The following is a 57,671-nucleotide window of genomic DNA, read 5'->3' on the forward strand; positions in this document are numbered from 1 at the left end:
ACTATTCCGCTTGCGCAAACGCGGCAATCGGACGTGTTAAAGGAATTTGTTCTTCAGCCGCAAAATAACCTCAGCATGCGCGCTTTCCTGGGCAACTCTTTAACAAATATTCAGCACCAGATGAATCCGGCACTTACCGTAGCGCAGCTTAATGAGGGTAATTTTCAGTTCGCTTTTTATGTGGATGATCAGCTGATCTATAAAGAGAACCTGCACAAAGGTGCCGGGTATGCTTATTTAAAAAATAGCCGTACGGTACTAACCATTAAACTCATCAGTAACCTGCACGAGGATATGTGGAGCCGGTATTTGTTCAGCCGTTTTATGATGCGGGGCGGAGAAGATGCTTTTACAACAGGCACCCATAAATTGCGGGTAGAGCTACGGCCCTACATTTCCATCCCCGAGGTGAAGGTTGGGGAGATCATAGCCAGCGGCGAAATCAAAGTAATTATGCCGGCAGTGAGCGCGGCCCGGGCCGGTATCCAGGCGATCAAACCTAATAGTGGCTGGCAGGTATCAGCAGAGCCATATAATACGAAGTTGATTACGCAAATGAACACCAGTATAGCTCAAAATAAGTTTAAAAACATCAGCAGTATCGTGGTGATTAAAAACGGAAAGCTGCTGATTGAGGAGTACTTTAACGGTGAGGGGCGCGATACCCTGCATGATCCGCGGTCGGTGGGAAAAACTTTTGCCGGTGCGGTAATGGGGATAGCGATAAAAGATGGTTTCATTAAATCGGAACAGCAAACCCTTGGTGAGTTTTATAACCTTAAAAACTACCAGAACTACTCGCCAAAAAAGGATAGTGTGACACTTAAAAGCCTGCTTACCATGAGTTCAGTATTTGATGCAAACGATAACGATGACGATTCGCCTGGCAATGAAAATAATATGTATCCCACGCCTAATTGGGTAAAGTTTGCACTTGACTTGAAAATAGACAGTAATAAAAAAGCCTATGGCGCATGGAACTACTTTACAGCAGGGATCGTAGTGCTTGGAGATATTCTGAATCAAAAAGTAACGGGCGGACTAGAGAAATATGCTGATGCCAAACTATTTAAGCCCCTAGGCATTACCAAATATCAATGGCCCTATACACCACAGCACGTAGCCGGTACAGCCGGGGGCCTCAAATTGCGTGCTTTGGATTTTGCCAAATTTGGTCAATTGTATAAGAACGAGGGCATTTGGAACGGCAGACAGATCATCCCGAAAAGCTGGGTGCAACAATCATTCACTAAGCATATGGCACTGCCTGCAGATGTGGTTGGCCCAGGTTTTTATGGTTATCTTTTCTGGAATAAAATTTACACAGTTAGTGGTAAAGATTACGAAACCTGGTATTGCACCGGCAATGGTGGCAATAAGATCTTCATTTTTAAAGATCAACCACTGGTGGTAGTTATCACCGCTAAAGCCTATAACGAAGCTTACGCGCACCCGCAAGCAGACAAAATAATGCAGAATTATATTCTTCCGGCAGTGGTAAATTGATCATTTTTAAATATTTTATATCCCGGGCTTCTTTGCGGTCGCAATCAAATTAACGTCAACTAGTTCAAGCGCCTTCACCATATGCTGTACGGTTTCCTTATACTTTTTGAAGTGTGGGGTTTCTATATGTAATTTGTAAGCAGCTGTATCTGCATAAATTTCAAGAATAGTTATGTGTGATGCGTTATTTTTATCGGCAACTGCATAATAGGTAAGTACACCTGGTTCCAATTTAACGGCGGTTGTCATTTGTTCCTTTAAAGCAGCATTATACTTATCCAGTTGTAACGGATCTATTTGAATTTTGGCAATCCTAACCATTTGTTCTTTTTGCTGCGCCATAACGGTTTGATTTGAAAAGATTGTTAATATGAAAGAGGTTGTCGCCAAGATGAACATTAATACGCTACCCGGGGACTTACATTTAGTTGTTATTTTCATTTTGTGTTTGATAATTGTTTTTACAATGCCGCTAACCTGCTAATAAATTCTGCCAGGTACACCGCCCGCTCCGGCGATATGGGCTTTTTGTTACCGATTATTAAAGTGTGGTTTACAATTTCAATCACGAAATCGTCTTCCCGGATATCCATCACAGCGTTACGGAAATGGCGATCCATACAGGCAACTGCCTTAGCATGATCGTTTACTAAAACATAAAATGTATCGCTAAATGCCTTATCTTCTTTAAAATCCAGTTCTATGGGGTGGATCAGTTCACCAATTTTATCCAACATCGTTTCCGGGCGAATCTTGACGCGACCAAAATCCTGTTTCAGGTAGGCAAGTGCCCAGGTTTGGTATTCGTAATGATCGGTTATTTTACCTTCATGCGCTTTTTTAGTGTGCGTATCTGCAAACAGCATGTAGCAATCACTTTTATTGTTCTTGATTACGTAAGATCCCAGCAGGTTGTAATCATGATATTGGTTAAAGGCATCAAAATCTTCCAGGTGAAAGTTGATATGCCCGGTTAGCTGCACGTTGAAATGTGCCCGCAGTTCATTATAAGTTAAAAGAAACCTTTCTAAAGCTTCGGTAGTGAGCCCTTTAGTATCAAATAGAAAATCGCCCATTGGTGTGGTTTAAAACAGGCTAAATATAGCAATAGGTTTTATAACTATTGGTGTAAAACACCATCCTGCACCCACCACCATTGCCATTTGCCACCGCTTGCTTTTCCCAGCTTAAATTTTGCAAGGTCAAAATGACCCGCGCCTTCATCAGTACCCTGGATCTCGTAAACTTTTATCGCTTTATGGTTCAGGTTAAAAGTAAGGGGCTTACCAGGCACCAATACTTCCGGTTGTTTTTTGCTGGCAGGGATCAAAAAGTAAGCTTTACTACTACCGAATACCGTCGCCTCTCCGCGCTCATCCATGCAAACAGCTGTACGTTCATCAGCAGCTATGCCTTTAGCGGTTATCTGCCAGTCTTTGGCTATACGGCTTAAAAATACTACGTGGCGGCCCTGCCGGTTACGTGTAACATAATGCTGGTCTGTTATTACGTTTTGGAGAAATGGGGCCTGCAGAAAGTCGTTATCGTAGAGTGTAACCAGTTTATGGTAAGGATTAGCGAGGGCAGTATCTGCCGTGAGGCTGGCGATTTCGCCGCTATAGTAAAAGCCACCTAAAATGGCGCAACCTGCGCTGGTACCGCCAACAGGGACATGCTTTTTGTTGAGCAGGTAATTGATGGCCTCCATGGTTTTGGTGCCCTTCCAATACTTCATGTAATTGCTTTGGTCGCCGCCGGCAATAAAAAGCATTTCGGCGTTACGGATGATGTTCGCCACGGTATCATTATTAGCCAGCTCGCGCGAATCGATCTTCAGCGTTTCCACCGAGTTGACTTTACCAAGATGGTAGATGTAGGGGTTATAGGCAGCCGTACCCGATGCCCTGATGATCACTACATCGCCGCCACCGCTAAGTTTGATCATCCATTTAAAGGCAGCATCCACATCCTTGCCGCCGCCCATCATTACAATACCGGCGGTAGTTGATGTATTTAAATCAGCCGAATCGCCGATGATGCCGAGGGAGGCGGGCCTATTGGAATACAGTTTGGTAGTATCGGTTTTTAAGGCGCCGAAGGAAAGGGTGTTTAGCGTCAATACGTGAATGATAAAAACGGAGCGGAAGAGAGTGTAAAACATTTTGATCAGTGATATCTTTTGGCCATAAACGAATGTTTGAATTTAGTGTATAAATTCTTAGATTTATTGTAAATCAATACATTGCCATTATTTGGAGGCAAAATTAGCGTAAAGTTATTGAAGCAAGTAGGGATATAAATATGATGGCTGCATAAAGGGTTATTTATTAAATAAACAGGTAAAGATTTACTTCCCAAAGCGATGGAAAAGAAGAACTAATGGCACTGCTCCTACCAAAACTTAATTCAATCTTTAGAAAAGAACATAATCATCTGTTTATTCCATGTTAATAGTTGTCAACAAATCTATGCTACACTACGCACATGAATTTTATCAAATAAATATTTCGAAAGGTATTAAAGTCATGATTTTATCATGGGTTTTAACTTTATTTTTTTCGCTAAACAGCTTTGCCAGGAATGCGGTAGTGCACATTACTATTAAAAATTTACGAGGCTCTGCTTTGTTATACGACCCGCAATTCCGTTACGATTTGTCAAAACGAACACAATTGCTAAAATTAGATGCTGATCAATCGGTAACATATACCATGTTTCTTGATCATCCCGACTATTTGATCTTGTTATTTTCTGAGAAACTCTCCAAATATAGCCTGTTTCTTTGTCCAGGCGATGAGCTTTTTTTATCAGCAGATATGAGTGCAAAAAATGACAATATCAAAGTGACAGGAAAAGGTAGCAACAATAATCAACCCGAAATTTTTGCGTTGATTAATATGGATGTAAAATCGTTTGATAACGACACAGATCCGAACCGTGTTATTACCGCTATTAACAGGCGATTTTTAGTAAATAAATCTATATTGTTAGATTATATTAGAGTATATAAACCATCACCGGAGTTTATAAAAGCGGCAAATTACAATCTGCAATACTTTGCTCCTATGGCCTTTTATGAATCGAGCCACAATAATGTTTTCGGTAAACCTTATGCGCAAAAGGTGAAATGGAAAAATATTCAGGACAGTCTATTTTCCAACGCCCGAATTAATAATGGTAGTGCGTTAACTGCATATAATTATACCAGGTTAGTTGATGACTTTTTGTTGAGAGGAGAGTTGTCCGATCTGATGGATGAATACCGAACCAACCCTAAATTATTCTTTAAAAAATGGTTTCATACCGATCAAATTCATGGTAAGGAGCTTTTTAATTATGCGCAGGTAGGAATGCTAAATAAATTTATCATTGACAAATATTTTACCGGGACAACAGCCGAATATAGTTTTGGTCAGGCAATAAAATATTTATTTAATAAAGCAGATTATTCATCTGCCGCTTTTTTGTTTGATCATTTTAAAAAGAAATTCCCGGCAAACGTATATATCGAGAGATTTAGCCCTCAGATGACTGAAGTGTACAGCAAGCAAAAACAGGTATTTAACCATAAAACCGTTTTTGTTTCAGATAATGGCGCAAAGCTAAATACGCTTAATGAAGTTATTGCGTTAAACAAAAGTAAAGCTGTTTTTATAGATATGTGGGGCACTTGGTGTGGCCCCTGCAGAGAAGAAATTCAGAAAAATGCATCCAGCCTAAGAGCCCATTTTCAAGGTAAGGATGTAGTCTTTTTGTATATCGCTAATATGGACTCAGGACGGGAAAGAGAGTGGAAAAAACAAATTGCCTTTTTCAATATTGAGGGGAAGCATATATTAGCCAATGCCAATTTAACAAAAGATATTATGAGAAAAGTTGTGGCTACCGGATATCCAACATACATAATTATTAAAAAAGATGGCAGCTACAAACAAACCATCACAAAATACCCGGTAAATTTAAATATCTTGATAAAAGAAATTGAAACTGCGTCGAATAACAAGTAAGGATCTCTTTGGTAAGTAACAGCGTGCTAATTATTTTGTTATACCTTATAGTTATTAGATTCGTTTTAGGAGTCTAATAACTATACGGTGCCATCTTCCCGCAACTGCACATGCAATTATTGTCGCTGCTGCCTAGCTTCTTTAAAAAGAACTGATAAAAACCAATGCGATCGTTCATGCTATAATTGTCGCCTTTGTTGCACTCCAGGGATCCGTTTACAATCATGATAGTCATTCCGAAGCCGGGTATACGGCCGGCTGCTTTGTCCCTGGTATTTGGCTGCCATTTGCCTATCATCACATCATGTGCAGATGGTTTGTGCGTTTCTGGTGTCATCCAAAAATAAATGGCAGTTTTAAACGATACTACGGGGTCGGTTTCTACCAACGCCGGGTTATCCAGCAGGATGTGTTTGTTACCGAAGATACAGTCTGAAGCATAGCCATAATTGCCATTGTAACTTAGTTGCATAGGCCCGCGGCCATAATATTTCTGGCCCTTAACCGATGGGTATTCATCGCTGTCGCTGGTATATTCCAGGCTGGTGTTCTCCTCATGCAACGCCATCAGTCCGTCTGTGTAGCTGCCATTCATTCCGTGGCGGGTTTCGTGAGCGATGTGTGCAAAAAAGGCCGCCAGCTCGCGCTTATTGGTAAGGGCATCTTTTTCGGTGCAAAAGCCGCCATAATCTACTGTGTAGACACTATCGCCTTTATCCTTCGCCCATTGCTCGTTCCAATCGCCATCCTGGCGCACCGTGGTAGCCTTTCCTGTACGTTTATCCGTACGAATGAACTGGTATACCGAAACCGCCCTGCGCGTTACCTTCACTTTTATTTGCGCCAGTTCATCCACCGCTTTGATAAAAGCTTTGTAGGTATAGAATTTATTACGCTCGGGGAACAAGTCGTTAAACTCCTTTTCGGTTAAAAATTTGCTGAATGATGGGGCAGGTGCAGGCGCGGCTGAAACGGCGGGAGCCGTTTTAACGCCATTGCCGCCGCAGCTAAAACTTAAGAGGGATATGGTGCATAAACTGGCAATAGCCATTTTTGCCGTTGATTTAATAAGTTTCATGATGGCTGAACGATATATTTCTGATTTAAACACGATCTGCAAGTTTAAGTTTAAATTCGCTTTACTATTAACCGTAAAACGCACAAAGAATTGCTAACCGTTTATGATACAAAGGTCACAAAGTTTTTTATGATCCTGCCAAAACAATAAAATCTTTGTGCGCTTTGTGATTTTTCTTTGTGTTCTTTGTGGTTGAATTATCGGCTAACTACATGAAGATATATACCAAAACCGGAGACAAAGGCTACACCTCATTAATAGGAGGTACCCGGGTGCCTAAACATCACCTTCGCATTGAGAGCTATGGCACCGTTGATGAATTGAACAGCTACATTGGTTTGATTCGCGATCAGTCGATAAATATACATCATCAGGATATTTTAAAAGAGATCCAGGACAGGTTGTTTACCATAGGATCATCGCTGGCGGCAGATCCGGAAAAGTCGCGGATGGCTATTCCCGACCTCACCATCGCTGATATACAATTGCTGGAACAGGAAATTGACCTGATGAACGAATCTTTGCCCGAATTGCGACATTTTATTTTGCCAGGCGGAAGTAATTTTATATCTTACTGCCATATAGCGCGATGTGTTTGTCGCAGGGCCGAAAGGATTACGGTTCACCTTGCTGAAGAAAGTTTTGTCGAGCCGAATGTGACAGTGTATTTAAACAGGCTTAGCGACTATCTTTTTACACTGGCCCGAAAGGTGGCTCAGGACGATAAGGTGACTGAAAATCAATGGATCCCGAGGTTATAAAAAAATTACATTAAATAGTAATAATCAATTTAAAAATATAATACTTTTGCGAAAAAGGAAATTTACCCAATTAATATAAAAACATGTATTGGACACTTGAACTAGCATCGCATTTAGAAGATGCGCCATGGCCGGCAACTAAAGATGAGTTAATTGATTACGCTATACGTTCCGGAGCGCCGGTAGAGGTGATAGAAAACCTGCAGGCACTTGAAGATGATGGTGAGCCATATGAGAATATTGAGGAAATCTGGCCGGACTACCCGACTAAGGATGACTTCTTCTTTAATGAAGACGAATATTAATTGTATTAAACCATAAGTTAATGTAAGAGCTCCCTTAATAGGGAGCTTTTTTTTTAACCCTTTTTGGAATGATTTTGGTATGGCAAAGGTGTAAACATTTATTTATTACTTAAACACATACTAAAAACACAACATTATGAGAGGCTTGTTATACATCATTGCCGTTATCCTTGTTATCGGATGGGCATTCGGATTTTTTTACGCAGGTAGCGGTGGCATAATCCACATCCTATTAGTGATCGCTATTATAGCTTTAATTTTAGGTGTTATCCGCCGGGCGTAATGTTGTTTGATCAATAAAGCTCTAATACATTTAAAGTCAATGCCTTTTCTTGGAATGATCTTCGCATTGATTCAGCACAATCAACTCAAACTTTAACATTTAATCTACTAAACATGAGAAACTTATTGTACATCGTCGCCGTTATCCTTGTCATAGGATGGATCTTTGGATTTTTCGTAAACCACGCAGGCGGTTTAATCCACATTTTATTGGTAATTGCTATTATAGCGCTACTATTAGGTGTTATAAGACGAGCCTAACTCAACAAATATTAATTATTAAGCCGCTGGTATTATGCCTGCGGCTTTTTATTTATAATAGCTTCCGCAATCGCAATATCTTCAGGGAACGTGATCTTTATATTACTGTGATGCCCCTGTACAATGGTTATTTGCGCACCATTTCGCTCAACTACTGATGCATCGTCTGTAAAATAAGGGTCGAAAGTTTGCTCGTAAGCAAGCCTCAATATTTCGGACTTAAATGTTTGCGGGGTTTGTACCAGGTAAATATTATCTCTGTTCAAACTTTCCGATCTTTCTCCGAAAGTCTGCCTTACAGAATCGCGACTTTTTACGGCTACTACAGCTGAACCTTGAGTTTCTGCACAACGAAAAGCCTCGTCAATTATTGTGGGTGAGATCAAAGGTCGTACGGCGTCATGTACAGCAATTAGCACATTTTTTTCGGTAATATAGTCAATTGCGTTCTTCACTGAATGAAATCTGGTTTGGCCTCCCGCAATTAATTTATGTTTTATGACGAAATTATGTTCTTCGCACAACTGTTTCCAAAAGGAATGATAATCGGTGTGTAATACCAAAACCAGTTCAGGTTGAGCTGTGCAGGCCCTGAAAGCCTCCATTGTGTGCATAAGTACAGGTCGCCCGTTCAAAAGGATAAACTGCTTGGGCATTACCGATTGCATGCGCGTGCCGGAACCGCCGGCAACAATAACGGCGTAGGTTTTTGAGGTGAGATTTGGGATAGACGATGTGGGTTTAGAATCCATTTAGCAAGCTTGAGCGTCAAATCTAAAACAAAAAAAAGAGATACCAGCTTTTTGCAGGTATCTCCATTTTATGTGAAACTTAGTTTGTTTAATATCTAAGTCTTAGATGATCAGCATGGCATCGCCGTAACTGTAAAAGCGGTATTTCTCTTTAACTGCAACCTCATAGGCATTCATCACATGCTCGTAACCTCCAAATGCACTAACCATCATCAATAGGGTAGACTCAGGGGTATGAAAGTTAGTAATCATAGAATTCGCTATGCTGAATTCGTAAGGAGGGAAGATGAATTTGCTGGTCCAATCATTAGCAGACTTTAAAGTTTTGCCAGCTGATACAGCAGATTCTATAGTACGCATAGAAGTAGTACCTACAGCGCAAATCCGGCTTTTTCTTTCAATAGCGCGGTTTACAATTCTAGCCTGTTTTTCTTCTATAATAAATTGCTCAGAATCCATTTTGTGTTTGGTCAGATCCTCTACCTCAACCGGGCGAAAAGTACCTAAACCTACATGCAGTGTAACCTCGGCAAATTCCACACCTTTCAGTTCCAGGCGTTTCATTAGCTCGCGGCTGAAGTGCAAGCCTGCGGTAGGGGCGGCAACCGCACCTTCGTGCTTAGCGAAAATGGTTTGATAGCGCTCTTTGTCGTCGGCAGTGGCTTTGCGTTTAATATATTTTGGCAGTGGTGTTTCACCTAGGATCTCCACATTGCGGCGAAATTCCTCATCGGTACCATCAAACAAAAAGCGAATGGTGCGGCCACGTGAGGTAGTATTATCTACAACCTCAGCAATCAGCAGGTCGTCATCGCCAAAATAAAGTTTGTTACCAACGCGGATCTTACGGGCCGGATCAACCAATACATCCCAAAGACGTAACTCTTTATTTAGTTCGCGCAACAAAAACACTTCAATGGTAGCGCCTGTTTTTTCTTTATTGCCGTACATACGGGCAGGGAATACTTTGGTATTGTTAAGGATCATTACATCCTTGTCATCAAAATAATCCAGTATATCTTTGAATATTTTATGCTCAATTTTGCCCGAATCGCGGTGCAGGACCATTAAACGCGACTCATCGCGAATATCTGAAGGTGAATGCGCAATTAATGACTCTGGTAAATTGAATTTAAACTGGGATAATTTCATCTTTAATATAAGAAATTTTAGGGCGCAAATGTACGCTTTTTTTGTTTACATTAACCGATTTTTTTGCATTTCGTTTTGATTATTAGAAAAATACTTTTATGGAGAACACTGTAACTTAAGTTCTCGATAGCAGTCTAACCTTTAAATTTACCCAGGATATGCCATCGTGTAACTCCCGGAACAGCCATTTAGATCAGAATCATTATCATGATAATTTTAAAACTTATCCGCGAAAGTTTTCTCTTTGCCTATGATGCTCTTAGGCAAAACAAACTGCGTACGCTGCTTTCGCTATTGGGGGTAACGATTGGTATTTTTACGATCATTGCCGTTTTTTCCGCAGTGGATACTTTGCGTAATAACCTGCAGAAAAGCGTGAATAAATTGGGCAGCAATAGTATTTATATCCAAAAATGGCCCTGGGTGGGTGAGGATAATTTCCCCTGGTGGAAATATTTGCAAAGACCTGTACCTAAGCTGCGCGACTTTGAACAATTACAGCGCCGAAGCCAAACGGCCAAGGCTATATCCTACGAAATTGGGATAGACAATCGCACCGTTAAATATTTAAGTAATACAGTAGATGGTGCACAGATAGATGCCGTTTCGCAGGATCATGACAAAACCTGGAACTTCAATTTTGATGACGGACGCTACTTTACCGATATAGAGTCGCGTACTGGGGCGCCCGTAGCAATGATTGGTGCTGATATTGCATCAAACCTTTTTCCGGATGGTGGGGCTGTAGGTAAACAAATTAAAATAATGGGCCGGAAGGTTACCATTATCGGCGTATTTACCAAAGAAGGGAAGGATATGCTGGGCATCACAAATGATAGCCGGATCCTGCTACCCTTAAATTTTGCTAAGAATATCATCGATATTGAGAACGAAAAGTATAATCCGGAAATTGATGTAAGAGGACTTGATAACTTAAACGATTTAGAGGTAGAGAGTGAAGTTCGTGGTTTAATGCGTTCCATCAGAAGTATCCGCCCGGGTGTGGAGGATAATTTTTCGCTTAATAAATCTACTATCTTATCAAACCAGTTAGATCAGTTGTTCGGCATTGTAAATGTCGCGGGCCTTATTATCGGCGGTTTTTCCATATTGGTGGGTGGGTTCGGGATCGCCAATATCATGTTCGTATCGGTAAAAGAGCGTACTAATATTATCGGCATCCAAAAATCACTTGGCGCAAAAAACTACTTCATCCTACTTCAGTTTCTGATCGAATCTATCGTATTATGCCTCATGGGCGGTTTGATTGGTTTGCTACTGGTTTGGGGTGGCACTTTCTTGGTAAAGGCTGCGGCCGATGTTGAAGTTGTGCTCGATTTGGCCAATATCATTTTTGGGATCAGCATTTCAATAGGCATTGGTATCATATCAGGCATTGTTCCTGCATGGTTTGCCTCGAGGCTAGATCCGGTTGAGGCAATTCGCACTAACTAAGATCAGCTGCAATAAAATAGCTCACCTGTTGATTTATAAATTAAGATTACTGTCATCAGGAATGTTTGGCCTGCAGTGTTTGGAGATCTTTTCAAATAGCGATTCGGGCACAAAGGGTTTGGTAAGGTAATCGCACATGCCGTGCTCAAAGGCTTTGGCGTGCGTTTCGGGCATCGCATCAGCCGTAAAAGCAATAATAGGCGTTTCGGGGTGTTGCATTTTAATGAGGGATGCTGCTTCAAATCCATCCATAACCGGCATTTGTAGGTCCATGATAATTAGATCGTAAGACTTTTGAGACGCTTTATCCACTGCAATTTGCCCGTTCATTGCTTCATCTACATTCGCCTGCCACTTTTTAAGAAATTTGGTGGCTATCATAATGTTCATCTTGTTATCATCTACTACCAAAATATTCATACCAAATAAATTTGGCGGCAGCGGGTTATTTGCGATTTTATCTTGTTTTGCCACTGAAATATCAGCTGTTTCAAACAAAATAGAAAATGAAAACTGTGTGCCTGCGCCTAATTTGCTCGTTACCGATATTGTACTATTATACAACTCTACCAAACGTTTGGTTATGGCAAGCCCGAGGCCGGTGCCGCCATATTCGTCATTGATTACTCTTTCTTCCTGAATAAAAGGGTCAAAGATGATAGCTAAACTCTCGGGGGCGATACCAATGCCTGTATCCGTAACCTTAAATGTAAGCATACTATTATCACCAGCGGAGTGTTCTTTTTCTATCGCGATTGTAACTTTGCCCTTTTTAGTAAACTTAACAGCATTATTTACCAGGTTAATAAGAATCTGGCCCAGGCGGGTTTGATCGCCGATAACATATTGAGGAATTCCTTCAGCGGTAAGCAGTTCTATCTCCAGGTTTTTTTCAACAGCTTTTGAATAGAACGACTGCCTTACGTTTTGCACAAGATGATGGAGGTCAAATGGAGCTTTGTTTAAAACAAGTTTGCCGGCTTCTATTTTATTATAATCCAATATGTCGTTGATAATTGCCAGCAGATTTTCGCCCGAAAATTTTAATGTATTTAGATACTCTAGCTGCTCCGGGCGTGGATTTTCAGAAAGCAGCAGGTTGGTAGTGCCAATAACTGCATTCATCGGCGTGCGTATCTCATGACTCATCATAGATAAAAACTCCGATTTAAAATGCGATGAGCGTTCGGCTTGCTCCTTTGCTTTTATCAATTCCTGCCTGGCCTTTTGTTGAAGGGTAATGTCTTCCCCTACGCTGGTTGTGCTTTGTAAGCGCCCGTCGTTATCATAGCTAATGGTATTTTGCCAGCTAATTGTACGCAGGTGACCGTCGCGGCAAACAACAGGGTTAATAAAGTGAGCCTTGACCGTGTTGTTGATAAACCAACCGGTCAGCATCTCGCGTAAATCTTCGGGCAAAAAGGTGTTCATCCAGTTTAACCCGAGTATTTCGCTTTGGCTGTAGCCTAGAAGGTTAGCCAGGTATTTATTGCAAAAAGTAACATTTCCGTTAGCATCCAGCGATACCGCAGCCAGCTTGATCGTTTCCAGTACCAGCCTGAATTTATTTTCGGTAGTCTTATAAGCTATTTCTGCCTGTTTACGTTGCGTTATATCCTGCAATGTTCCAATCACCTTCCTTACCGTGCCGTCTGCGCGGTAAAGGAGTTTGCCGGTGATGATACAAATATGCTTTAACGTACCTTTTGGTGTAATCAGCCGATATTCCACCGTTGTACCTGCGGCTGAGGTAAACATGTTTTTGATCAGGCGCCTGTCGTGCGGATGGATGTATTTAATTAATGTTTTGCCGGATGATGACCTGGAAGAAACGTCATCATCAAGCTCGTAAATGGAATTTACCTCGTCGCTCCAGATGAGCTCTTTGCTGGCTGTATCGAATTTCCAGTTACCAATTTTGGCTATCGCCTGGGCCTCCAGCAATTCCATTTGGCTTAATTTTACTGCTTTTTCAGCAAGACGGGCTTCGGTTACATCTTGTACAATACCAACCACCCGTTTAAGTTTGCCTTCATCATTAAAATCAAGGTCACCGCGTAATACTTTAATGTATTTTATATTACCTTTTGGTGTGATTAGTCGGTGCTCGTGGCTGGTATCAGTAACCGATGAGATGTTGGCAAAGAATTGGCTTGTAGCGGCAAGATCGTTTGGATGCACCAGCTGCATAAAATACTCAAACTTTGATGTTCCTTCCGGGATAGCATCTACCTCCAGTAAGGCAAACAAATTGTCTGACCAGTAATTTTCCTTTGTGGTAGCATCAAACCACCAGTTGCCGGTTTTGGCTATGGCGTGCGCCTGTTGCAGCAGCTTCTCGCTTTCTGCCAGTTGATCTGCCCGTAACTTTTGCTCGGTGATATCTGAGATAGATACTGATATGCGATGGATATAGTTGCCGTCAATATCAAAAACAGGTGCTGCTTTGGCGGTAAACCATTTAGGTGGCCCATATAGAGAAGGGAAGTCAAAGGAGGAAGCTTTTCTATTTTTAATTACATAATCGTATACTTTAGCAAGAGGCTCTGCCTGTTCGGTTCCCAGTACCTCGAAAAGGTGCTTATGCAGAAATTGCTTACGTTTCAAATAGGAAGGGCTTTCCGGCCCGAACCAAACGTTCAGGCAAATGATGTTCTCATCCAATTCAAAAATGGTATCGTTTACCGAACTGATAAGCGCGTGGAGCTGTTGGCGGCTGTTCCGCAGATGTTCATCGTTCTGTGTCAATGATTCGTTCAGCGCCAGTACTTCGTTCAGCGCTTTTTTAAATTGAGCCTGGTAGGTAAGCATTACGTAGAAGGATACGTAAGCGATCAGCGTAAAAACAAAAAGCATTACAATTAGTACAGCGCCGGATATTGCTAAATGCGGTGAGGCGTAGTAGGCGGTTAGTACTACTGCCAGGTTGATCATACAAACAGCAACAAATTCCCATCGCCGTTTGCAGAATAAGGTAACGGAGATGAAAACGGTAACAGAGCTGAAAACGTAAACATGTTCGAAGCCGTTAGCGCCTAACAGAATGCCATTATTTATAATTACATAGGTTAATATGGTTAAATAGACCAGAGACTTAAAGGCAGATTTGTAATTGGTAAAAGAAAGACCGAAAGTTATAGCGCAAATAACAAAGCTTACACCGCGCAGCCATAAAGGATCATAGGAATTGTAATAGCACAAATAGTGAAGTGCGGGCGCCGCAATCGATAATCCTAACAATAGCAGCCTATGAATAGTATAGTCGTTTTCGATCAATAAAACAGCTCTGTCCTTAAATGACATTAGATAGGTTTTTTATTTGCGGCAAACAATATAGGGGTAAACGCTGTAAAAAGCATTAACAATTTTACAAAGAGTTAATTTATCTTAGCAGATATTAATACGCATATTTACTTACATTTGTTGCAAATACTATTTCTTCTATGTCTGATACTGCACAACTAAAAATTGGTGATAAAACATACGATCTGCCTGTAATAGAGGGTACTGAGGGTGAAAGAGCAATTGATATTTCCAAGCTGCGCGATCAAAGCGGATATGTTACGCTTGATGTTGGTTACAAAAATACAGGGGCCACAAAAAGCGCAATTACGTTTTTAGATGGTGAGGTTGGTATATTAAAATACAGGGGATATCCTATTGAGCAGTTGGCTGAGAACTCAACTTTTATAGAAGTTGCTTACCTGCTTATTTACGGTGATTTACCAACTGCCGACCAGCTTAAATCTTTTGAGCTGGAGATTAGCCGCCATACGCTGGTGCACGAGGATATGAAGAAGTTCTTTGATGGGTTTCCGTCAGGATCACATCCGATGGGGCAATTATCATCACTGATTGGTGCTTTGGCGGCCTTTAATCCGGCCTCATTAAAGCAAGGCTTATCAGCAGAAGAGGTGAACCTGGAGATCATTAAACTGATCGCCAAGATGAGTACCATAGTATCATGGATCTACAAAAAATCTCTGGGCCACCCGGTGATCTACCCTAAAAATAAGTTCGATTACGTTACCAACTTCCTGCACATGACCTTTGGGCAGCGCACCGAAGAGGTGGAGATAGACCCGGTTGTGGTAAGCGCGATGAATAAGCTGCTGATCCTGCATGCAGATCATGAACAGAATTGTTCTACGTCAACTGTACGCATTGTAGGCTCGTCGGATGCTAATTTATATGCCTCTATTTCTGCCGGGATCTCTGCATTATGGGGCCCGCTGCATGGCGGTGCAAACCAGGCAGTGATTGAAATGCTGCAGCAGATAAAAGAAGATGGCGGCGATACGGATAAGTGGATAGCAAAAGCTAAAGACAAGAACGATCCCTTCCGCTTAATGGGTTTTGGTCACCGCGTTTATAAAAACTTCGATCCAAGAGCCAAGATCATTAAAAAAGCTTGCGACGATATTTTAGAGAAATTACACATACAGGACGAAACACTGGAAATTGCTAAAAAGCTGGAAGAAGTTGCCCTGAACGATCCATACTTTGTAGAGCGTAAGCTGTACCCTAACGTGGATTTCTATTCGGGTATTATTTACACTGCGCTGGGCTTCCCTACAGAAATGTTCACCGTGCTGTTTGCCTTAGGCCGCCTGCCCGGATGGATTGCCCAGTGGAAAGAGATGAAGACCAACAAAGAACCTATCGGTCGCCCGCGCCAAATTTATGTGGGTGCTGTTGATAGAGATTATACCGATATCGCAAGCAGATAATGCTTAACAGGTAGCGACGGTTTTAAGACTAGCGCTATAAATCAATTGCAAAAAGCCCGCCATACGCCGGGCTTTTTTTATAACAGCCCATGACTACACGCCAACTACTCAAACAATACTGGGGACATGATGCCTTCCGGCCGATGCAGGAAGAGATCATCGCATCGGTATTGCAGGGGAATGATACCCTGGCCCTGCTACCAACGGGCGGCGGCAAATCGGTTTGTTTCCAGGTGCCTGCATTGGCGCGGGAAGGTATTTGCATTGTGGTTTCGCCGCTCATCGCCCTGATGAAAGACCAGGTGGAGAACCTGAAAGCTAAAGGCATCGATGCCATATCCATTGTATCGGGCATGAGCAAACGGGAGGTGGATCTTGCGCTGGATAATTGTATCTACGGGTATATCAAATTCCTGTACCTGTCCCCCGAACGGTTATTGAGCGATTTGGTACGAGAGCGTATCAAGTATATGAATGTTAATTTGTTTGCGGTAGATGAGGCACACTGCATTTCGCAGTGGGGGTATGATTTCCGGCCGCCGTATCTGCACATTGCCGATTTGCGCGAACTGCATCCCAAAGTACCTGTTTTGGCATTAACCGCAACGGCAACAGCCGAGGTGAGGGAGGACATTCAGCAAAAGTTACTTTTTAAACCCGGTAGTGTTGTTTACCAGCAAAGCTTTGCACGCAGCAATATTAGCTATGTGGTACAAAATACGGAGAATAAGGGCCGCAAACTGCTGGATATTGCTACCGGCATTGCAGGTACCGGTATTGTTTATGTACGCAGCCGGAAGGATACGGTTGAGATTGCCAAATTTTATAACCAAAACGGGATTAAGGCTGATTTTTACCATGCCGGCATAAGTGCCGATGAAAGATCTGAAAAGCAGGAAGCCTGGAAAAACAACCGTATGCGGATAATTGTGGCTACCAATGCCTTCGGGATGGGGATAGATAAAGCCGATGTGCGTTTTGTGATCCATAACGAAATGCCGGATAGCCTGGAGGCTTATTACCAGGAAGCCGGCAGGGGCGGTCGCGATGAGCAAAAGGCCTATGCCATATTGCTGTACAACAGCAGCGATAGGTTACGGAAGGAGAAGATGTTCCTGCAAAACTTCCCTTCTGTAGAAGAGATTAAGCAGGTTTACCATTATTTGGCTAACTACTGCCAGGTGGCCTACGATACCGGCGAAGGGGCAAGCTTTGATTTGGATCTCGGCGAGTTCTGCACCCGCTTTAAGCTTGATGCCATCAAAACGCTGAATGCGCTCAAATTCCTGGAGCAGAATGAATACATCGCCTTTAATGAGAGTGTGTTCCTGCCATCAAGGTTTCAGTTTATGGTACTGAATGAGGAACTGTATAACTTCCAGATCCAGAACCCAGGCTGGGACCCGTTCATCAAAACCCTGCTCAGATCTTACGGCGGGGCGTTTGAAAATTACGTGCGTTTGAAAGAATTTGACCTTGCCCGCCGAACCGGCATGAACGTGCAGCAGGTGATAGAAGGGCTGAACCAATTGCAGGAATTTCGGCTGTTGAATTATCTGCCCCAAACAGATAAGCCGCAGGTAACTTGGATAAAGCCCCGGCAGCACGCCAATAATTTGTATATCAACAAACCTGATATAGAGAACAGGAAGAAGGCCTATCGCCAGAAGATGGAGGCCGTTTTTAATTATGCTGAGCACCGGCGCTGCCGTAGCCAGATATTGCTGGCCTACTTTGATGAGCCCAACGCCGCCAAATGTGGCGTGTGCGATATTTGCCTTGCCGAAAAGCGCCAAAGGAATGCCGCCGAAATAGGGGAGGACATCACCAATGCTTTAGTGCAACTGCTGTTGGTTGAGCATCAAAACCTGGAAGGTTTAATAACCGGGATTAACATCGGTACCGAAAAAGAAAAGATAGCCACCATCCGCACCCTGCTGGATGCCGGTAAAATCAAAACCGACGGCGAAAACTACTACCTATAGCGCGTATTACCCTCTGTTTTTGTTCGCGTTCGCGCTGCGTGCATGTCGCGACCGGCCCGAACAAGCCCGAACAAGCCCGAACAAGCCCGAACACATACCCGAAAGCGCCGCGGCGGGTGTTTTGCGACATGTGTTTTTTTGATTTGACAACTTGCAAAAGTTGTCAGATTTGACGGTGCCCAAGACCTGTTGGCATGTAATAGTTGCAATTGCTATGCAAACTTTTTAAGCTGACCAATCTTGTTTCCGCTTTTTCACCGACTCCAATCTGCCGTTTACCGATATAAATCCGCCGTACATCTATTAGGCCGGATCTGGCTGTAACGTTTCTCGTTTGAGGTCGTCATATGGGTGTATTTAATAAATAGCGAAAACATAATAACACTCATAATCAAAATATTAATCATCATGAAAACTCAAATATTCACCATCGCCACCATCTTCACTTTAGCCTTAGGTACAGTAAGCAGCACCTTCGCCGGCACCAATGATAAAGCCAAAGAAGAAGTAACCACTTTAAACAATGTAAGCCAGATCAGCAGGATCGAGATCCGCGGTAATGTGCAGTTGTTCGTTTCAGACGGCAGCGCCGACCAGGTAAAGGTTTACAATAAATTCTATGCAGAAAATGCAGTAGTAAAAAGCGATAACGGCACATTGAGCATTGCCTCATACGACGCCAGAACTTTAGTAGTTTGGGTAACCGCTGCCGACCTGCGCACCATCAACGCATACGATAATGCAGAAGTTAAATCTTTCGGTAACCTGTCAAAGATCGATCTGGATGTTAACCTGTATAACAATGCATCAGCCAAACTCAACCTGGATGCCTACAAAGCCAGCATTACGGTAAACGACCGGGCTAAAGCCGATGTAAGCGGTACCGTAACCGAGTATAGCGTAACCCGCGACCAGTCGGCCAGTGTTAACGCCAGCACTTTAGCTGCTACTAACAAAACCGAAAAGGTGACCAACAAATTCACCCCGGCTAAAAACGAAGTAGCCACGCTATAAGCATCTACTTTTGCAAAAGTTCAACATATAGTTCACCAGGAGCCATCGCGTAAGCGGTGGCTTTTTTGATTTAAAATCCTGGAATGCGCTTACCAACTTATTATCCTGAAGCACCCCTCGTCGTGCTGAGGCACGAAGCCTCTGTTAACCGATAGGCATCACGCACAATGCAGGGCGTTTAACAGATCCTTCCTTCGTCAGGATGACAATTGGGAAAAAAACAACCTTGTCATGCTGAGGCACGAAGCATCTGTTAACCGATAGGCATCACGCACAATGCAGGGCGTTTAACAGATCCTTCCTTCGTCAGGATGACAATTGGGAAAAAAACAACCTTGTCATGCTGAGGCACGAAGCATCTGTTAACCGATAGGCATCACGCACAATGCAGGGCGTTTAACAGATCCTTCCTTCGTCAGGATGACAATTGGGAAAAAAACAACCTTGTCGTGCTGAGGCACGAAGCATCTGTTAACCGATAGGCAAACTAAGCATGGCGTTTAACAGATGCTTCCTTCGTCAGGATGACAATTGGGAAAAAAACAACCTTGTCATGCTGAGGCACGAAGCATCTGTTAACCGATAGGCATCACGCACAATGCAGGGCGTTTAACAGATCCTTCCTTCGTCAGAATGACAATTGGGAAAAAAACAACCTTGTCATGCTGAGGCACGAAGCATCTGTTAACCGATAGGCAAACTAAGCATGGCGTTTAACAGATGCTTCCTTGCTGAAGCAACCCTTGTCGTGCTGAGGCACGAAGCATCTGTTTAACCGATAGGCAAACTAAGCATGGCGTTTAACAGATGCTTCCTTGCTGAAGCAACCCTTGTCGTGCTGAGGCACGAAGCATCTGTTTAACCGATAGGCAAACGTAAGCATGGCGTTTAACAGATTCTTCCTTCGTCAGAATGACAAATAGTACTTGTAAGGTTCACCAGCTTTCGCTTAAAGAAGCCCCCCGTCGCTGCCGCTTCCCCCGGGATGACAAATTGGTTTCCGCTAAACGCTTATTTTTTTCTCAATTCACCGCCCTCTTTATGCCCTTTACCGATAAAAACAGGCCGTGTATCTATTACACTGGGTTTGGCTGTAACGTTTCCCCGTTGGCTTCGTCTTATCTGTGTATTAAGTTATTAAACAGCATAAGTCATTAAAAATCAAAATATTAATACCATGAAAACAATATTCACAACCATCTTCGCTATCGTAGTATTAGCAGTGGTAAGCAACAATTCAACCTTTGCAGCAACAACTCATAACGGCAAAGAAGTAAGTACAACTTTAACTAATGTAAGCCGCATCAGCAAAATAGAAGTTCACGGAAACGTGGAGCTTTACGTATCAGACGGCAGCGCCGACCAGGTAAAAGTTTACAATCAATACTATGCAGAAAGCGCCCTCGTGCAGAGCCAGAACGGTGTGTTACGCATCTCCTCATATAAAGCAGAAAAATTGGTGGTATGGGTTACCGCTAACGATCTGCGCGCAATTTCAGCATACGACAATGCTACTGTTAAATCATTCGGCAGCCTGTCAAAAATAGAATTTGACATCGATTTAAATAACAACGCAACCGCCCAGTTAAATTTGGATGCTTATAAAACCAGCCTTACTTTAAACGATAACGCAAAAGCAACCTTGAGCGGCAGTGTAAACGAGTACAGCTTACGGTATGCCGACACCGCCAGCATTGTAAACGATAATTTCAGTACTGTAAACGAAACAAAAACCCAAACAAGCCGCAGAAATAATACCGATATTGCCGTTCTTTAATCCATACCATTCTTTGTTAAGATATCACGTAAGCTGTTGCCAAATGCAATAGCTTTTTTATTTTTAGTTTTAGTGTAACTTCATACCGTTAAACCGCGTCAAAAAAAACAAAACCCCATCCCAATGAAAAGGACATATACTCAAATACTTTTACTGGCAGCCGTTTTATCAATTACCCTGTTATCGTCGTCCTGTAAAAGGTTTCGCCGGATCCACGGCTCGGGCAATGCTGCGACAGAAAAGCGCACGGTAGTTGATTTTACCCGCATCGATATCTCCGGAGGTTTTAAAGTAAATATAGTACAGGATAGCTCATCGGTGGTGACCGTATCTGCCGATGATAACCTGCTGAAGTACATCAAAACTAGCGTGGAAGGTGGTAAGCTGCGTTTATATACCAATCGTAACCTGGATAGCCAAACAGAAATGACGGTTACCATAGGCGTAAAAAAACTGGAAGAGATCCACTCGTCAGGAGGGGTGGAGATAGTCTCGAAGGGGAAGATCAACGCGGGCAATTTCAACTTCGATCTTTCCGGTTCAACTCATATTGATATGGATCTGAGCGCAGCCGATGTGCATACCTCCGGCAGCGGCAGCACAGAACTGGTACTAAAAGGGCAGGCGGCATCGCATGATCTGGACATGAGCGGCAGCAGTGATATTGATGCGCTTGATTTTGTGGTCGGTAAATATAATATCGAAACATCAGGTGCCAGCAAATGCAAAATTAATGTACTTAAATCTTTAAGTATTCACAGCAGCGGCTCATCCGAAGTGGTTTACCGGGGTAATCCATCAAACGTCAGCAATGATAAGTCGGGCTCGTCCTCATTAACCAAGATCGACTGATAAGGTGCTGGCCTTGCTGCTATACCTGTTTGGCTTAAACAGGTAAGCAGCAAGTTTGTACCGTTCAAAAACAAATTGCCTTCCCGGTAAATTCAAAATAAATTCATACTTTTGCGCCTCTAAAAAGCTGCCATCCGTTTTGATAATGCGCATGGCAGCTTTAGTATAGTTTTAAAATATCCGGTAAAAAAGATGAATATATCACAGGAAAGAGTTGATGACCTTAACACGGTTGTAAAGATCAATTTAGCCCCGGCTGACTACCAGCCAAGGGTTGAGAAAGTTATTAAAGATCAAGCTAAAAAGGCTAAAATACCAGGGTTCCGCCCCGGGATGGTGCCGTCTGCACATATCAAAAGGATGTATGGCAAAAGCATTTTGGTTGATGAGATTAACAGCATGCTGAGCGATACGCTTAACAAATACCTGGAAGAAGAAAAACTGGAAGTGCTTGGCCAGCCTTTGCCGAAACGCGGCGACGAAAGCAAAGAATATAACTGGGATTTTGCTGACGATTTTGAGTTTAACTACGAAATTGGATTAGCCCCTGAGTTTGCGATTGACTTCACTTCTACCGACAAGCTTACCCAATATGTTATTAAAGTTGACGAAGATACTTTGGCCGAAAGGGTTAAAAATATCCGTCGTGCTTATGGCAAAATGACAAATCCTGACGTATCGGCAGGTGATGACGTTCTTTATTCCGAATTAACACAGCTTTCTCCGGATGGTAGTGTTTTTGAGGATGGCATTAGTAACACGGCATCAGTTCGTTTAGATCAAATAAAAGATGAGGCGATAAAAGCTTCGTTAATAGGTTTAAAAAAGGGTGATGAAGTAACGCTGGATGTTCAGGCAGCTTTTGGTAACGACGCAGCTAAGGTTGCAGGTTTATTAAAAATTGATGAAGAAGCAGCGGCTGATTTGAAATCGAACTTTAAACTGACGGTAAAAAATGTAAACCGTTTGGAAGAAGGCGATTTAAACCAGGAGTTCTTTGACAAATTATTTGGTGAAGGTGTAGTGACTACCGAAGAAGGCTTCAGGGAAAAAATTACCGAGGAGCTGGAAGGTATGATGAAGCAGGATAGCGAACGCAAACTGCAGAACGATATCTACAATTATAGCTTAAGCAAGGTAGATTTTAACCTGCCGGATGAGTTTTTAAAACGCTGGTTGAAAACAACCAACGAAAAACTATCAGACGAAGAGCTGGAAGGTGGTTACAATGATTTTGCAAAAAACCTGAAATGGACACTGATTGCAAACAAGATCGTTAGAGATGGCAACATCGATATTAAATACGATGAGGTTTTTGCCTACGCAAAAGCTAGTTTAGATCAGCAGTTCCGTGCGTACAGCCAGCAATCGCTTCCTGAGGAGCAATTGGCCCAGTACACCGTTCAATACTTGCAAGAGAAAGAAAATGCGAACAAGATTTTTGAAGAAGTTAAAGCCGTAAAGGTTTTTGATTACATCAAAAGCATTATCACGCTCGACAAAAAAGAGATCCTGTTTACAGATTTTAATAAACTGGAAGACTAAGCATAGCGCTCTTTAAAATACCCTTTACCAAAAGCATTTGCCAAAAGCAGGTGCTTTTGGCGTTTAGAGCGCAATTTAAATTCAGAGGAGGCGAAAGGTGCCGGAGCGCGACAGGTATAACGAGCTGTTTTTGTACTTCTTTGCTTCCCGGCACTTCATCCAACTCATAATTATTGAAAAATACAAACGGAGATAATTTTTACTTTACAAAAACTTTATATCACCAAATCTATTCAACTAACAACTATATTTAAGGCCGTTACCAAAAAGCATTAAATTCTATAAAACAAATATCATGAGCAGTAATATCGATAAAAATGAATTCCGTAAATATGCCGTTAAGCATCACCGCTTAAATAGCTTAGCTGTAGATAAATATATAGCAAACATTGACCGCAGCCGCATGCCGAGCGGTATTTATAACCCAACCGGCATGACGCCTTATATCATTGAAGAGCGCCAGATGAACGTTGCCCAGATGGACGTGTTCTCCCGTTTAATGATGGACCGGATTATTTTCCTTGGCGACGCCATTTATGATCAAAACGCGAATATTATACAGGCGCAATTGCTTTTCTTGCAATCGGCAGATGCGAAGCGCGATATCCAGATCTACATCAACTCCCCGGGTGGTTCGGTTTATGCCGGTTTAGGGATCTATGATACCATGCAGTTCATCTCCAACGATGTAGCTACTATTTGTACAGGTATGGCTGCATCAATGGGTGCCGTATTACTGTGCGCAGGTACAGCAGGTAAACGTGCAGCATTACCACATTCAAGGGTGATGATTCACCAGCCATCAGGTGGTGCGCAGGGCCAGCAAAGTGATATCGAGATCACTTACCATGAGATCACTAAGCTGAAAAAAGAACTATACCAGATCATTGCAGATCATAGCGGCGCCTCTTATGAAAAAGTTTGGGAAGCATCAGACCGTGATTACTGGATGATTGCCGATGAAGCCAAGGAATTTGGTATGGTTGATGAAGTATTAAGAGGGAATATTAATAAAACAAAATAACGACTGGTACGTATTTCTTGGTAGCCAAGGGCATTGCATTTAAGGTACAAATTGATTATTTTTGATAAAGGGTAAACAGATGAATAAGAACAGCAAGGAGATCAGATGCTCGTTTTGCGGGGCAGGTAAGCAGGACTCACTGATGCTGATAGCGGGGTTGGATGCGCATATATGTGATAAGTGCGTTAACCAGGCTAATGAGATACTGGCAGAAGAGCTTAAAGTGCGTAAAGTAAAAGCTTCTCCGGCCACGCCGTCTGTATTGAAGCCTTACGAGATTAAAACCCATTTGGACCAATACATTATTGGGCAGGACGACGCAAAGAAGGTATTGGCTGTATCGGTTTACAACCATTACAAGCGTTTAAACCAAAGGGTTGATAAGGATGAGGTAGAGATAGAAAAATCAAACATCATTATGGTGGGTGAAACCGGTACAGGTAAAACCCTGCTGGCTAAAACCCTTGCTAAGATTCTTAACGTACCTTTTTGTATTTGTGATGCTACGGTTTTAACCGAAGCTGGCTATGTAGGCGAGGATGTTGAAAGCATCCTGACCCGGTTATTGCAAAGTGCAGATTACGATGTGGCCACCGCAGAACGTGGTATTGTATATATTGATGAGGTGGATAAAATTGCCCGTAAAAGCGATAATGCCTCCATTACCCGTGATGTAAGCGGTGAAGGCGTACAACAGGCATTGTTAAAGATCCTGGAGGGCACTATGGTAAATGTACCGCCACAAGGCGGTCGCAAGCATCCCGACCAGAAAATGATCACCGTGAACACGAGTAATATCCTGTTTATTTGCGGCGGAGCGTTTGACGGCATCGACAGAAAGATTGCTAACAGGCTGCGTACACAAACGGTTGGTTACAAAATGAAACGGGATGACAGCGAAGTAGATATGAAAAATCTATACAAGTACATCACTCCGCAGGATCTGAAATCATTCGGTTTGATCCCGGAACTGATCGGTCGTTTGCCGGTGCTTACTTATTTGAACCCATTGGATAGGGACGCCTTGCACAATATCCTTACCGAACCTAAAAACTCGTTATTGAAACAATACAAAAAACTGTTTGAGTATGAAGGCGTGAAACTTGAGTTCGACGTAGATGTGCTGGACTTTATTGTTGATAAGGCGATGGAGTTTAAATTAGGTGCACGTGGCCTGCGTTCGATATGTGAAGCCATCATGATCGATGCGATGTTTGAGTTTCCGTCTAAGAAAGATGTAAAGCGATTAAACGTCACTTTGGACTATGCAATAGAGAAATTTGAGAAATCTGATCTTAAAAAGTTAAAGGTAGCTTAACAATAAATTCGCTTTAAATAGCTATATTTGTATAACAAAACCCGCAGCCCTGGCCATAATCCGCCGGGGTTTGCTGTATAAAAAGGTTTTTAAACGCCCCCAACGGAATTCGCCAATGGGATAAATATTAGGAGAACTCAAAAAATGAACGAACAACTAGATGTAAAGAAAGAGGAAACATCAAAAGACGCCAAAAAAGTTAAAGAAGTACAATCGCCCGTAAAGTCCGGGTTAAAAACCAAAGATGCCATTGTTGCCAACTGGCTGCCGCGCTATACCGGCCGCCCGCTTGATGGGTTTGGCAAATACATTATCCTCACCAATTTTTCCAAATACCTGCAGCTGTTTTCCGAATGGCATGATAACGCACCCATTATGGGCCTGGATAAGCCGATGCAAAGCGTTACTGCTAACGGTATCACCATTATCAATTTTGGTATGGGCAGCTCGGTTGCAGCTACAGTAATGGATCTTTTAACAGCCATTCACCCGGAAGCCGTTATATTCCTCGGCAAATGCGGAGGCTTGAAAAAGAAGAATAACGTAGGTGACCTTATCCTGCCTATAGCGGCTATCCGCGGCGAAGGTACATCAAACGATTACCTGCCTGCTGAAGTGCCTGCATTGCCGTCCTTTGCCCTGCAGAAAGCCATCTCTACCACCATTCGTGATTATGGACGCGATTACTGGACCGGCACCTGCTATACCACCAACCGCCGCGTTTGGGAGCATGATAAAGACTTTAAAAAGTATTTAAAAGACCTCCGCGCCATGGCTATCGATATGGAAACCGCCACAATTTTTACAACGGGCTTCGCCAACAAGATCCCAACCGGCGCATTGCTGCTGGTATCAGATCAGCCGATGATCCCGGAAGGTGTAAAAACTGCCGAAAGTGATTCATCCGTTACCGAACAATATGTAGAAACCCACCTGCGTGTAGGGATCGAATCATTGAAACAACTGATCAATGGAGGTTTAACGGTGAAGCATTTGAAGTTTTAAAATAAGCCGTCATCCCGAATTTATTTCGGGACCCCACAGGACAGGTTGCCGGTAGGCCGTTTACCTGTCCTGTGGGATGCTGAAACAAGTTCCGCATGACGCCGTTGGTGAAACTAATTTCCAACCACCACCTTCTTCATCCCTTCCCTGCCATAAAACACGGGGAAATACATCATCTCCGCCTTAGCCGGGTTTAGGTTGTAGTTACCGCTATAACGTGGCATCAGGTTTACGGTGAAAGCGTATTTGCCTTGCTTTAGCTTGCGGCAAAAGATGCTCACTTTTTCTTTCAAGAATTCGCGGTGTACCTCGTTGTTATCCCATTGCTGGTCCTTGTTTTCGTAAGAACAACCGGCTGGGATAGGAATCTCTATCATTACAAAATCGGCATCTGCACGGGCAGTAACCTCGGCTTTTAGCTCCACGGTTTCGCCGCCTTTCAGCGTATTCACCTGTAATCCCTTTTTCTCGAAGCGGGTATCCACCGTGAAGTCTTTGCTTACCTTTTCCGGCGTGCCGTTCCAGAATTGCTGGTAACCGGTAATGTAAATAGGCAGGCTGCCGGTTTTACTTAGCGTAATGTTATTGTCTTTAAGCGTAGTGGTGTAAGGAAAAGTAGTTATCGTTGCTTTGGATGCCCCGTTAATAGTAAGCGTAGCAGGTTTGATTTGCCCGTAGTTTTGCAGCAGATCGGGCAAAATGGTTTCCAGGATCAGTGCCGACTCATAGGTGTTGCGCCATTCGCCCTTTTTACGCTGCTCCAAAAAGTAGCCGCGGATCTTGGCCAGCACTGCCGGGTGTTTGCCTTCATTTTTAAGAATTTTGTAAGCAAGCACACTCAGCTGAACGGAGTTATCAAAGAAACGATAATTATCCTCGCCCCAGTAAACATTGCCAAACATGGTGGCTTTACTGATGGTAAGCAAACTGTCCGTTTTAACGGTGAAGCCGATTTCCTGCTTTAAAAGCAACAGGCGGAAGCGGTTGTAGTCCGCCAGATCGCGCACCTTTCTACTGTTGTATTCTTTCGCAATTACGCCAAGGTATTTCTCATAATTGGCCTTAGCGCCGAGTTTGTACAGTAATTGCAGGCACACCAGTTTATCCTCACTGTGGTAGCTTTCCATTTGATAGATCAGGTAGTCTGTTAATTTCTGGCTATCAATCTGCACGGTGTATCCCATACTTTTGGCATCCAGCAACGCTTCCACAGCATGCAGGCTGATCCAAAGCTCTTCGTTGGAATCTTTCCACCATCCCCAGGTACCGGTGCTTCTGCGGTTAGCCTGTAGTTTTTTAATAACATCCAATAGGTTCTTTTCATAATTAAAAGTTTCGTCCAGGAAACTTTTGATCCGTTTTTCAGAGAGCAGACCTTTCAATTTAGAAGCCAGCTGTTCGTTACAGAGATATTTGTAATCCCGCAGTTTGCGGGCTTCTTCAGCCAGTGCGGGCAGGGCAGAGGCCTCGGCACGGAAAGTTACCGGCCCCATTGAAGGGTCGAATTTTAGGCTGAGGGTGGTGTCCCTATCCAGCGCAGCGAAAATGCCTTTGGTTTCCTGCACGCCCGGTTTAATTACCGGGATCTTGCGCCGCTCGCCGTCGTAATAACCGTTGTCGCGTATTATGCTGTACTCAAACTCCAGGCTGTCGGTAGCAGAAGCTGTAATATTTAGTGTGTCAATCTTTGCGTTGCTAATGTTGAGATTACCTTGCTTCAGTATCTTGCCATTGTAGCTGAAAATGCGGTTTACCTTTACAGGGGTGGCGTTATAATTCATTACTTTACCTATCAAATTCATCTCATCGCCCACCACAGCAAACTGCGGGGCAATAAAATTGGCACTTAACGGCTTAAATGATTTTATCTGTTTTTCGGAAAAGCCACTTTGCCGGTTGCCGTTTATACCGATAACGAAAGTGCGCCAGTTGGTAATATCATCAGGGAAAACGCTGGTAAAGCTGGTTTTGCCATTTTCGTCGGTAGTGAGCTTGGGCTGCCAGTAAGCGTAATCCGCAAAGTTTTTGCGGATGCTATGCACACCTGCGCCAACGGTGGTATCGGCAGCAGTAGCGGCTGTTTCTTTAGTTTTGCCTTTGGTACTGATCAATATAACGCCATTAGCTGCTATCGACCCATAAAGCGCCGTTGCGGCAGCAGCTTTTAGTACGCTAATCTCGCCAATCATATCCGGACTGATGCCCTTCAGATCGGCCACAATTTCCCCGTCTATCACATAAAGCGGTTTCTGATTGCCTGGCGATGCGTTTCCTCTGATCCTGATTTCCATACCTGCACCTGGTGCCCCTTCGGTAATGGAAACGCCGGCCATCTGGCCCTGCAGCAAATTTTGAATAGTGACTGTACTCACCGAGCTTGTCATGTCTTTCTTCCTGGTTGTGCCATAACCTACCACAACAACCTCATTCAAAGATTTGTAACTGGCAAAAAGGTTGATTTGAAGCGGTTGCCCAATTACAGCATCTATCTCCTTTGTAATAAAGCCGATATAGGTAATAATAAGCTTAGCGTTAGTTGGCGATTTTATCCGGAAGTTTCCGTGAATATCTGTTTGCGTGCCTATTGATGTGCCCTTAACGCGGATATTTACGCCAACAAGGGGTTCCTTACCATCTTTGTCCGTTACTTTCCCGGTAATTAGTTGATCAAAAGCTGCTTTATCCAGGTATTTATCGTTGAACGCCTCTTTTAATTTTAGCTGGTCATTTTCAATCTGGTAATCGTAATTATTATAGGTATTGGAGCTCCGGTTACTGATTATATTGCCTGCAGTTATACTTACCGCATCTTTTGAATGTGCCGGGCGTACCTGGAATTGATAGTGATTAATGCCATTTGTTCTCACTTCGATATTTTCTTTTACATCGTACGCGTCTCCTTTTAATAGAAAAAATAGCCGGTATTTTCCTGCGGAGAGGCTGCCAAAATCTGTGGTGTTGCCAGGGTAAATGCGGAGGTAATCCGGGTCGTCGTAACGGTAAATTAGTACATTTTTAATGAGCGTATATTTTTCATTTTTCACCATTAACTGCTCGTAAACCAACTGCCCGGTTTTGCCTGATTTGACTGGTGGATTATTAAACAGCTGCTGACTGTAGCTGCGTATATTCAGATAATCCTGCCAGATGCTGTCGGCCATGCGGTTGGTGAGTACCTGTTGCCGGTAATTGGTACCGCCTGTTGCTCCCGGCAAATACCGGCTGAACGGGTAGGGAGTGCCAATACTTTTTTGTCTGATTAGTCCCGGTTCAAAGAGGAAGGAGTATCCCGGTTCAGCGTTAAAGAATTGCTGCCCTCGTCCTTTATGGTCAAATATGGTGAAGTTGGTGCTGAGCGGGCCCGTAAGAATGGTTTTATTTGCCACTCCGTAGGGGTTAAGAAAAAAGGTGCGGTCCTCTTGCAGGATGAGCGATTTCTTTTGGTCGAAGTTATTGACCACCGTGATCATGTATCGGTTGATCAGGTCGGCCTCATATTTACTGAGCGAATCTTTCATCTTTACCGCATGCAGCAAGTCAGCATTGATGCTCATGATGAGTTTGCGCCCTTTATTTACCCGCACAGTATCCAGTGTCAGCAACAATGTATCCAGCCGGAATTTAAGCGTATGTAAACCCGGACTAACTTTAAAACTATAAGGGTTAAGTTGTTGCGCCTGGCTAAAGTATACCGGCTTTTCGTCAATAAATAGGATATGTACCGGCAGGATATTACCGTTCTTCACGATAAAAGGTGCTACCTGTGTTATGCTGTCTAAAGCCGGTTCTTCAATTTTGAATAGGGTGGCAGGGTGCGTAAATTTAAAATAGGTAATACTATCCAGCCCCATTTCCCGGTTCCACCGTGCCCAGTTTAATTTCAACATGCCCCTGCCATCTATATCTTCCAAGCGGAACAAATTCAGCACCGCAGCATTTTTATAGCCTTTGCCAAGATAGGGGATATAGGGTACGTTGTAGGCAAATTTTTTGGTGAGTGCCCATGCGGTGAGGTCGGCATTGGCAACGGGCTTTCCTGCTGCATCTGTTACTACAATATCGGTTGTTACCTGCTGCCCGGGATAAACGGTAACGGGTTGCTTTACGTTGAGGTTGAGTATGTCTTTCCTGTAAATTACACTCGCCTCTTCCTTTTTAACCTGCCCGGCCCAAACGTAGTTTACCGTAAAAGTAACGGGCTTGCTGCTCTTGTAGGCGCGCTTATAGGCAATGGTTTTGCCCTTTCCGCCATCTATGAGTGCGCCGCCGGAAAACACCGAATAAAAGAGCGGCAGCTTACGCGGATTATTGATGCTGATGAAAACAGAGTCGGCAGTGCGTTCACCGGATAAGGATATGTTACTTTCAAATTCCTTTAGTGATACATCAATGTCGGTACTATCGGTGGCAATATGATATTCAGCAGCACTAGGGTTGATTAGGATGGAGCCCGGCAGCGTTATCTTAGTTTTAGATAGTGCGTCACCTTCTGCATTTAAAACACTTACAAACGCCTGAGTTACCATAGATTTCCCAAATTCCTCGTGTTTTATTTTTAAGGTATCGTTTACTATCTCTGTTAAAATATTAAACCGCCTGTAAATGAATTTCTCGTAGAGGTGTTCAGTCTGTTCTTCGTTATTGGAGTTTAAAAACTGCGCTTCTATGTCATAGGCCACCCCGGCCTTCGGGAAAATAGAATCCGGGATCACAACTTTTGTTTCCCCAATGGCATCCAGCGTTATTTTATGCAGCCACAGCGTATCGGGAATAAATGCATGGTTCGTTTTGTAATCATTTACCCGGCTGGTGATCAGTTTTAAATTAACACGGCCATCGGCTACCGGCAAGTCATTCTCGTCGGTAGCTTTTAAGTATATCGCCAAAGGGCTGCCCGGCCAGTGTTCTTTTTTGTCGGCCCGCATGGCAAACTTTACAGATTTAAGTTCGTACTCCTCATATTTAAAGTTACCCGTGAGCATTACTTTTTTATTGTCGGTTTGTTCGTCATCATCGTCGTCGTCATCCTTTTTTGGCTTGGCCTTCTTATCGATCTCTGATAATTCTATCGTGTAGTCATCGTCAAGGTCTAAATCGAGGCTGTCGGTTAATAAAAAGCTGTATTCAAAGCCACCCTGTCGGTAGGCAGTTACTATACCTAAAGTTTTTTTACTGCTATAGGTGCCCACTTTAACGAGCAATTGTTTTTGCGCAACCGGCTTTTTATCGCGATGATTCAGGATAAAAGCTTTGAATTTTACGGTATCGCGCGGCTTATAAACCGGCTTATTAAAAACCATAAAACCGGTATAGGCACTCTGCGGGTAATGATTGCGCTTCCTGAACAGATTTTTTAAGGAAGACCAGCGTCTTTTCAGCCAGGTTGGGTGGTAGTAACTATAGTTATTGCGCCCTTGGTCGGCTACAGAAAAGAAGTTGCTTACTCCGGCATAATCCACCCTCAGGATATTGTTTGCTTTAGCCCGCTTAAAATACCAGGTGGCGCTTTGATCATCAAAGGATACTGCTTTGCTATTTAGCGTCACTACCGCTTTACTAATGTATTGCCCCTGTTTATCGGCAAGCGTAAAACGATGTTCGCGCTGGGTGACGAACATTTTTAAGTACGCCGAATGATTCTCCAGCAATGTATACTTCAGGGAATTTTGTTCGGCGTACACCTTTACATAGTTGCCCTCCGGTAGGATATTCTTCCAATAGCCATCCGTTTTAAACGAATCTACCGGTGTGTGCAAAGCGACGTCGGAGAAAGATTTCCCGGCCGATTGATAATACTTCAGTACATCCGCATCGTTGAGTTGATATACATAAGTATAATAGCTGCTTTGCCGGCTCTTACTGAGCAGATTTTGAGCGGTGGCATTGCCGGATGCAAGCGATAACAGGCATAAAGCAGTAAATAATTTGGTAATTGATGGCGGCATAACGGGGTTATTGTGGGTTGGCTGGTCCCTGTGGTTAATTTTTGTTGGTATTATTATTTAACAGGAAGATGCAGCAGTAAATGATTTTCCATAAAAAAATATCATTTTAAAAAAGGTAATTTTGCGTCCTAACCTGTTTTATCGATAGGTTTGGTAGATTTTCGCCGCTGTTGGTGTTATCGCCAACAACCCATTATTAATTTTAAAGTATGTGGTATAACAATATCCTGGAAACCATTGGCAATACGCCCCTGGTAAAGCTGAATAAAGTAGTAAAAGATATACCAGCTACTGTGCTGGCCAAAATAGAGACCACCAATCCCGGTAATTCAATTAAGGACCGTATGGCCCTTAAAATGATTGAGGATGCTGAAAAAAGCGGTAAGCTTAAACCGGGCGGAACTATCATCGAAGGTACATCGGGCAATACCGGTATGGGCCTGGCCATTGCCGCGGTAATAAAAGGCTACAAATGTATTTTCACGAGTACCGATAAGCAATCCAAAGAAAAATTTGATGCGCTGCGTGCCTTTGGTGCAGAGGTGATTGTTTGTCCTACCAACGTGGATCCGGAAGACCCACGGTCATACTATTCGGTGTCCTCCCGTTTGGAGCGCGAGGTGCCCAACTCGTGGAAACCAAACCAATACGATAACCTGAGCAATTCGCAGGCCCATTATGAGCAAACAGGTCCAGAGATATGGGAGCAAACCGAAGGCAAGATCACACACCTGGTAGTAGGTGTGGGCACCGGCGGTACCATCTCCGGCACTGCTCGGTTTTTGAAAGAAAAAAACCCGGCCATAAAAGTTTTGGGTATTGATACCTATGGTTCCATATTCAAGAAATACAAAGAAACAGGCGAGTTCGATAAGAACGAGATCTACCCGTATATTACCGAAGGGATCGGCGAGGACTTCCTGCCGCAGAATGTCGATTTTAGTCTGATCGATCATTTTGAAAAAGTAACAGATAAAGACGCGGCGCTGATGACCCGCGAGATCGCCCGTAAGGAGGGTATTTTTGCCGGCAATTCTACCGGTTCAGCCATTGCCGGTGTGCTGCAAATGAAGGATATGTTTAAGGAAGGTGATGTGGTGGTGGTGATTTTTCCGGATCATGGTACCCGCTATCTGGGTAAAATGTATAACGACGATTGGCTGCGCGACCGCGGATTTATCAAGGAAGAAAAACTGACTGCCCGCCATATCATCAGCAAAAAAGAAAGCCAGGAAATTGTTACCATCGATTGTGAGAAAACGGTATTAGAAGCTATTAACACTATCAAATCTTTAAACATCAGCCAGATCCCGGTGACGCAAAAAGGTATGGTGATCGGTAAAATAACGGAGAGTGATATCCTTGGTTCGCTGATGGAAAACCCGGGCATTAAATCGCAGCCGGTAAAAAGTATCTCCACTGCACCGTTCCCCTTTGTTGATCTGAATACCTCTATCGATAAGATCTCCGGTATGATCAATAAGGATAACATCGCTGTGCTGGTAGAAGATGAGCATGGCAACATCGAGATCATCACACAGTACGATATTATCAATGCGATATCGGCATAGGGAGCTAAAAGGATTAAGTTGAAAGCTGAAAAGTTTTTAATTGTAGAGACGCGATACCTCGCGTCTTTTTTTTTAAACATTTCGATATTTAAAATATGAAATACTACAGCTGTCGCGAGTTTTCAACTCGTGACACCGCTGTCGCGAGTTTTTAACTCGCGACTATGCATGGTGTCAGCTTTCAGCTGACGCAAGCTGGAAGCTTGCACTATGCCCACCACGAGATACGCTGCGCTAATCTCGCGGCAGCAAAAAAAATATGAAATACTTAATACGCTATAACCGCTGTCGCGAGTTTTCAAACCGCTGTCGCGAGTTTTCAAACCGCTGTCGCGAGTTTTCAACTCGTGACTATGCATGGTGTCAGCTTTCAGCTGACGCAAGCTGGAAGCTTGCAATATGCCCACCACGAGATACGCTGCGCTAATCTCGCGGCAGCAAAAAAAGGTGCTTTTAATATGCACATCATTATCCACCACCGCTGTCGCGAGCTTTCAACTCGTGACTATGCATTGCGTCAGCTTTCAGCTGACGCAAGCTGGAAGCTTGCACTATGCCCACCACGAGATACGCTACGCTAATCTCGCGGCAGCAAAAGGCAGCAAAAAAGGTGCTTTCTATCTGCACATCTTAAATCCGCACATTTGCACATCATCCTCTACTCCTCATTCTTCCTCGCCAACTCTGCTTTATATACATTATTGAGTTTTTGCGAAGATTGGATGAGCAAATAGATCCTGGTGCCTTTTTCGCGGGCCAGGGGGTTAAGCACTTCGCCGGTTTTGCGGTAACTATCCAGCATGGGGGCAAGCCTTCTCTCTACATTGTCATCATCATCTACATAGATGATGTACCGCGCATCCAGCGTAGGTGGGGCCCAAAGGGTAAAGCTGCTATTGAGACTAGCTACATCTGGCATGTTGTACTTTTTGTGGAAATGGTGCAAAGCACCGGCTTCGCCATAGTTATCAGCGTAAATTTGCGCATGCTGTTGCTGTTCGGGCGTAAGGCTGTGATAGGCAGCCGCTGCCTTTTGGGCCATCTCTTCCCAGCCTAGCATGTCCGCATAATCCTGCGTGGTGGGGTGTTTTTGCAGATCCTCCCAAGTGATAATAAAATCCAAAAAGGGCAAATTTTGCCGCGTGTATCTGAAGAAGCCAAGTGTTTTATCCAGTGACAGTACTGGTAGTACGATAGGCAGGATCAATAGGTTTGGCACTACAAAAAATAATATTGCGGCCACGCGTAATACTACATTAGAGCGTTTGATGAACTTCTCGAATGCAAAACCACCTGCCGCAAAAAGCATGGGATACGCCCCAAACAGGTAATAATTTTTACCGTTCATCTCCAGCAAAAATAGAAAGATGAGGATATAGGCAATAGCCAGGTACCTGAATCGCCTCAGCGAAAACGAAAACAGCAGGAAGCCAAAACCGACAAGCCAAACAAAAAGGGCGGGGCCATTCACCAGTAATTGCTGCATACTAAAGTCGCCCGGGGTAACATAGTCCAGCTGGGTGGCGCGCAGTTCTTTCATGTGATTAATCACCGGCAGGTGATGTGCAAACTGCCAGATGATATTGGGCAGAAATATAAGTACGGCAATTAAAGCGGCTATGATGACATGGCGGTTAAAAAGTAATTTCCTTTCCTTACTGATGAGGATGCCGATGATGAGCGAAAAGGTAAAGAAAGCCATGGTATACTTGGTAAGCATTCCAAGGCCAACAGCAGCGCCGAGCCAATACAGGTAGCGTACATCGGCAGTGTTTAAATACTTGGTAAAAAGCCACACGGTAACTACCCACCAAAGCTGATCGAACACTACGGGTTGAAAAAGATATTCGCTTGCGGCAAACGCCGGAGCAAAGATTAGGGCAAGGCAGGCAAGGGTAATAGCAAACCGCCGGCCGCCCAGTTCTACGGTGATGCGCCCGGTAAGCCAAACGATGAGCCCGGCGGCTATAGTGGGGAAGATGCGTGCTGCGAATACCGAATCGCCAAAAACTGACAACGTAATTTTAGCCAGTATGGCAATGAACGGGGGCACTTCTTTGTAACCCCAGTCCAGGTGGTCTGCCAAAACCAGGTGCAAAAATTCGTCGCGGTGAAACCCGAAACGGCTGATGGCTAAAAGGTTTAGCAGCACCTTTAGCGCAACAAAGATCATGATGAACTTAGAGTAACTTGATCTCCGGTTTTTGTAGGGCATTAATTGGTTGTTAAAGCTGAACGCTCGGGGCTGAAAGGCTAAAGCTATAAAAAAAAGCAGAAAGACAAAACAGCGGTTTTCTGCTTTGCACTTTCTGCTTTCGTTTTATTTTAAACTCTTTTTATATCTGCACCCAGTGCAATTAAACGCTCATCTATATTTTGATAGCCGCGTTCTATTTGCTCGATATTGTAGATGGTTGATTTACCTTTTGCTGATAGCGCAGCAATCAGTAAGGAAACTCCGGCACGGATATCCGGCGAGGTCATAGAGATGCCACGCAACTGAATTTGCTTGTCCAGGCCGATAACGGTAGCACGGTGCGGATCGCAAAGAATAATGTTGGCCCCCATATCCAGCAGTTTATCTACGAAGAATAAACGGCTCTCAAACATTTTCTGGTGAATAAGTACCGAACCCTTTGCTTGTGTGGCTACTACCAGCACAATGCTCAGCAGATCGGGCGTAAAGCCCGGCCATGGCGAATCGGCCACGGTTAGCAGTGTGCCATCAATAAACGTATCGATCTCATAATGATCCTGTGATGGAATGTAAATATCATCGCCGCGCAGTTCCATCTTGATCCCGAGGCGTTTGAATACATCCGGGATCATTCCCAGCTCTTTGTATTTAACATCTTTAATGGTGATCTCAGATCCCGTCATAGCAGCAACTCCGATGAACGATCCGATCTCGATCATATCCGGCAGCATGGTATGGTCTGTGCCGCCCAGGCTTTCTACGCCTTCAATAGTTAACAGATTGGATGCAATACCGCTGATCTTAGCGCCCATGCGGTTAAGCATTTTGCAAAGCTGCTGCAGGTAGGGCTCGCAGGCAGCATTATAAATGGTAGTGGTGCCTTTGGCTAAAACGGCAGCCATTACAATGTTAGCCGTACCGGTAACTGATGCTTCATCTAACAGGATGTAAGTGCCTTTTAGGTTGGATGCATCTACGTTGTAAAAGCCATTTTCCGGGTTATAATCAAACCTGGCGCCCAGTTTCTCAAAGCCCAGGAAGTGGGTGTCCAGCCTGCGGCGGCCGATTTTATCGCCACCCGGTTTTGGGATAGACGCCTTTCCAAAACGAGCCAGCAGCGGGCCCAGGATCATAATAGATCCACGCAAACCGCCGCCCTTTGTTTTAAAAGCGTCGGAATTGAAAAAATCCTGGTCTATTTCTTTGGCCTCGAAAGTGCAGGTAGAGCGCGACGTGCGGTTCACCTCAACACCCATATCGCCAATTAATTCAATCAGTTTATTAACATCCTGTATATCAGGTATGTTATTAATGGTCATTTTTTCGCCGGTAAGTAATACAGCGGATATAATTTGCAGCGCCTCGTTCTTGGCACCCTGCGGGATGATCTCGCCTTTTAGCTTTTTACCGCCCTGTATCTCAAATGCATTCCTCATAAGTATGGTTTTAGTCCATGGTCCATAGTCGATAGACCATAGTTTGGCAAAGATTAGAAAAGTATATTACTTATACAATCTGTTATGATCTATTAACAAAGAGCCCAGGATAATTGGCTATTGACCAAGGACTATTGACCACCTACTAATATTTCTTAGCGCCACCCGGGTTACGCCCGCGGTTGTTATTTTGGTTGTTATTATTATTCCGCGGGTTATTGTTGTTGGTACGGCCACCACCACCGCCGCCACCGCCATTGTTGCGGTTGTTTTGGTTATTGTTATTTTGGTTGTTGTTGGTGCGGCCGCCCCGGTTGTTGTTGTTGTTCTGATTATTGTTGTATGGATTGGTGCGGAACTCTACCTTGTTAAGGTTAACGTTTTCCTCCAATTTTAATTCACCGCCCGATAAGTGCAGCAGATCCGACAAGATCAGGTCATCGGCAACAGAATCTTTATTCCACTGTACATAGGCCATTTTCATGAAATTGGCTATGGCCTGCACCATATGGCGGCGACGGTCCGGCTCTTCAATGCTTTTGGCTTTCTCTATCATCATTTCTATGGTTTTGCCATAGTGTTTGTACCTGATGCGTTGGTGCGGGTATTTAAGTGGCTCGGGTTTTAAATGGATAGCTTCAGGGCTTGGCTTTGGGTACGGAGAATCCACATCCAGTTGAAAATCAGATATAATGTGCAGGTGATCCCAAAGTTTGTGCTTAAAGTCGGCTACGTCGCGCAGGTGAGGGTTTAAAAAACCCATCAGGTCTATCACCACCTGTGCATATTTGTTGCGTTCTTCTTTAGTAGGCAGTGCAACAATGTATTTCACCATGTTTTGCACGTTGCGGCCGTATTCGGTAAGTAAAAGTTTATTCCGGGTAGAGTTATAATCAAACTCACCAGGCAAAGTAGTTAATGCCATGTATTTTTTTAATGAAGTAAAATATCTTGAAGTGTTCCCGGCACATGGACAGTTTCCTAAAAAAGAGGCAGAAACCGGAGTGCCGAAATGGATTAGTACGAAGTACTAACGCAAATATAAAATAATTATGATAAAGTGCAAGTTGTTAATTTTAAGTGAACATAATTGAGTGAACACGAATTGAGTGAACACGAATTTGATCGAACAAAACGAATTTCACGAATTTTGATTTGCAAGTGGATTAGTGCATAAGGCGAAATGATTTGAGAAAATTCGCCTAATCCGTGAAATTCGTGTTCACTCAGTCTGCAATATGTTTTATTAACATCGACCATTGAACGCCCATTAAGTGAACACGAATTTGATCGAACAAAACGAATTTCACGAATTTTGATTTGCAAGTGGCTTAGTGCATAGGCGATATGATTTGAGAAAATTCGAATAATTAGTGAAATTCGTGTTCACTCAATAAATTCGCCCAATTCATATACACTCAAGTCTCCTCCAAAATTATTTGTTCTATTTTAGCGCTAAGCATCTACTCAAATGAACAAGCAGTCTGCAATTATTACTTCGGTTGATATCTATCGTTTCAGTATCCCCATGGAACCTTTTACCATTGCTACGGGTACAATGGATCACGCGGCAAATACTTTTATTCGTGTGCATACCGACGCTGGTTTTTACGGGGTAGGGGAATGCTCGGCTTTCCCGATGATTGTTGGCGAAACACAGGATACTTGCCTGGTGATGGCTAAAGACTTTGCTAAATTGTGGAAAGGCCAAAACGCGCTGGAAATCCCTGCCCGCATGCAGCAATTACATAATGCCGCCGCAGGTAATGGTACCATTAAGAGTGCCTTTGATATGGCGCTGTTTGATATTGCTGCGAAAAATGCGGGACTGCCTCTTTATAAATTCCTGGGCGGGGAAAAGCGGGTGGTGGAAAGCGATATCACCATTGGCATAGGCACGCCGGAGGTAATGGCAAAAAAGGCAATTGAGTTTAAGGCATCCGGAGCAAATATATTGAAGGTAAAGCTGGGTAAAGGTGCCGCAACAGATGTAGAACGGATCAAACAGATCCGTGAGGCCGTCGGGCCGGAAATGAAGATCAGGATAGATGCCAACCAGGGCTGGAGCTTTGATGAAGCGGTGTTTGCTTTGCAGGCGCTTGGCGAATACGATATAGAATTTTGCGAACAACCAATGCGCACCTGGTATGATGACCTGCTGCCCGAACTGATGGGCCGCTCGCCGGTGAAGATCATGGCTGATGAAAGCGTTTACAACCATCACGATGCCCGCAAGCAGATCAACAGCGGCAGCTGCCATTACGTAAACATTAAAATGGCCAAAGCCGGCGGTATTATTGAAGCAAAAAAGATCCACGATACCTGCGCCGAAAAAGGCATTCCTTGTATGATGGGCGGCATGCTGGAAAGCCGGATTGCCCTTAGCAGCAAGCTCCATTTCGTTTACGCCAGTCCCAATATTCAATTCTATGATATGGATACCTGCAAATTAGGCCATTTAATTGACCCCTGTGTGGGCGGTGCCCAATACAATGGTTACCACCTGGGCATCAGCGATGCGCCGGGAATAGGGGCAGATGCCGATGAGGAGTTTTTGGCAGGTTGTGAAAAGTGGAGTTTTTAGATGTCTGAATCAGCATTTACAGAATTAGAGAATTCACAGAATTAGATCTGCACATTCTGAAAATTTAGAAATTCTGTAAATTCTGATTCAGACGATTTACTACTTGCTCAGTTCCGCAAAATATTTATGAAATAACGGGATAGTCTCGATCCCTTTATAATAGTTAAATATGTCATACTTCTCATTTGGCGAGTGCAGTGCGTCGCTGTCCAGTCCAAAACCCATGAGTACGGTTTTTAAGCCCAGTTCAGCTTCAAACAAAGCTACAATAGGGATACTGCCGCCGCCGCGGGTCGGTATCGGCTGCTTTCCAAATGCTTCGGCGATGGCTTTTTGGGCCGCTTTGTAAGCAATGCTGTCGGTAGGCGTAACAGCAGGCTCGCCACCATGGTGCGGAGTTACTTTTACTTTAACAGATTTGGGTGCTATCGACAGGAAGTGATCGGTAAAAAGTTGCGTTATTTTTTCCGAGGTTTGGTTGGGTACCAAACGCATGGAGATCTTTGCACTTGCTTTTGATGGCAGCACGGTTTTAGCACCTTCGCCAATATAGCCACCCCAAATGCCGTTTACCTCTAAAGTAGGGCGGGTGCCGGTACGCTCAAAAGTGGTGTAGCCCTTTTCGCCCCATACTTCAGCAATATCCAAGTCTGTTTTATATGCTGCTTCATCGTATGGTGCAGCGTTCAATTCCGCTCGCTCGGTTTCGGTAAGCTCCTGCACATCATGGTAAAAGCCGGGAATGGTGATATGGTTGTCCTCATCGTGCAAGGATGCGATCATTTTAGCCAAAATCGTGGCCGGGTTTGCTACAGCACCACCATATACGCCCGAGTGCAGATCGCGGTTGGGGCCGGTTACTTCTACCTCCAGATAAGATAGTCCGCGCAGGCCGGTTTCCAATGATGGGTGCTCCATGCTGATCATCGAGGTATCAGATATCAGTACCACATCTGCTTTTAAACGCTGTTTATGTTCTTTAACAAAAATGCCGAGGTTGTTTGAGCCAACTTCTTCCTCACCCTCTATCATGAATTTGATATTGCAGGGCAGGGTATCGGTTTGCATCATCAGTTCAAATGCTTTAACGTGCATATAAAACTGGCCTTTATCATCGCAGGCGCCACGGGCATAAATTTTGCCATCGCGGATGGTTGGTTCAAAGGGAGGTGTTTTCCAGAGTTCCAGCGGATCTGCAGGTTGCACATCATAGTGGCCGTAAACTAAAACCGTAGGCAAGGAAGCATCGATGATCTTCTCACCATAAACGATTGGATAACCGGCCGTTTGGCAAACTTCTACCTTTTCGGCACCGGCATCAACTAGTTTTTTGGCTACAAAATCGGCGGCGTTTAAAACGTCGGCTTTGTATTTTGGGTCGGCGCTAACGGATGGAAAACGCAGGAGTTCAAAAAGTTCGTCCAGTAAACGCTGTTTGTTTTCTTCTATATATTGCTTGATGATTTGCATAGCAGATTTATTTGCAGCAAATATAGTGTTGTTGAGAGAATTTAGCGCAAAGCGAGGGCGCCTGGATTTTAACCAGGCTTGCCTGCCCGTCCCATAAATGGGACGGCAATAAAGCAGTCTTTAATTGAGGGTTCAAAGCGCTTCGTTGTCGTCGGCTAAAGCCGGCGGAAAAGAGCGAGGTGAGCAAGCTCACCATCTGCTCCGTCCCATAAATGGGACGGCAATTAAGCAGTCTTTAATTGAGGGTTCAAAGCGCTTCGTTGTCGTCGGCTAAAGCCGGCGGAAAAGAGCGAGGTGAGCAAGCTCACCATCTGCTCCGTCCCATAAATGGGACGGCAATTAAGCACTCTCTAATTGAGGGTTCAAAGCGCTTCGTTGTCGTCGGCTAAAGCCGGCGGAAAAGAGCGAGGTGAGCAAGCTCACCATCTGCTCCGTCCCATAAATGGGACGGCAATTAAGCACTCTCTGGTTGAGGATTTAATGCACTTCTTTGTCGTCGGCTAAAGCCGGCGGAAAAGAGCGCGGTGAGCAAGCTCACCATCTGCTCCGTCCCATAAATGGGGCGGCAATGAAGCACTCTCTGGTTGTGGATTTAAAGCACTTCTTTGCCGCCGGCTTTAGCCGACGGCTAAAAAGGTGTACAGGTGCCTGCAATTTTTGGCTGCTATTATACCTTCTCCACTACTACAGCAGTGCCATAAGCTAAGACCTCGGTAATACCCTGCATTACCTCATTCGCGTCGTATCGCATGTTTACGATACCGGTAGCGCCCAAAGCCTGGGCATGTTGAATCATCAATTGGTAGGCTTCTTCACGGGCATTTTCGCAAAGTTCTACATATACAGAGAGCCTGCCACCGAACAACGACTGGATGCCGCCGGCGAAATTACCCACAACGCTACGGCTGCGAACGGTTATGCCGCGTACAACGCCCAAATGTTTGGTGATCTTATATCCTTCTAAACCGGTGCTGGTAGTGATGAGTGATGTGTTCATAGTGTTTATAATGTTTTATTTAGATGTTAGTTTTTTAAAAATGTTACCAAGGCAGGGTTTACAATGTCTGGCTGTTCAATAAATGGCAGGTGTGCAGCATCATCCACCGGCAAAAATTCGCTTTTTAATACGTTTTTTATGTCATCGCTATAGGTAAAAGGCACCGTCTTGTCATCCCTTCCCCAAATTAAGAGTACCTTTTTATGCTTAGCGTTCAATTCGGTATAAACTTCGCGGGCATTAAAATTATAGTTAAACTGGGTGGACACCAGTGCTTGCCGAAAGCCTTTGTACTCCATCTGCGGGGTATACTGCTGTACCCAGGTAGGGTGTTTATCAGGTTCTTTAAAATCGGATAATTGCCCGAGCGCCCTTTTATCGGCACCTAATGCCTCTTTAAAAGTAGTAATAAAAGGCAGCAGGTCGGGTTTATCAAATTTGTAAACCGGATCTATCAATATCACTTTATCCACCATCTCCGGGTATGCATTGGTAAAATCAGCGGCTACAGCCCCGCCAAATGAAACGCCTGCCAGGCTCACTGGTTCTTTGAGGTGCAGTTTTTGAATCAGCTCTTTCAGTTGCGTAAGGTAAAGTTCTTTATTGTAAACAACATTGGGCCGGTCGGAGTAGCCGCGGCCAAATTCATCATACCGCAATACACGGAAACCATGCTCGGTTAAATATTCATAGGTACCGTTCCAGATATAATAGGGTACGCTGAAACCGTGGATTAACACCACCACTTTGCCGGAGTCGGGGCCATCCAGTTCGTAATGTGTAACCCCCTGGCTGGTTTCTACATAAAGCCCGTTAGTGTTTTTACGCAAGTTGTAAGTAAGTTCTTTAGTTTCTTTGTTCAAGCTGAAGAACATAGCGGCAATTACACCGGCTCCAATAAAAAGCAGAACGAGAATAACCTTTAGCAGGTTTTTGAAAAATTTCATTGTGGGGGAGAATAAGGTTTTATTAAAGGTTAAAAGTAATGGAATTATTTAATTTTACGCCACATCCTAATTCAATATATAATGCGGATAACTTTAATCGGATCGGGAAATGTTGCTACCCACCTGGCGGCGGCGCTTAAAAATGCCGGGCACCGGATAGTACAGGTTTACAGCCCTAACATGCATAATGCTGCTTTGCTGGCCTATCATGTAGGGGCCACCGCCGTTGATAGCCTGGCCGATGTGAGCGCGGAGACCGATCTATTTATCATAGCCGTAAAGGATGATGCTATTGCAGAACTTGTGCCTCGATTGTCTGCCCATCAAAAACTCATTGTACATACATCCGGTGCGGTGAGCCTGCAAACGCTGCTGGAATTTACAACAAATGCCGGGATATTTTACCCGCTGCAAACTTTCAGCAAAACAAAAGAGCTGGATTTTTGGCAGGTACCGCTGTGTATTGAAGGCGCCGATGAGCAGATCACCAAACACCTGGAAGAACTGGCCCGTACCATCAGTAATAATGTTTACCGCGTAAGTTCCGCGCAGCGTAAAGTTTTGCATCTTGCTGCGGTTTTTGCCTGCAACTTTACCAATTACCTTTACGGTATAGCGCAGGGACTTTTGCAGGAAAACGAATTAAGTTTCGACATGCTTCGCCCGCTGATTGCCGAAACTGCCGACAAGATAAAGGTGCATTCACCGGCATTGGTACAAACCGGGCCGGCGATCCGAAATGACGAAAAAACAATGCAAGCGCATTTGCAAATGCTTGAGGGAAAGGCCGGATTAAAGAAAATTTATCAATTACTAAGTCAGGATATTATCAAAAACGATAACTTGGGTAACGGGGATAAGTAATTTTGTTACTTTTGCCAAAATGAATATTTTTAAGCTAAAGATAAACTTTGAAGAAAAGGATCACGACACGATCGAGCTCCCTATTGCCGAAGGTGAGTCTGTTTTAGACGTTTGCCTGGAAAACGGCATAGATTTACAGCATAATTGCGGCGGCGTTTGCGGTTGCAGCACCTGCCATGTATATGTAAACAAAGGCATGGACAGCCTGCAGGAGATCTCTGATAAAGAAGAAGACTTTATCGACAGGGCGGTGAACCCGCGTATTACCTCACGCCTGGGTTGCCAGTGCGTAGTAATAGATGGCGATATAGAAGTTACCCTGCCCGACCAGTCGGATTTTATGGGGCACTAATTAAATTTGAGCACCAAACGTAAATAACCATACGTTAAGTACATATAAAATGACGAACGACAAATTTGCGCTTCCTATTCAATGGAACGACTACGAAGATATAGCCATGAGCCTTTACGAAAAGTTTGGCGATGATTTTAGCGAATCAAAGATCTACCGCATCCGGTTTACCGAATTGGTGGATTGGGTACTTTCTCTCCCTAACTTTGCCGGTACCCGCGAGCAATCAAACGAAGGCCATTTGGAGCAAATTCAAAGTGCCTGGGTTTACGAGTGGCGGGACAATCAATAATTTGTAATGTGCAGATGTGCAAATTACATATGTGCAGATGAACTTTCCTATTCGGTAAAATTAAAACAAATCGGTGCAATCCCTAAAAAATCGGTGTAATCCTAAACCATGGAATCCTTTTTAAACAAGCTTAAAGACATAACAACTTTTATTTTTGACGTGGACGGTGTGCTAACCGACGGTTCGATCTCCGTTACCGAAACCGGCATCCAGAGCCGTGCCTTTAATATAAAGGATGGGTATGCTTTACAACTGGCCGTTAAAAGCGGTTATAATGTGGCCGCAATTTCGGGGAGCCGCAGTAAAAGCGCTCTGTTCCGGTTAAATAGCCTGGGTATCAATGATGTTTATTTGGGTGCTCATACTAAAACCGAGCGTTTTAAGATCTACGTGGAGGAAAAAAGCATCAATCCATCAAACGTGCTTTACATGGCCGATGATATCCCCGATTTGGGGGTAATGAAAATGGTTGGCCTGCCCGTTTGCCCAGCTGATGCCTGTGAAGAGATCAAAGCCGTTAGTGCATTTGTTTCTCCCTATGCTGGTGGTAAGGGCTGCGTTCGGGATATCATCGAAAAGGTGATGAAGATTCAGGGCAAGTGGATGAACGAACAGGCCTATAGCTGGTAGGTAGTCGATGGTCCATAGTCAATGGGCCGTAGCAGAAATTTAAATGAAGGTTATCCATAGACTATCGTCTATGGACTATGGTCTAAAAAGGCAATGAAAAATTTAAAACTCATTCTCGCATCCAAATCCCCCCGCCGGCAAGAGCTTTTAAAACTGATGGATATCGAATTCCGTGTGGTTTTAAAAGAAGTTGATGAATCTTACCCTGAAGGATTGACACCCGCCGAAATAGCACTTTACATTGCTGTTAAAAAAGCTGAAGCCTTTGATGAGGATGTTACCGATGAGGTGGTTTTAACAGCCGATACCATAGTGGCTATAGATGGTTTAATATTGGGAAAACCGGAAAATGCCGACCATGCTGTGGAAATGCTACAACGCTTATCTGGCAAGGTGCACGAAGTTTACACCGGGGTTTGCCTGCTGCATCATCACCAATACAATAAATTTTACGACAGGAGCGAAGTTTTTTTTCGCAAGCTAACCGATCACGAGATCAGGAGCTATGTGGAGGAATATCAGCCCTTTGATAAAGCCGGCTCCTACGGCATCCAGCAGCGCATTGGGCTGATCGGCATCGAGCGCATCAATGGTTCGTACACTAATGTGGTAGGCTTGCCTACCGAGAAGGTGTATCAGCAGTTGAGTCGTCTGAATCAGAATTAACAGAATTTGAAAATTTTCAGAATTGTAGAGACGCGATACTTCGCGCCTCCCATAGGCAATCATAGATGCTGATCCGTTGCTGAAAGCTGCTGCGTATCAAACGCAAATCGCAAAGTATTGCGTTACTACCTAAAGCCCCCGCCAAATTTTTCAATCCTGTTCTAAGCGCTACAGCTTTTTTACGTTATTTTTCCTGTTGATATCAGGCAGGGCATTATCCGGGTCCACAGTAACACTTTCAACTTCTTTTGGTGATGACAGGATAAAGGTTGCTACCTTCTGCTGCAGCCAGGTTTCTACCGGCAGGTAGTTGCGCTGGGTGCTGCCATCCTTAAACTTCACCGCCACGGTAAAGGGCATTGCCATTAATTCTTTATTGGCAACGGTTACTTTGATACCTTTTGCGTGGTCTTTGTCTGTATATTCAGCGTCGATGAGTGCTATATCCAATTTATAATTATTGTAAAACCAGCTTTTCCAAAACCAGCCCAGGTCTTCCCCTGCACCGTTTTCCATCGACCGGAAAAAGTCATCGGGCTGCGGGTGTTTGTAGGCCCATTTGTGGATATAGTTTTTAAAGGCATAATCAAACCGGTCTTTCCCCAGGATCTGTTCGCGCAGTAAGACCAATCCGAAGGCAGGCTTAAAGTAGGTGAGCGGGTGTCGATACTTTTCTGGGATGGCGTCGGGCTGGGTCATAATGCTTGGCGATTCCTGGTCCAGGATATAGGGAACGATCTCATCAGCAGGGTTGCCACCGTGTTCAGCATATTCACCATCGCGTTTTGGTGCATATTCTCCCTTATTAAAGGCATCAGATGCATAGATATCTATAAAAGTGTTGAAGCCCTCATCCATCCAGGCGAAGCGGCGTTCATCGCTGCCAACGATCATGGGGAACCAATTATGGCCAATTTCGTGCGCAGTTACCCAGTATAATTCTTTACCCTTATCCGTTATGCCGTCGAAAACAATACCCGGGTACTCCATCCCGCCGGCAATACCGGCCTCATTTACCGCAACAGGGTAAGGGTATACAAACCATTTTTCTGAGAAATACTCAATAGACACTTTCAAATATTCAGTGGCGCGGCCCCAAGCCTCAATACCTGCGCTTTCTACTGGGTAAACAGACATCGCCAGCGATTGTTTACCACCCGGCAGGTTCACCCTTGCTGCATCCCATATAAACGCTTTGGAAGCGCCAAAGGCCACATCACGGGTGTTGAACATTTTAAAATGCCAGGTCAGGGTGCTTTTACCGGCCGGTCTAGATGATGCGCTGGTTACTTCAGCGGCGCTGCGGATCATCACCGTTTTATCACTTGCTTTTGCGGCGGCCAAACGGCTTATTTGGGTGGGAGTTAAAACCTCAGCCGGATTCAGCAGTTCGCCCGAGCCTGCCACAATCATATCTGCAGGAACGGTTACTTTATAATCGATATCGCCATATTCCAGATAGAACTCGCCGCTGCCTAAAAACGGGGCGGTATCCCAACCGCGCATATCATCATAAACGCACATGCGCGGGTAAAACTGGGCTATTTCGTAGATCTTACCGTTTTTGGTATCCGTATAATCGGTACGGCCACCAAAATTGCCGGGCACCGTGTAATGATATTTTACAACGAAATTGATCTTACCGCCTTTAGCGCTAACGGCTGCGGGCAGGCGCACCTGCATTCGGGTATCGGTAATAACATAATTCAGCCTGGTATTCTTTCCGTTCTGCAGCATTTCAACCGATTCTACATTATACCCGGTGGTATGATCCGGTGCGGTTATACCTGTAACATAGTTAGATCGGGCATCTTTTTTATACGTATTCTGGTCCAAATGCAGCCACAGGTATTGCAGTGCGTCGGGGCTGTTATTGGTATAGCTGATGTTGGCCGAGCCGGTGATAGTTTTACTCACCGTATCCAGTTTTACCTCCAGCTGGTAATCCGCCCGGTTTTGCCAGTATTTGGGGCCCGGTTCACCATTTGCCGAGTGGGACTCATTACCTTTTTCGGTAAATGGCGTGGTGGAAAATATAGCCGGGGGCTGATAGTTAGTGCTGATGGTATCGTTACTGTTTTTCTTTTGCGCTTGGGCGATACATGCGGATGCAATTAACAGCGGGATACAGATGAATACTTTTTTCATAGGGGGGCTTAAATGCTGACCAATATACAAAGGCATCCTAACAAATCTGTTTTTAGTTTAATATTTGGATAAATCGCTATCTTTATCAGGATCCTAAACAAGTAAGCGCTTGCACTTCCCCTTAAATATCCCAATAGGCTCATCAGCTATACCAGTGCATTTCATTTGCGAAACATTGGCTTATTTTATCGGCTACCGGTATTATGCCTGGCTGCGTAAAAACACGCACGACCAGATCTCCTCGAGCCAACGGCTGACCATTTTCATTGGCGCCGCATTTGGCGCTTTCATTGGCTCACACCTTGTTGGTATTTTCGAAAACCCAGTCATGCTGTCGCATTTTGATCTCATCTACTTTATGGGTAACAAAACAATTGTTGGTGGTATGTTAGGTGGATTGATAGGGGTAGAGCTCACAAAAAAGCAAATTGGCGTAAAGGTTTCATCCGGTGATTTGATGGTGTATCCGCTTATCCTGGCTATGATCATCGGTCGTACCGGGTGTTTTCTGGCGGGACTGGAAGATGGTACTTACGGCATCGGCAGTAACCTGCCCTGGGCCATCAACTTTGGAGATGGTATCCGCAGGCATCCCACCAATTTATATGAAATTTTATTTTGGGTCGCACTTTGGATCACACTGCTGGCTGTTGAGCGAAAGCACCGGTTTGCCAACGGGGCAAGGTTTAAAGTATTTATGGCCAGCTACCTGTTGTTCAGGCTGCTTATAGAGTTTATTAAACCCGATTACTTTTTTAGCTTCGGTTTATCGGTGATCCAATTAGTATCTCTTACCGGGATTTTGTATTATTATAAAGTATTTGCTTATCCAAATAAACTACTCGCCAACCATGCCTGATCGCCCGTACATTTATTACGATTTTACCCTAAGCATTTGTTCTACCTGTTTGCGACGGGTGGATGCCAAAATAGTTTTTGAGGATGACAAAGTTTATATGCTTAAAAACTGCCGCCAGCATGGGTTTGAAAAAGTGCTGATAGCAACCGACATAGCATACTACAAAAACTGCCGCAACTATGCCAAGCGAAGCGAAATGCCGCTGAAGTTTAATGCCGAAACACACTATGGCTGCCCGTACGATTGTGGACTTTGCCGCGACCATGAGCAGCATTCCTGCCTTACGGTTATAGAAGTAACCGACAGGTGCAACCTGGCCTGCCCAACCTGCTACGCTATGTCTTCCCCACATTATGGCAGGCACCGTACCCTGCAGGAAATTGAGCAAATGCTAGATGTAGTGGTTGAGAACGAAGGCCAGCCGGATGTGATCCAGATCAGCGGGGGCGAACCAACCGTGCACCCACAATTTTTTGAGATCCTGGATATTGCCAAAACAAAACCTATCAAGCACCTTATGCTGAATACCAATGGTATCCGCATAGCAAAAGACGAAAACTTTGTAAAACGCCTGGCCTCTTATCAGCCCGATTTTGAAGTGTACCTGCAGTTTGATTCTTTTAAAGCGGAAGCGCTGATCCAGATGAGGGGTGAAGATCTGCGTGAAGTGCGTAAAAAAGCTATAGAAAATCTCAACAAATATAACCTCTCTACCACGCTGGTGGTTACCCTTCAAAAAGGATTGAACACCGACGAAATAGGCGAGATCATCGAATATGCGCTGAAACAACCGTGTATCCGTGGAGTAACTTTTCAGCCTACACAACAGGCGGGCCGCTTGGAGAACTTTAATCCGGCTACCGACCGCTATACCATGACCGAAGTACGCACTGCGATACTGGAACAAACCAAGATATTTAATGCAAATGATTTGATCCCCGTTCCCTGTAACCCAGATGCTTTGGTAATGGGTTATGCGCTTAAGTTAGGCGGACAAGTGTTTCCGCTTACGCGGATGATCAACCCCGACGATTTGCTTGACAACTCTAAAAACACCATCGTTTACGAGCAGGACGAGCAGCTGAAAGGGCACCTGCTGAATATGTTCAGCACCGGTAACTCGGTAGAAAAGGCTAAAGAACATTTAAAATCTATCATGTGCTGCCTGCCGGAGATCGACGCTCCACAATTGGGTTATGATAACCTGTTCAGGGTAATTATCATGAACTTTATTGATGCACAGAATTTTGATGTACGGGCCATCAAGAAATCATGCGTGCATATTGTAAACAAGGATATGCAGATTATCCCGTTTGAAACCATGAACATTTTTTACCGGGACGACAAGCGCGAATACCTGGAACAATTACGAACCGAAATTGCAGCAACTTTTTGATAGCTATGGAACCAATACCAGAAAAAAAAGGAGATAGCAGTAATTTTAAAGTGGTCGGCCTCAATGTGGGTATTTTCGCACTTTACTGCATCATCGGCGCTTTAACGGCTGGCAGCATATTTTCGGCGTTGCCTGTATTTATAATCCATATTATATTGTGTTTTGTGCTGGCTATTGCGCTAAGAAAAGGGATCTGGGCTTTGAGCGGTCTACTGATCCTGGTGATCGGGTTCTCAACTTGCGTGGTTGGTGTAATGTCAAGCTGAACGATGGAAGAGGCTAAAAAAACCAATGCCAACCCAAAAATGGTTATTGTGGGATTGAATATTTTGATCCTGTTAATGTATACTATTTACTTTAGGTTTATCGCTCCTGCTGAATTGAACATATTGGCTGATGCAGTTGCCATAGCATTTCATATAACTGCCTGTTTAGTATTAGCTATATTCATTTATCGTCGAGAATTTTTACTGAGTGCCGGTCTCGTTTTAATAATTGGGTTTTCCACTTGTATGATGGCTTATACGCTCTAAACCAGTAACTCCGCCAGCACTCCTTCTTTTAAAGAATACGTACAAAGCGTTACTTCTGTTAAGCCCAGTTTTTGCATAATGTAAATGGTGATCAAACTGGCTACCACAATCATATCTACCCGTACGGGGATAATCCCTTTAATGGTGGCGCGTTTATGATGGTTGGATTTTACCAGCCGCTCTATCAGATCAAGCAGGTCGTCGGTATCAAATTCGTACACTTTTGTTTGGAGCAGGTCGAACTTTTTGCCATTCTCTAATGCTATCACCTCTGCAAAGCTTTCAAATGCGCCCGATGAGCCAATCAGCAGGGTAGGGCGGTACTTTATTGCGGCTTTGAACAGTTCGATCAGTTGTGTGTTCAAATAGGCGGTAAGCTCTTTAATGGCGGTTAGCGGTATCGGGTCGGTCTTATGGAACATCGCCATTAATCGGGCAGCCCCAATTTCAAAGCTTTGTTTCCAGTGGATCTCGTCGGCATTGCCAATAATAAATTCTACGCTGCCACCGCCTATATCCATGATAAGCGCATGCTCATCCGTTAAACAACCGGCAGCATCAATTCCTTTATAAATAAATGCAGCTTCCTTATCGCCGTTGATGATCTCAATCCGGATGCCGGTTCTGTCTTCCACGGCTTCGATAAATTCGTTACTGTTCGCTGCACTGCGCAGGGCCGATGTTGCTATGGCGCTTACATCAGTCGCCCGGTGTTCTGCTATCAATCGCTGATATTCGGTCATACATTCCAGGCCGCGCTCAAATGCCGCCGGCTGGATGATACCCTTATTGATACCGCCCTCGCCAATTTTCACAGGCTCGGTTCTGCGGCAAAGTACATGAAAATCTTCCGGCGTGCCTTCGGCAATCAGCAGGTGAAAAGTATTGGTGCCGAGGTCTATAACGGCTATGCGTTTTTTACCGGCGGTTGTATTTTCGTTCTTGGGCATCTGCCCCAAAAGTAAAAAATCCCGGTAAAAGTTTCCTTCTACGCGGGATGTTTAATTATGATAGTTAAGGTGGTTGAAATAGTATAGTTTTCCAGGCCAGATATTACTCTTTATAAAAAAACCATTTGGCTAACTCTTTAAAGCTGGCTTTTTTACCGTACATCAAAATGCCTACCCGATAAATGCGCGATGCCACGTAGGTGGTGAATATAAATCCGCAAATCATGGATAGCATAGACAATGCAAGTTGCCAGTCGGGAACGCCGCCAAAAGGCACGCGAATCATCATTGCGATAGGGGCAGTAAATGGTATCATGGATAACCAAATAGCCAGTGGGCTGTCGGGCGCTCGGAATAAAACGGTAACAGAAAGCAGGTAGGTAAATAACAACGGGAGGGTAATGGGAAACATAAATTGTTGTGTCTCTGTTTCGCTATCCACGGCAGAGCCTACTGCCGCAAATAGTGCACTATACAAAAGGTAACCAGTTATGAAGTAAAATATAAAGCAAAATAAGATATAACCGAATGGTAGGTTTTGCAATGTTAATAGAAACTGCCCCAGACCACCTCCTGCATTATTACCTCCAATTTTAGTAGCAAGGATGGATAGTACGATCCAGGCGGTAAATTGCGTTAAGCCCACCAAACCAACACCAATGATTTTACCCAGCATTAGTTGAAATGGCTTTACCGAAGAAATAATCACTTCGATAATGCGGCTTGTTTTTTCCTCAATGACGCCGCGCATTACTTGAGCACCATAGATAAACAGCGACAGGTAAATGAGTACCGCACATGCTACACCTACAGCCATACTGGTGCCTACATCCGCATCCTTAGTACCCGAATCGGTAACTTCTAATGCGCTTACAGTTACCCTGTTCTTTTTAGCTTTATTTAATACAGCAGTGTCAATGTGGTTAGCCAGCATAGTATTGTTTGAGGCAATCTCGTTCATTTGGCTTTCTATCTCTCCTGTCAGTACTAATGAGGGTTTCTTTTTGGAAAGGAACTGAACCGGATTTTCTGTGTAATCTTTCGGGATAAGGAGAATAGAAAGTTCCTCGCTCTCGTTCAAACTCTTTTTGGCTTGTGCTAAGGGCTGACTAATTGGTTTAAAATGAATGTTTTTTACGTCTTTAAATTTTCCGGCAAATGAATGGCTGTTGTCTATTACCTGGATGGTTTGTTGTTTATTCAATTGATCGGTGTCCTGAGCAACATAGGCAATGAGTTTGGTCATGCCGGCTATCAATAGCGGCACGGCCAACATCATCACAATAAAAGCCTTTTTACGTACCCTGGTAATGTACTCGCGCTGTATAATAAGTAATACTTTATTCATGGCTTAACCTTTTTGGTTTACTTTTTCAATGAAGATCTCGTTCATGCTCGGAATCACTTCCTGCAGCATATTGATGCGGGTTTTTGGCAGCAGGTACTGCAATACATCATTGGCCGACGAATTAGTCAGTTTGATTTTGATGGTATAACTGTCATCATCCCCGGCTATATCATTGATGATGTCAAAAGGCTGCGAGCCATCAAAATCGATATGGCCGCCGGTATATTCAACCAAATAAGTGTCGTTGCGGTAAGAGCGGCGAATGGTTTTCACCCGGCCATCTAAAATTTTATGCGATTTATGGATCAGTGCTATCGAATCGCAAAGCTCCTCAACAGACTCCATGCGGTGGGTAGAGAACAGGATGGTAGCGCCTTTTCTATTTAGCTCCAGGATCTCATCTTTGATCAGTTCGGCATTTACCGGGTCGAAACCGCTGAAGGGTTCATCGAGGATGATCAGGTCCGGCTCGTGTAGCACGGTAGCTACAAACTGGGCCTTTTGCTGCATCCCTTTAGATAGCTCTTCTATTTTCTTTTTCCACCAGGTTTCCATGCCTAGCTTATCAAACCAAAATTTAAGCTTTACGGTCGCATCTGCACGGCTCAAACCTTTCAGTCGGGCCAGGTAGATCATCTGTTCGCCAATCTCCATTTTTTTATAGAGGCCGCGTTCTTCGGGCAGATAGCCAATGCGCTCGATGTGCGATTGGTTGAGCTTTTCGCCGTTGAAATATACTTCGCCGCTATCCGGCGCAGTTATTTGATTAATGATACGGATGAGGGAAGTTTTACCGGCGCCGTTTGGCCCAAGCAGGCCAAAGATCTTGCCGCTTTCAACTTCCAAACTCACATCGTTTAACGCGCGGTGACCGGCGTATTCTTTAACAATGTTACGGATGCTTAGCATGCTGTGATATAGTTATATGCCTGATTAGAGTAAGGCTGTAATTATTTGTTACAGATATTCTTCTTCGGTTTGAGCAACAATTGCGGGATTGCGGATCAGTTTGGCAATATTATGAAAGATCAATAACATCGCAATTGGTGTCAACAGCGAAAAAAGATCTGAATATACAGCTGCGAAACTGTAAAGACCGTTAGGCAGCGAGAAGGTGTAGAGGTAGGGCAATCCAACTGTTATAAAACCTTTAACGATCATTGTAGTGATGATCATGATGACCAGTATTCTATAATATCTCAATAATAAAGGGTGGCCGATCTTACGCACCTGAACGATCAAATTAATAACCGAATAAAGCGCGATCAGCCCAGCGCCTGCACTAACGAAATAGCTCCAATGCCTTATGGAAACCAGGTAGCCAATAAGTATCAATATAGCGGTGGCGGTATAAAATTTAAATGCCCGGATCACTGCCTGGTGCTGCTGGTACCGGATAAGTATGATAGTTAGGTAGAAGAATAAGAAGAAATGAACAAATTGGAGTAACATAGTGTAAACCAAAAAGCTACCCACCGGGAATCGGTTCTCAAAAACGTGTTTGACAATAAACAGGTAAACCAGCATCACTATATAAAAATACGTAAGCCATGTTGCATAAGTAAGTGTTCTAACGCTGATTTTCATTAAGGATTGGTAGGGTGACTTATTTTAGTTTAGATTTCAAAATCTAATATAGTGTATCTGAATTAACTTTATGGCTAACGAATTAGAAAAGCAAGTAGCCATCCAGATGAAATAAATCAATGAGTGCTTGCTGAGATTCTAATTTCTATCTTTAAAAATGAACTTGAAACTCGAAACCGAATTTAGCAAAGCGCCCATCTTAGAGGAGGTTTATGCGCTATATCAGATATTGAGCAAAATACATCACTTAAAATTTGTTAACGATTTCCAAAACACATTATAGCGATGCGTTAAAAAAAAAAGCCCGGAATCAAACTGATCCCGGGCTTTCCAAATATATCTTTCGGACTTACCGTCTTACCGACTTTCGGACTTCAAAAAACTACTCAAAATACTCCTTCATGCGTTCGAAGAAGCTTTTCTCGTTTTTGCCCGGGTTGGGTTTAAAGTTGGGTGAGCCTTGTAGTTTTTCAAGCATTTCGCGCTCTTCACGACTCAATGCTTTTGGTGTCCAGATGTTTACGTGGATCAGCTGATCGCCGCGGTGGTAAGAATTCACTTCCGGTACGCCTTTGCCTTTCAGGCGCAGGATCTTGCCGCCCTGTGTGCCCGGCTCTATCTTAATTTTTGCTTTACCATCTATAGTCGGTACTTCAACACTGGTGCCTATGGCTGCATCAACAAAGTTTACATGCAGATCGTAGATCACGTTGTTGCCGTCACGTTTCAATGTTTCGTGGGGGATTTCTTCAATGAGGATAATGAGATCCCCCGGCATGCCACCACGCGGGGCCGCGTTACCTTTTCCGCTCATGCTCAGTTGCATGCCTTCGCTAACGCCTGCAGGTACATTAATAGTAATGGTTTCTTCACCGCGTACCACACCGTCGCCATGGCAAACGGTACATTTTGAAGTGATCGTTGAACCTTCGCCATTACAGGTAGGGCAGGTGCTTGTAGTTTGCATCTGGCCCAGTATGGTATTAGTTACCCGGCGTACAGAACCCTGGCCACCGCAGGTTTTACAGGTTGAGAACGATGATTTGTCCTTAGCGCCCGTGCCATCGCAGGTTTTACAAACTATTTGTTTGTTTACTTTTATTTTCTTTTCGGCACCGTTTGCAATCTCTTCAAGCGTTAAACGCACTTTTATGCGCAGGTTACTGCCACGCGCAACACGACGGCCGCCGCCGCCACCCTGCCTGCCACCGAAGAATCCTTCGAAGCCGCCACCGCCGCCGCCGAATATATCACCAAACTGGCTAAATATGTCGTCCATATTCATGTTGCCGCCATATCCGCCGCCACCGTTTGGTGATGATGCGTTAGCTGCATGGCCAAACTGATCATAACGCTGGCGTTTCTCGCTGTTGCTGAGTACTTCGTAAGCTTCTGCAGCTTCCTTGAATTTTTCTTCGGCTGCCTTATCGCCCTCGTTCTTATCCGGGTGATATTTAATAGCCATTTTACGATATGCCTTTTTTATCTCATCTGCATCTGCCCCCTTGGTTACCCCAAGCACATCGTAATAATCTCTCTTAGCCATTTATTTAATTATTGATTTAGTGAATTAGCGAATTAGTGATTTAATCCGATACGCACATATGATATATTAAGTAGAAAGTTGATGAATTAACTGAAAAAACCGAATTGGTAATCACCAATTATTCCTTCAATTATTCAAAATTGCTTTACGCGCCTACAATAACTTTGGCAAAGCGAATTACCTTTTCGTTCAGCTCGTAGCCTTTTTCCATCTCGTCTATCACTTTGCCCTTCATGTCATCTGTAGGGGCAGGGATATTAGTAATGGCTTCGTGGATATCAGCATCAAACGGAGTACCTATCGAATGCATTTCCTTTAAGCCTTTTTGCGTAAGTATGTTCTTTAATTTATGCTGGATGAGTGCAACGCCTTCTTTAACCGGCACTACATCGGTAGCAGTTTCCATTGCCCGTAAAGCACGTTCAAAATCATCCAGTACAGGTAGCAATGCAATCATCAGGTCTTTACCTTCTGTTTTGCGGGCATCCTCCCGTTCTTTAATGGTACGCCTGCGGAAGTTATCAAACTCTGCATATAAACGCAG

The 57,671-nt window shown here is 43.9% G+C and carries 47 protein-coding genes (2 of these 47 only partly in view); 25 read left to right on the top strand and 22 right to left on the bottom strand.

The window, feature by feature from the left end; translation table 11 throughout:
* Positions 1-1,506, top strand: the 3' portion of a protein-coding gene (locus A0256_12100) for a serine hydrolase (protein ID AMR32110.1). It extends 153 nt beyond the left edge of the window; the window shows 1,506 of its 1,659 coding nt (coding positions 154-1,659); its start codon lies off the left edge, out of view; its stop codon occupies positions 1,504-1,506.
* Between the two features lie 15 nt (positions 1,507-1,521).
* On the opposite strand, the gene A0256_12105 is transcribed toward A0256_12100, so the two are convergent.
* From A0256_12105 to A0256_12115, 3 genes are all read right to left on the bottom strand, one after another.
* Positions 1,522-1,848, bottom strand: a complete 327-nt coding sequence (locus tag A0256_12105; protein ID AMR32111.1) for a hypothetical protein — start codon at positions 1,846-1,848, stop codon at positions 1,522-1,524.
* Positions 1,849-1,967: 119 nt separating this feature from the next.
* Positions 1,968-2,582 carry a hypothetical protein gene (locus tag A0256_12110; GenBank protein ID AMR32112.1) on the bottom strand — a complete coding sequence of 205 codons (615 nt, stop codon included), beginning with the start codon at positions 2,580-2,582 and terminating at the stop codon, positions 1,968-1,970.
* Between the two features lie 44 nt (positions 2,583-2,626).
* Entirely contained in the window at positions 2,627-3,625 is a 999-nt protein-coding gene (locus tag A0256_12115) for a hypothetical protein (GenBank protein AMR32113.1), read from the bottom strand.
* Between the two features lie 406 nt (positions 3,626-4,031).
* Here A0256_12115 and A0256_12120 point away from each other — a divergent pair, with 406 nt between their 5' ends.
* Positions 4,032-5,513 (top strand): hypothetical protein, encoded by a 1,482-nt coding sequence (locus tag A0256_12120; GenBank protein AMR32114.1) that lies wholly within the window; start codon positions 4,032-4,034, stop codon positions 5,511-5,513.
* A 73-nt stretch (positions 5,514-5,586) separates the two neighbouring features.
* Here A0256_12120 and A0256_12125 read toward each other — a convergent pair whose 3' ends face one another.
* Positions 5,587-6,675, bottom strand: a complete 1,089-nt coding sequence (locus tag A0256_12125; GenBank protein AMR32115.1) for a hypothetical protein — start codon at positions 6,673-6,675, stop codon at positions 5,587-5,589.
* A 128-nt stretch (positions 6,676-6,803) separates the two neighbouring features.
* Here A0256_12125 and A0256_12130 point away from each other — a divergent pair, with 128 nt between their 5' ends.
* Together A0256_12130 and A0256_12135 are read left to right on the top strand one after the other, a co-directional pair.
* Positions 6,804-7,352, top strand: coding sequence for a cob(I)yrinic acid a c-diamide adenosyltransferase (locus A0256_12130; GenBank protein ID AMR32116.1), 549 nt, complete (start codon positions 6,804-6,806; stop codon positions 7,350-7,352).
* 83 nt (positions 7,353-7,435) lie between these two features.
* The gene (locus A0256_12135) at positions 7,436-7,657 is read left to right on the top strand and encodes a hypothetical protein (GenBank protein AMR32117.1); all 222 of its coding nucleotides are present in this window, start codon (positions 7,436-7,438) and stop codon (positions 7,655-7,657) included.
* 575 nt (positions 7,658-8,232) lie between these two features.
* Here the strand turns inward: A0256_12135 and A0256_12140 are convergent.
* Both A0256_12140 and A0256_12145 read right to left on the bottom strand, forming a co-directional pair.
* A complete protein-coding gene (locus A0256_12140) occupies positions 8,233-8,952 on the bottom strand; it encodes a 2-C-methyl-D-erythritol 4-phosphate cytidylyltransferase (GenBank protein AMR32118.1) in 720 nt (239 codons plus the stop codon).
* 102 nt (positions 8,953-9,054) lie between these two features.
* The gene (locus A0256_12145) at positions 9,055-10,104 is read right to left on the bottom strand and encodes an S-adenosylmethionine:tRNA ribosyltransferase-isomerase (protein AMR32119.1); all 1,050 of its coding nucleotides are present in this window, start codon (positions 10,102-10,104) and stop codon (positions 9,055-9,057) included.
* 204 nt (positions 10,105-10,308) lie between these two features.
* Between A0256_12145 and A0256_12150 the strand changes: the two genes are divergently transcribed.
* A complete protein-coding gene (locus A0256_12150; protein ID AMR32120.1) occupies positions 10,309-11,559 on the top strand; it encodes an ABC transporter in 1,251 nt (416 codons plus the stop codon).
* Positions 11,560-11,592: 33 nt separating this feature from the next.
* On the opposite strand, the gene A0256_12155 is transcribed toward A0256_12150, so the two are convergent.
* A complete protein-coding gene (locus A0256_12155; protein ID AMR32121.1) occupies positions 11,593-14,862 on the bottom strand; it encodes a hypothetical protein in 3,270 nt (1,089 codons plus the stop codon).
* Between the two features lie 140 nt (positions 14,863-15,002).
* Here A0256_12155 and gltA point away from each other — a divergent pair, with 140 nt between their 5' ends.
* The 9 genes from gltA (at position 15,003) to A0256_12200 (ending at position 26,809) form a co-directional block, all read left to right on the top strand.
* Complete coding sequence (gene gltA, locus A0256_12160; GenBank protein ID AMR32122.1) at positions 15,003-16,289, top strand: citrate (Si)-synthase; 1,287 nt, start codon at positions 15,003-15,005, stop codon at positions 16,287-16,289.
* Positions 16,290-16,378: 89 nt separating this feature from the next.
* Complete coding sequence (locus A0256_12165) at positions 16,379-18,274, top strand: recombinase RecQ (GenBank protein AMR32123.1); 1,896 nt, start codon at positions 16,379-16,381, stop codon at positions 18,272-18,274.
* Between the two features lie 408 nt (positions 18,275-18,682).
* Positions 18,683-19,288: a hypothetical protein gene (locus tag A0256_12170; protein AMR32124.1), complete on the top strand. Its 606-nt coding sequence runs from the start codon at positions 18,683-18,685 to the stop codon at positions 19,286-19,288.
* 1,177 nt (positions 19,289-20,465) lie between these two features.
* Positions 20,466-21,065 (top strand): hypothetical protein, encoded by a 600-nt coding sequence (locus tag A0256_12175; protein ID AMR32125.1) that lies wholly within the window; start codon positions 20,466-20,468, stop codon positions 21,063-21,065.
* 123 nt (positions 21,066-21,188) lie between these two features.
* On the top strand, positions 21,189-21,917 hold the full coding sequence (locus tag A0256_12180; protein ID AMR32126.1) for a hypothetical protein: 729 nt from the start codon (positions 21,189-21,191) through the stop codon (positions 21,915-21,917).
* A 192-nt stretch (positions 21,918-22,109) separates the two neighbouring features.
* Positions 22,110-23,462 carry a trigger factor gene (locus A0256_12185; protein AMR32127.1) on the top strand — a complete coding sequence of 451 codons (1,353 nt, stop codon included), beginning with the start codon at positions 22,110-22,112 and terminating at the stop codon, positions 23,460-23,462.
* A 295-nt stretch (positions 23,463-23,757) separates the two neighbouring features.
* Positions 23,758-24,486, top strand: coding sequence for an ATP-dependent Clp protease proteolytic subunit (locus tag A0256_12190; GenBank protein ID AMR32128.1), 729 nt, complete (start codon positions 23,758-23,760; stop codon positions 24,484-24,486).
* 79 nt (positions 24,487-24,565) lie between these two features.
* Positions 24,566-25,804, top strand: coding sequence for an ATP-dependent Clp protease ATP-binding subunit ClpX (locus A0256_12195; protein ID AMR32129.1), 1,239 nt, complete (start codon positions 24,566-24,568; stop codon positions 25,802-25,804).
* Between the two features lie 144 nt (positions 25,805-25,948).
* Positions 25,949-26,809: an AMP nucleosidase gene (locus A0256_12200; protein AMR32130.1), complete on the top strand. Its 861-nt coding sequence runs from the start codon at positions 25,949-25,951 to the stop codon at positions 26,807-26,809.
* Positions 26,810-26,922: 113 nt separating this feature from the next.
* Here the strand turns inward: A0256_12200 and A0256_12205 are convergent, their stop codons facing one another.
* Entirely contained in the window at positions 26,923-32,754 is a 5,832-nt protein-coding gene (locus tag A0256_12205) for a hypothetical protein (protein AMR32131.1), read from the bottom strand.
* A 209-nt stretch (positions 32,755-32,963) separates the two neighbouring features.
* Here A0256_12205 and A0256_12210 point away from each other — a divergent pair, with 209 nt between their 5' ends.
* Positions 32,964-34,325: a cystathionine beta-synthase gene (locus A0256_12210; protein AMR32132.1), complete on the top strand. Its 1,362-nt coding sequence runs from the start codon at positions 32,964-32,966 to the stop codon at positions 34,323-34,325.
* A gap of 122 nt (positions 34,326-34,447) precedes the next feature.
* Here A0256_12210 and A0256_12215 read toward each other — a convergent pair whose 3' ends face one another.
* The 4 genes from A0256_12215 to A0256_12230 form a co-directional block, all read right to left on the bottom strand.
* On the bottom strand, positions 34,448-34,801 hold the full coding sequence (locus tag A0256_12215; GenBank protein AMR32133.1) for a hypothetical protein: 354 nt from the start codon (positions 34,799-34,801) through the stop codon (positions 34,448-34,450).
* Between the two features lie 182 nt (positions 34,802-34,983).
* On the bottom strand, positions 34,984-36,540 hold the full coding sequence (locus A0256_12220; protein ID AMR32134.1) for a hypothetical protein: 1,557 nt from the start codon (positions 36,538-36,540) through the stop codon (positions 34,984-34,986).
* 110 nt (positions 36,541-36,650) lie between these two features.
* Positions 36,651-37,958: a UDP-N-acetylglucosamine 1-carboxyvinyltransferase gene (locus A0256_12225; GenBank protein ID AMR32135.1), complete on the bottom strand. Its 1,308-nt coding sequence runs from the start codon at positions 37,956-37,958 to the stop codon at positions 36,651-36,653.
* A gap of 145 nt (positions 37,959-38,103) precedes the next feature.
* Positions 38,104-38,883, bottom strand: a complete 780-nt coding sequence (locus A0256_12230; GenBank protein ID AMR32136.1) for a hypothetical protein — start codon at positions 38,881-38,883, stop codon at positions 38,104-38,106.
* Positions 38,884-39,429: 546 nt separating this feature from the next.
* Here A0256_12230 and A0256_12235 point away from each other — a divergent pair.
* A complete protein-coding gene (locus tag A0256_12235) occupies positions 39,430-40,542 on the top strand; it encodes a dipeptide epimerase (protein ID AMR32137.1) in 1,113 nt (370 codons plus the stop codon).
* Between the two features lie 99 nt (positions 40,543-40,641).
* Here A0256_12235 and A0256_12240 read toward each other — a convergent pair whose 3' ends face one another.
* The 3 genes from A0256_12240 to A0256_12250 form a co-directional block, all read right to left on the bottom strand.
* A complete protein-coding gene (locus A0256_12240) occupies positions 40,642-42,012 on the bottom strand; it encodes a peptidase dimerization domain protein (protein ID AMR32138.1) in 1,371 nt (456 codons plus the stop codon).
* A 667-nt stretch (positions 42,013-42,679) separates the two neighbouring features.
* Positions 42,680-43,009 (bottom strand): hypothetical protein, encoded by a 330-nt coding sequence (locus A0256_12245; GenBank protein ID AMR32139.1) that lies wholly within the window; start codon positions 43,007-43,009, stop codon positions 42,680-42,682.
* A gap of 26 nt (positions 43,010-43,035) precedes the next feature.
* Positions 43,036-43,956, bottom strand: coding sequence for a hypothetical protein (locus A0256_12250; protein AMR32140.1), 921 nt, complete (start codon positions 43,954-43,956; stop codon positions 43,036-43,038).
* Between the two features lie 81 nt (positions 43,957-44,037).
* Between A0256_12250 and A0256_12255 the strand changes: the two genes are divergently transcribed.
* The 5 genes from A0256_12255 (at position 44,038) to A0256_12275 (ending at position 46,760) form a co-directional block, all read left to right on the top strand.
* A complete protein-coding gene (locus tag A0256_12255) occupies positions 44,038-44,820 on the top strand; it encodes an oxidoreductase (protein AMR32141.1) in 783 nt (260 codons plus the stop codon).
* A gap of 19 nt (positions 44,821-44,839) precedes the next feature.
* Positions 44,840-45,172 carry a ferredoxin gene (locus A0256_12260; protein ID AMR32142.1) on the top strand — a complete coding sequence of 111 codons (333 nt, stop codon included), beginning with the start codon at positions 44,840-44,842 and terminating at the stop codon, positions 45,170-45,172.
* 49 nt (positions 45,173-45,221) lie between these two features.
* Positions 45,222-45,464, top strand: a complete 243-nt coding sequence (locus A0256_12265; protein ID AMR32143.1) for a FeS assembly protein IscX — start codon at positions 45,222-45,224, stop codon at positions 45,462-45,464.
* Positions 45,465-45,572: 108 nt separating this feature from the next.
* A complete protein-coding gene (locus tag A0256_12270) occupies positions 45,573-46,094 on the top strand; it encodes a 3-deoxy-D-manno-octulosonate 8-phosphate phosphatase (protein ID AMR32144.1) in 522 nt (173 codons plus the stop codon).
* Between the two features lie 93 nt (positions 46,095-46,187).
* Entirely contained in the window at positions 46,188-46,760 is a 573-nt protein-coding gene (locus A0256_12275; protein AMR32145.1) for a septum formation inhibitor Maf, read from the top strand.
* Positions 46,761-46,928: 168 nt separating this feature from the next.
* Here the strand turns inward: A0256_12275 and A0256_12280 are convergent, their stop codons facing one another.
* Positions 46,929-48,944: a peptidase M1 gene (locus A0256_12280; protein AMR32146.1), complete on the bottom strand. Its 2,016-nt coding sequence runs from the start codon at positions 48,942-48,944 to the stop codon at positions 46,929-46,931.
* A gap of 97 nt (positions 48,945-49,041) precedes the next feature.
* On the opposite strand from A0256_12280, the gene A0256_12285 reads away from it, so the two are divergent.
* From A0256_12285 to A0256_12300, 4 genes are read left to right on the top strand one after another with little or no spacing between them, the layout of a single operon-like run.
* A complete protein-coding gene (locus A0256_12285; GenBank protein AMR34525.1) occupies positions 49,042-49,767 on the top strand; it encodes a hypothetical protein in 726 nt (241 codons plus the stop codon).
* Complete coding sequence (locus A0256_12290; protein ID AMR32147.1) at positions 49,760-51,163, top strand: radical SAM protein; 1,404 nt, start codon at positions 49,760-49,762, stop codon at positions 51,161-51,163. The genes A0256_12285 and A0256_12290 overlap by 8 nt, the downstream gene beginning before the upstream one ends.
* Before the next feature lie 5 nt (positions 51,164-51,168).
* Positions 51,169-51,429, top strand: a complete 261-nt coding sequence (locus tag A0256_12295; protein AMR32148.1) for a hypothetical protein — start codon at positions 51,169-51,171, stop codon at positions 51,427-51,429.
* A gap of 3 nt (positions 51,430-51,432) precedes the next feature.
* Complete coding sequence (locus A0256_12300) at positions 51,433-51,696, top strand: hypothetical protein (protein ID AMR32149.1); 264 nt, start codon at positions 51,433-51,435, stop codon at positions 51,694-51,696.
* On the opposite strand, the gene A0256_12305 is transcribed toward A0256_12300, so the two are convergent.
* The 6 genes from A0256_12305 to A0256_12330 all read right to left on the bottom strand — a co-directional run.
* Entirely contained in the window at positions 51,693-52,646 is a 954-nt protein-coding gene (locus A0256_12305) for a hypothetical protein (GenBank protein ID AMR32150.1), read from the bottom strand. The genes A0256_12300 and A0256_12305 overlap by 4 nt on opposite strands.
* A gap of 103 nt (positions 52,647-52,749) precedes the next feature.
* Positions 52,750-53,892 carry an ABC transporter permease gene (locus A0256_12310; protein AMR34526.1) on the bottom strand — a complete coding sequence of 381 codons (1,143 nt, stop codon included), beginning with the start codon at positions 53,890-53,892 and terminating at the stop codon, positions 52,750-52,752.
* Between the two features lie 105 nt (positions 53,893-53,997).
* Complete coding sequence (locus A0256_12315; GenBank protein AMR32151.1) at positions 53,998-54,903, bottom strand: ABC transporter ATP-binding protein; 906 nt, start codon at positions 54,901-54,903, stop codon at positions 53,998-54,000.
* Between the two features lie 48 nt (positions 54,904-54,951).
* Complete coding sequence (locus A0256_12320; GenBank protein ID AMR32152.1) at positions 54,952-55,521, bottom strand: hypothetical protein; 570 nt, start codon at positions 55,519-55,521, stop codon at positions 54,952-54,954.
* A 442-nt stretch (positions 55,522-55,963) separates the two neighbouring features.
* Positions 55,964-57,127, bottom strand: a complete 1,164-nt coding sequence (locus A0256_12325) for a molecular chaperone DnaJ (GenBank protein ID AMR32153.1) — start codon at positions 57,125-57,127, stop codon at positions 55,964-55,966.
* Between the two features lie 145 nt (positions 57,128-57,272).
* Positions 57,273-57,671 carry the 3' portion of a nucleotide exchange factor GrpE gene (locus A0256_12330; GenBank protein ID AMR34527.1) on the bottom strand. The gene runs 177 nt beyond the window's last position, so only the last 399 of its 576 coding nucleotides appear in the window; the start codon falls outside the window, past its right edge — the gene reads right to left on this strand; it ends in the stop codon at positions 57,273-57,275.

The organism is Mucilaginibacter sp. PAMC 26640 (assembly GCA_001596135.1).
Lineage (GTDB): Bacteria > Bacteroidota > Bacteroidia > Sphingobacteriales > Sphingobacteriaceae > Mucilaginibacter.

Excerpts from the sequence above, each read along its gene's own strand:
- A0256_12105 (AMR32111.1), bottom strand. The coding sequence starts at position 1,848 with ATGGCGCAGCAAAAAGAACAAATGGTTAGGATTGCCAAAATTCAAATA.
- A0256_12110 (AMR32112.1), bottom strand. The coding sequence starts at position 2,582 with ATGGGCGATTTTCTATTTGATACTAAAGGGCTCACTACCGAAGCTTTA.
- A0256_12120 (AMR32114.1), top strand. The coding sequence starts at position 4,032 with ATGATTTTATCATGGGTTTTAACTTTATTTTTTTCGCTAAACAGCTTT.
- A0256_12130 (AMR32116.1), top strand. The coding sequence starts at position 6,804 with ATGAAGATATATACCAAAACCGGAGACAAAGGCTACACCTCATTAATA.
- A0256_12135 (AMR32117.1), top strand. The coding sequence starts at position 7,436 with ATGTATTGGACACTTGAACTAGCATCGCATTTAGAAGATGCGCCATGG.
- A0256_12140 (AMR32118.1), bottom strand. The coding sequence starts at position 8,952 with ATGGATTCTAAACCCACATCGTCTATCCCAAATCTCACCTCAAAAACC.
- A0256_12145 (AMR32119.1), bottom strand. The coding sequence starts at position 10,104 with ATGAAATTATCCCAGTTTAAATTCAATTTACCAGAGTCATTAATTGCG.
- A0256_12155 (AMR32121.1), bottom strand. The coding sequence starts at position 14,862 with ATGTCATTTAAGGACAGAGCTGTTTTATTGATCGAAAACGACTATACT.
- gltA (AMR32122.1), top strand. The coding sequence starts at position 15,003 with ATGTCTGATACTGCACAACTAAAAATTGGTGATAAAACATACGATCTG.
- A0256_12165 (AMR32123.1), top strand. The coding sequence starts at position 16,379 with ATGACTACACGCCAACTACTCAAACAATACTGGGGACATGATGCCTTC.
- A0256_12170 (AMR32124.1), top strand. The coding sequence starts at position 18,683 with ATGAAAACTCAAATATTCACCATCGCCACCATCTTCACTTTAGCCTTA.
- A0256_12175 (AMR32125.1), top strand. The coding sequence starts at position 20,466 with ATGAAAACAATATTCACAACCATCTTCGCTATCGTAGTATTAGCAGTG.
- A0256_12180 (AMR32126.1), top strand. The coding sequence starts at position 21,189 with ATGAAAAGGACATATACTCAAATACTTTTACTGGCAGCCGTTTTATCA.
- A0256_12185 (AMR32127.1), top strand. The coding sequence starts at position 22,110 with ATGAATATATCACAGGAAAGAGTTGATGACCTTAACACGGTTGTAAAG.
- A0256_12190 (AMR32128.1), top strand. The coding sequence starts at position 23,758 with ATGAGCAGTAATATCGATAAAAATGAATTCCGTAAATATGCCGTTAAG.
- A0256_12195 (AMR32129.1), top strand. The coding sequence starts at position 24,566 with ATGAATAAGAACAGCAAGGAGATCAGATGCTCGTTTTGCGGGGCAGGT.
- A0256_12200 (AMR32130.1), top strand. The coding sequence starts at position 25,949 with ATGAACGAACAACTAGATGTAAAGAAAGAGGAAACATCAAAAGACGCC.
- A0256_12205 (AMR32131.1), bottom strand. The coding sequence starts at position 32,754 with ATGCCGCCATCAATTACCAAATTATTTACTGCTTTATGCCTGTTATCG.
- A0256_12210 (AMR32132.1), top strand. The coding sequence starts at position 32,964 with ATGTGGTATAACAATATCCTGGAAACCATTGGCAATACGCCCCTGGTA.
- A0256_12220 (AMR32134.1), bottom strand. The coding sequence starts at position 36,540 with ATGCCCTACAAAAACCGGAGATCAAGTTACTCTAAGTTCATCATGATC.
- A0256_12225 (AMR32135.1), bottom strand. The coding sequence starts at position 37,958 with ATGAGGAATGCATTTGAGATACAGGGCGGTAAAAAGCTAAAAGGCGAG.
- A0256_12230 (AMR32136.1), bottom strand. The coding sequence starts at position 38,883 with ATGGCATTAACTACTTTGCCTGGTGAGTTTGATTATAACTCTACCCGG.
- A0256_12235 (AMR32137.1), top strand. The coding sequence starts at position 39,430 with ATGAACAAGCAGTCTGCAATTATTACTTCGGTTGATATCTATCGTTTC.
- A0256_12240 (AMR32138.1), bottom strand. The coding sequence starts at position 42,012 with ATGCAAATCATCAAGCAATATATAGAAGAAAACAAACAGCGTTTACTG.
- A0256_12245 (AMR32139.1), bottom strand. The coding sequence starts at position 43,009 with ATGAACACATCACTCATCACTACCAGCACCGGTTTAGAAGGATATAAG.
- A0256_12250 (AMR32140.1), bottom strand. The coding sequence starts at position 43,956 with ATGAAATTTTTCAAAAACCTGCTAAAGGTTATTCTCGTTCTGCTTTTT.
- A0256_12255 (AMR32141.1), top strand. The coding sequence starts at position 44,038 with ATGCGGATAACTTTAATCGGATCGGGAAATGTTGCTACCCACCTGGCG.
- A0256_12260 (AMR32142.1), top strand. The coding sequence starts at position 44,840 with ATGAATATTTTTAAGCTAAAGATAAACTTTGAAGAAAAGGATCACGAC.
- A0256_12265 (AMR32143.1), top strand. The coding sequence starts at position 45,222 with ATGACGAACGACAAATTTGCGCTTCCTATTCAATGGAACGACTACGAA.
- A0256_12270 (AMR32144.1), top strand. The coding sequence starts at position 45,573 with ATGGAATCCTTTTTAAACAAGCTTAAAGACATAACAACTTTTATTTTT.
- A0256_12275 (AMR32145.1), top strand. The coding sequence starts at position 46,188 with ATGAAAAATTTAAAACTCATTCTCGCATCCAAATCCCCCCGCCGGCAA.
- A0256_12280 (AMR32146.1), bottom strand. The coding sequence starts at position 48,944 with ATGCCTTTGTATATTGGTCAGCATTTAAGCCCCCCTATGAAAAAAGTA.
- A0256_12290 (AMR32147.1), top strand. The coding sequence starts at position 49,760 with ATGCCTGATCGCCCGTACATTTATTACGATTTTACCCTAAGCATTTGT.
- A0256_12295 (AMR32148.1), top strand. The coding sequence starts at position 51,169 with ATGGAACCAATACCAGAAAAAAAAGGAGATAGCAGTAATTTTAAAGTG.
- A0256_12300 (AMR32149.1), top strand. The coding sequence starts at position 51,433 with ATGGAAGAGGCTAAAAAAACCAATGCCAACCCAAAAATGGTTATTGTG.
- A0256_12305 (AMR32150.1), bottom strand. The coding sequence starts at position 52,646 with ATGCCCAAGAACGAAAATACAACCGCCGGTAAAAAACGCATAGCCGTT.
- A0256_12310 (AMR34526.1), bottom strand. The coding sequence starts at position 53,892 with ATGACCAAACTCATTGCCTATGTTGCTCAGGACACCGATCAATTGAAT.
- A0256_12315 (AMR32151.1), bottom strand. The coding sequence starts at position 54,903 with ATGCTAAGCATCCGTAACATTGTTAAAGAATACGCCGGTCACCGCGCG.
- A0256_12320 (AMR32152.1), bottom strand. The coding sequence starts at position 55,521 with ATGCTGGTTTACCTGTTTATTGTCAAACACGTTTTTGAGAACCGATTC.
- A0256_12325 (AMR32153.1), bottom strand. The coding sequence starts at position 57,127 with ATGGCTAAGAGAGATTATTACGATGTGCTTGGGGTAACCAAGGGGGCA.